This is a genomic window from Gilliamella sp. B3172, assembly GCF_026536465.1.
Lineage (GTDB): Bacteria > Pseudomonadota > Gammaproteobacteria > Enterobacterales > Orbaceae > Gilliamella.
Window position 1 is genome coordinate 1 of sequence record NZ_JAFNOA010000006.1, and the last position, 57,671, is coordinate 57,671.

Annotated in this window: 47 protein-coding genes, 1 tRNA gene and 1 other RNA gene (1 of these 49 running past the window's edge); 26 read left to right on the forward strand and 23 right to left on the reverse strand. The window is 35.2% G+C overall.

The features are described 5' to 3' along the window. Positions 1–298: 298 nt before the first annotated feature. From pgsA to J3U37_RS07790, 13 genes are all read right to left on the reverse strand, one after another. Complete coding sequence (gene pgsA, locus J3U37_RS07730; protein WP_267374167.1) at positions 299–853, reverse strand: CDP-diacylglycerol--glycerol-3-phosphate 3-phosphatidyltransferase; 555 nt, start codon at positions 851–853, stop codon at positions 299–301. Between the two features lie 108 nt (positions 854–961). Then, the gene (uvrC, locus tag J3U37_RS07735; protein WP_267374169.1) at positions 962–2,797 is read right to left on the reverse strand and encodes an excinuclease ABC subunit UvrC; all 1,836 of its coding nucleotides are present in this window, start codon (positions 2,795–2,797) and stop codon (positions 962–964) included. Position 2,798: 1 nt separating this feature from the next. Then, the gene (gene artM, locus J3U37_RS07740; RefSeq protein ID WP_220217357.1) at positions 2,799–3,476 is read right to left on the reverse strand and encodes an arginine ABC transporter permease ArtM; all 678 of its coding nucleotides are present in this window, start codon (positions 3,474–3,476) and stop codon (positions 2,799–2,801) included. A gap of 12 nt (positions 3,477–3,488) precedes the next feature. Next, the gene (gene artQ / locus J3U37_RS07745; RefSeq protein ID WP_366518659.1) at positions 3,489–4,217 is read right to left on the reverse strand and encodes an arginine ABC transporter permease ArtQ; all 729 of its coding nucleotides are present in this window, start codon (positions 4,215–4,217) and stop codon (positions 3,489–3,491) included. 131 nt (positions 4,218–4,348) lie between these two features. Then, entirely contained in the window at positions 4,349–5,083 is a 735-nt protein-coding gene (locus tag J3U37_RS07750; RefSeq protein WP_220217355.1) for a transporter substrate-binding domain-containing protein, read from the reverse strand. Positions 5,084–5,106: 23 nt separating this feature from the next. Further along, on the reverse strand, positions 5,107–5,835 hold the full coding sequence (artP, locus tag J3U37_RS07755; protein ID WP_220217354.1) for an arginine ABC transporter ATP-binding protein ArtP: 729 nt from the start codon (positions 5,833–5,835) through the stop codon (positions 5,107–5,109). Between the two features lie 440 nt (positions 5,836–6,275). Beyond that, complete coding sequence (locus J3U37_RS07760; RefSeq protein WP_267329678.1) at positions 6,276–6,923, reverse strand: ElyC/SanA/YdcF family protein; 648 nt, start codon at positions 6,921–6,923, stop codon at positions 6,276–6,278. 1 nt (position 6,924) lies between these two features. Then, positions 6,925–7,614, reverse strand: coding sequence for a CidB/LrgB family autolysis modulator (locus J3U37_RS07765; RefSeq protein ID WP_220217352.1), 690 nt, complete (start codon positions 7,612–7,614; stop codon positions 6,925–6,927). Further along, positions 7,611–8,063, reverse strand: coding sequence for a CidA/LrgA family protein (locus tag J3U37_RS07770; protein ID WP_220217351.1), 453 nt, complete (start codon positions 8,061–8,063; stop codon positions 7,611–7,613). The genes J3U37_RS07765 and J3U37_RS07770 overlap by 4 nt, the downstream gene beginning before the upstream one ends. 102 nt (positions 8,064–8,165) lie before the next feature. Beyond that, a complete protein-coding gene (gene sbcB, locus J3U37_RS07775) occupies positions 8,166–9,599 on the reverse strand; it encodes an exodeoxyribonuclease I (protein ID WP_267374172.1) in 1,434 nt (477 codons plus the stop codon). A 917-nt stretch (positions 9,600–10,516) separates the two neighbouring features. Beyond that, the gene (locus J3U37_RS07780) at positions 10,517–11,167 is read right to left on the reverse strand and encodes a S24 family peptidase (RefSeq protein ID WP_220217349.1); all 651 of its coding nucleotides are present in this window, start codon (positions 11,165–11,167) and stop codon (positions 10,517–10,519) included. A 540-nt stretch (positions 11,168–11,707) separates the two neighbouring features. Next, positions 11,708–12,214, reverse strand: a complete 507-nt coding sequence (gene ubiT / locus J3U37_RS07785; RefSeq protein ID WP_220217348.1) for a ubiquinone anaerobic biosynthesis accessory factor UbiT — start codon at positions 12,212–12,214, stop codon at positions 11,708–11,710. After that, a complete protein-coding gene (locus tag J3U37_RS07790) occupies positions 12,215–13,843 on the reverse strand; it encodes a Na+/H+ antiporter (RefSeq protein WP_220217347.1) in 1,629 nt (542 codons plus the stop codon). It abuts the gene before it with no gap. Between the two features lie 153 nt (positions 13,844–13,996). On the opposite strand from J3U37_RS07790, the gene recO reads away from it, so the two are divergent. Further along, positions 13,997–14,689, forward strand: coding sequence for a DNA repair protein RecO (gene recO / locus J3U37_RS07795; protein WP_220217346.1), 693 nt, complete (start codon positions 13,997–13,999; stop codon positions 14,687–14,689). Positions 14,690–14,831: 142 nt separating this feature from the next. Here recO and J3U37_RS07800 read toward each other — a convergent pair whose 3' ends face one another. Continuing rightward, positions 14,832–15,920, reverse strand: a complete 1,089-nt coding sequence (locus J3U37_RS07800) for a GntR family transcriptional regulator (RefSeq protein WP_267374175.1) — start codon at positions 15,918–15,920, stop codon at positions 14,832–14,834. A 251-nt stretch (positions 15,921–16,171) separates the two neighbouring features. On the opposite strand from J3U37_RS07800, the gene J3U37_RS07805 reads away from it, so the two are divergent. The 15 genes from J3U37_RS07805 to J3U37_RS07875 all read left to right on the forward strand — a co-directional run bounded on the left by J3U37_RS07805 (position 16,172) and on the right by J3U37_RS07875 (position 32,683). Next, positions 16,172–17,116: a sugar ABC transporter substrate-binding protein gene (locus J3U37_RS07805; protein ID WP_267374177.1), complete on the forward strand. Its 945-nt coding sequence runs from the start codon at positions 16,172–16,174 to the stop codon at positions 17,114–17,116. Positions 17,117–17,167: 51 nt separating this feature from the next. Further along, positions 17,168–18,658, forward strand: a complete 1,491-nt coding sequence (locus J3U37_RS07810) for a sugar ABC transporter ATP-binding protein (RefSeq protein ID WP_267374180.1) — start codon at positions 17,168–17,170, stop codon at positions 18,656–18,658. A gap of 2 nt (positions 18,659–18,660) precedes the next feature. Next, positions 18,661–19,677: an ABC transporter permease gene (locus tag J3U37_RS07815; protein ID WP_267374183.1), complete on the forward strand. Its 1,017-nt coding sequence runs from the start codon at positions 18,661–18,663 to the stop codon at positions 19,675–19,677. 65 nt (positions 19,678–19,742) lie between these two features. After that, positions 19,743–21,149, forward strand: a complete 1,407-nt coding sequence (locus J3U37_RS07820) for a hypothetical protein (RefSeq protein WP_267374186.1) — start codon at positions 19,743–19,745, stop codon at positions 21,147–21,149. Beyond that, positions 21,142–22,029 carry a carbohydrate kinase family protein gene (locus tag J3U37_RS07825; protein ID WP_220219592.1) on the forward strand — a complete coding sequence of 296 codons (888 nt, stop codon included), beginning with the start codon at positions 21,142–21,144 and terminating at the stop codon, positions 22,027–22,029. Before J3U37_RS07820 ends, J3U37_RS07825 begins: the two co-directional genes overlap by 8 nt. A 222-nt stretch (positions 22,030–22,251) precedes the next feature. Further along, entirely contained in the window at positions 22,252–24,177 is a 1,926-nt protein-coding gene (gene thrS, locus J3U37_RS07830) for a threonine--tRNA ligase (protein WP_220219591.1), read from the forward strand. Positions 24,178–24,204: 27 nt separating this feature from the next. After that, positions 24,205–24,744, forward strand: a complete 540-nt coding sequence (gene infC, locus J3U37_RS07835; RefSeq protein ID WP_065612958.1) for a translation initiation factor IF-3 — start codon at positions 24,205–24,207, stop codon at positions 24,742–24,744. An 84-nt stretch (positions 24,745–24,828) separates the two neighbouring features. Beyond that, a complete protein-coding gene (rpmI, locus tag J3U37_RS07840; protein ID WP_065557738.1) occupies positions 24,829–25,026 on the forward strand; it encodes a 50S ribosomal protein L35 in 198 nt (65 codons plus the stop codon). 32 nt (positions 25,027–25,058) lie between these two features. After that, positions 25,059–25,412 carry a 50S ribosomal protein L20 gene (rplT, locus tag J3U37_RS07845; protein ID WP_024496189.1) on the forward strand — a complete coding sequence of 118 codons (354 nt, stop codon included), beginning with the start codon at positions 25,059–25,061 and terminating at the stop codon, positions 25,410–25,412. A gap of 218 nt (positions 25,413–25,630) precedes the next feature. Further along, positions 25,631–26,614 (forward strand): phenylalanine--tRNA ligase subunit alpha, encoded by a 984-nt coding sequence (pheS, locus tag J3U37_RS07850; protein ID WP_220219590.1) that lies wholly within the window; start codon positions 25,631–25,633, stop codon positions 26,612–26,614. A 16-nt stretch (positions 26,615–26,630) separates the two neighbouring features. Next, positions 26,631–29,018 carry a phenylalanine--tRNA ligase subunit beta gene (pheT, locus tag J3U37_RS07855; protein WP_267374189.1) on the forward strand — a complete coding sequence of 796 codons (2,388 nt, stop codon included), beginning with the start codon at positions 26,631–26,633 and terminating at the stop codon, positions 29,016–29,018. Between the two features lie 4 nt (positions 29,019–29,022). Continuing rightward, positions 29,023–29,316: an integration host factor subunit alpha gene (locus tag J3U37_RS07860; protein WP_220219588.1), complete on the forward strand. Its 294-nt coding sequence runs from the start codon at positions 29,023–29,025 to the stop codon at positions 29,314–29,316. A gap of 150 nt (positions 29,317–29,466) precedes the next feature. Next, positions 29,467–29,562, forward strand: an RNA gene (gene ffs / locus J3U37_RS07865) — signal recognition particle sRNA small type. A 192-nt stretch (positions 29,563–29,754) separates the two neighbouring features. Then, positions 29,755–30,627 (forward strand): protease HtpX, encoded by an 873-nt coding sequence (htpX, locus tag J3U37_RS07870; protein ID WP_220219587.1) that lies wholly within the window; start codon positions 29,755–29,757, stop codon positions 30,625–30,627. 112 nt (positions 30,628–30,739) lie between these two features. Then, a complete protein-coding gene (locus tag J3U37_RS07875; RefSeq protein WP_267374192.1) occupies positions 30,740–32,683 on the forward strand; it encodes a peptidase U32 family protein in 1,944 nt (647 codons plus the stop codon). Between the two features lie 279 nt (positions 32,684–32,962). Here the strand turns inward: J3U37_RS07875 and J3U37_RS07880 are convergent, their stop codons facing one another. Then, on the reverse strand, positions 32,963–33,430 hold the full coding sequence (locus J3U37_RS07880) for a hypothetical protein (protein WP_267374194.1): 468 nt from the start codon (positions 33,428–33,430) through the stop codon (positions 32,963–32,965). Between the two features lie 1,126 nt (positions 33,431–34,556). Between J3U37_RS07880 and fnr the strand changes: the two genes are divergently transcribed. Both fnr and J3U37_RS07890 read left to right on the forward strand, forming a co-directional pair. Next, on the forward strand, positions 34,557–35,270 hold the full coding sequence (gene fnr / locus J3U37_RS07885; RefSeq protein ID WP_220219584.1) for a fumarate/nitrate reduction transcriptional regulator Fnr: 714 nt from the start codon (positions 34,557–34,559) through the stop codon (positions 35,268–35,270). A 53-nt stretch (positions 35,271–35,323) separates the two neighbouring features. Beyond that, positions 35,324–36,355 (forward strand): YdgH/BhsA/McbA-like domain containing protein, encoded by a 1,032-nt coding sequence (locus J3U37_RS07890; RefSeq protein WP_267374196.1) that lies wholly within the window; start codon positions 35,324–35,326, stop codon positions 36,353–36,355. Between the two features lie 68 nt (positions 36,356–36,423). Here J3U37_RS07890 and hrpA read toward each other — a convergent pair whose 3' ends face one another. Further along, a complete protein-coding gene (gene hrpA, locus J3U37_RS07895; RefSeq protein WP_267374198.1) occupies positions 36,424–40,296 on the reverse strand; it encodes an ATP-dependent RNA helicase HrpA in 3,873 nt (1,290 codons plus the stop codon). Between the two features lie 72 nt (positions 40,297–40,368). Here hrpA and J3U37_RS07900 point away from each other — a divergent pair, with 72 nt between their 5' ends. The 4 genes from J3U37_RS07900 to J3U37_RS07915 all read left to right on the forward strand — a co-directional run bounded on the left by J3U37_RS07900 (position 40,369) and on the right by J3U37_RS07915 (position 46,210). Next, positions 40,369–40,779 carry an META domain-containing protein gene (locus J3U37_RS07900; RefSeq protein ID WP_267329668.1) on the forward strand — a complete coding sequence of 137 codons (411 nt, stop codon included), beginning with the start codon at positions 40,369–40,371 and terminating at the stop codon, positions 40,777–40,779. Between the two features lie 324 nt (positions 40,780–41,103). Then, positions 41,104–42,516 carry a pyruvate kinase PykF gene (pykF, locus tag J3U37_RS07905; RefSeq protein ID WP_220219580.1) on the forward strand — a complete coding sequence of 471 codons (1,413 nt, stop codon included), beginning with the start codon at positions 41,104–41,106 and terminating at the stop codon, positions 42,514–42,516. A gap of 102 nt (positions 42,517–42,618) precedes the next feature. Then, on the forward strand, positions 42,619–44,676 hold the full coding sequence (gene ppk1 / locus J3U37_RS07910) for a polyphosphate kinase 1 (protein WP_267329667.1): 2,058 nt from the start codon (positions 42,619–42,621) through the stop codon (positions 44,674–44,676). A 64-nt stretch (positions 44,677–44,740) separates the two neighbouring features. Next, a complete protein-coding gene (locus J3U37_RS07915; protein ID WP_416379998.1) occupies positions 44,741–46,210 on the forward strand; it encodes an exopolyphosphatase in 1,470 nt (489 codons plus the stop codon). A 49-nt stretch (positions 46,211–46,259) separates the two neighbouring features. On the opposite strand, the gene J3U37_RS07920 is transcribed toward J3U37_RS07915, so the two are convergent. The 3 genes from J3U37_RS07920 to J3U37_RS07930 form a co-directional block, all read right to left on the reverse strand. Continuing rightward, positions 46,260–47,720, reverse strand: coding sequence for a DASS family sodium-coupled anion symporter (locus J3U37_RS07920; RefSeq protein WP_220219577.1), 1,461 nt, complete (start codon positions 47,718–47,720; stop codon positions 46,260–46,262). A gap of 91 nt (positions 47,721–47,811) precedes the next feature. Further along, positions 47,812–48,771 (reverse strand): FAD:protein FMN transferase, encoded by a 960-nt coding sequence (locus tag J3U37_RS07925; RefSeq protein WP_267374202.1) that lies wholly within the window; start codon positions 48,769–48,771, stop codon positions 47,812–47,814. Positions 48,772–48,800: 29 nt separating this feature from the next. Continuing rightward, entirely contained in the window at positions 48,801–51,572 is a 2,772-nt protein-coding gene (locus J3U37_RS07930) for a flavocytochrome c (protein ID WP_220219575.1), read from the reverse strand. A gap of 518 nt (positions 51,573–52,090) precedes the next feature. On the opposite strand from J3U37_RS07930, the gene J3U37_RS07935 reads away from it, so the two are divergent. Next, the gene (locus J3U37_RS07935) at positions 52,091–53,143 is read left to right on the forward strand and encodes a hypothetical protein (RefSeq protein WP_267374204.1); all 1,053 of its coding nucleotides are present in this window, start codon (positions 52,091–52,093) and stop codon (positions 53,141–53,143) included. A 98-nt stretch (positions 53,144–53,241) separates the two neighbouring features. Here the strand turns inward: J3U37_RS07935 and J3U37_RS07940 are convergent, their stop codons facing one another. The 3 genes from J3U37_RS07940 to dnaQ form a co-directional block, all read right to left on the reverse strand. Then, entirely contained in the window at positions 53,242–53,604 is a 363-nt protein-coding gene (locus tag J3U37_RS07940; RefSeq protein ID WP_220219573.1) for a YbaN family protein, read from the reverse strand. A gap of 85 nt (positions 53,605–53,689) precedes the next feature. Continuing rightward, a tRNA-Asp gene (locus tag J3U37_RS07945) sits at positions 53,690–53,766 on the reverse strand. Positions 53,767–53,882: 116 nt separating this feature from the next. Beyond that, on the reverse strand, positions 53,883–54,617 hold the full coding sequence (dnaQ, locus tag J3U37_RS07950; RefSeq protein WP_267329661.1) for a DNA polymerase III subunit epsilon: 735 nt from the start codon (positions 54,615–54,617) through the stop codon (positions 53,883–53,885). A gap of 193 nt (positions 54,618–54,810) precedes the next feature. Here dnaQ and rnhA point away from each other — a divergent pair, with 193 nt between their 5' ends. The 3 genes from rnhA (at position 54,811) to J3U37_RS07965 (ending at position 57,415) form a co-directional block, all read left to right on the forward strand. Beyond that, the gene (rnhA, locus tag J3U37_RS07955) at positions 54,811–55,311 is read left to right on the forward strand and encodes a ribonuclease HI (RefSeq protein ID WP_220219572.1); all 501 of its coding nucleotides are present in this window, start codon (positions 54,811–54,813) and stop codon (positions 55,309–55,311) included. A gap of 70 nt (positions 55,312–55,381) precedes the next feature. Next, on the forward strand, positions 55,382–56,125 hold the full coding sequence (gene gloB / locus J3U37_RS07960) for a hydroxyacylglutathione hydrolase (protein ID WP_267374207.1): 744 nt from the start codon (positions 55,382–55,384) through the stop codon (positions 56,123–56,125). Between the two features lie 222 nt (positions 56,126–56,347). Continuing rightward, entirely contained in the window at positions 56,348–57,415 is a 1,068-nt protein-coding gene (locus J3U37_RS07965; RefSeq protein ID WP_220219570.1) for a transglycosylase SLT domain-containing protein, read from the forward strand. Here the strand turns inward: J3U37_RS07965 and J3U37_RS07970 are convergent. Further along, positions 57,408–57,671: the 3' portion of an endonuclease/exonuclease/phosphatase family protein gene (locus tag J3U37_RS07970; protein ID WP_267329658.1), read on the reverse strand. Its footprint extends 510 nt past the window's final position; 264 of the gene's 774 nt are visible here — the last part of the coding sequence; its start codon lies beyond the right edge, outside the window; the stop codon is at positions 57,408–57,410. The two genes, J3U37_RS07965 and J3U37_RS07970, sit on opposite strands and share 8 nt — an antisense overlap.

Here is a 57,671-nt window from a genome sequence, read left to right on the forward strand (position 1 = left end):
GCGAGACTTGAACTCGCACGGCCAAAAAGGCCGAGGGATTTTAAATCCCTTGTGTCTACCGATTTCACCACCCGGGCTCAAAACTTATTACGTAAGGTAATTCGCTTTGAATGCAGTGCATTTTACCTATCTTGAGATTTCAGTCAACATAAATTTTGGATTAATTGTTTAATTGCTCAATGTTTAGCTTATTGTTGGTTTAATATTGAGTTTTTGGGGATTGAGAAGTGTAATTTTGTGAACTTACATAAGATAACAAAATTACACTAAAACTAACGATTATCGACTTTCCGATAAATTATTCTTCATCTAACAAATCACTTTGTGCTATCCATAAATATTGGAACATGGACAATAAAGTTAGAACTGTAGCTAAGAAAAGCGCTGCCAGCCCCGCATAGATGACAAGATCGCATGGACGCCAAAGTAGCCAGGTTAGTGCGGTCATTTGGGCGATGGTCTTGATTTTACCTATCGATGAGACGGCAACGTTATTGCGTTTACCAATTTCAGCCATCCACTCACGTAAAGCGGATATAATAATTTCTCTGGAAACGATAATGATTGCCGGAATTGAGATCCACCAAGCTTGATAATATTGGGTAATGAGTACCAAAGCGATAGTGACCATAATTTTATCGGCAACAGGATCAAGAAAAGCACCAAATTTTGTCGTTTGTCCTAAACGACGAGCAAGATATCCATCTAACACATCAGTAACGGCAGCGATTAAAAATATTAATGCTGAAAAAAAACCAGACCAATCATGAGGAAAAAGATAAAAAGCTAGCACAAAAAAAGGTATTAATATAACGCGAAACAGTGTTAAGAAAGTAGGGAAGTTGATTTTCATGTGACATAAGCTCTTTTTTTTGTTTTATTAATCAATAGAATAGCAATAATTAAAAAACAGTGATTCTTTATGATTATGTTGCCTGAAATATGTTAATTTTTCAATGTGCTATTGTTGTAAATTTAGATAAATTTTTTCAGCTAAAGATTTTGAAATACCTTGTACTTGAGCAATTTCATCAATACTTGCATTTTTCAACTCTCTTAATCCGCCAAAATGTTTAAGAAGAGCTTGTCGTCTTTTACCGCCAATGCCTTCAATATGCTCTAAAGCACTATCAGTTAGCTGCTTCACGCCTTTTTTGCGTTGCCCAACGATAGCATGATCGTGTGAAGCATTGCGAATTTGCTGGATAAGCAAAAGAGCAGGGGAGTGATCATCAAGGTAATGACCTGTTCCATGTGCTTCAAAGAAAAGTGTCTCTAATCCCTCTTTGCGTTCCGCACCTTTGGCAACACCAATTAAAATAGGATGATTTTTATCCCAATTAACATTCAAGTTTTCAAAAACTTGTAATGCTTGATTGAGTTGTCCTTTTCCGCCGTCAATAAAAATGATGTCCGGAATTTTCTCTTCCGGTAAATCTTTTTTGCTATATCGACGAGTAAGAACTTGTTCCATGGCGGCATAATCATCGCCTGGCGTAATGCCGGTGATGTTATAACGGCGAAATTCTGATTTAACCGGGCCTTTATCATCAAACACAACACAAGATGCAATCGTATTTTTCCCCATAAAATGGCTGATATCAAAGCATTCCATACGCTTAATTTTTTCAATCCCTAAAAACGCTTTTAAGGCATCATATTTTTGCTTAATGGTCGAGTTTTCTAATAGTTTATTTTTCACTTCTGTTCGAGCGTTAACGGTGGCTATATTTAATAGCTTAAGATTGTCACCTTTTGGCTCATCAACCAGCTTAACTTGGTGTTCAGCGATAAGTGACAGGGTCTCTTCCATTGGCTGTTTATCAGACAATGAAAAATTAAGTAAGATCTTTTTCGGGATATTTCTATTTTGGTTACCCTGAAGATAGAATTGCCCTAAAAATGTTTCAATAACTTCTTCAAGCTCAGTGTTTGAAGGCACTTTAGGGAAATAAGAACGGTGACCAAAAGTTTGCCCGTTACGAATAAATAACACGTAAATACAAGCTAAACCCAACTCATAATGGAATCCAATCACATCGAGGTTATCATTATTATTATAAATTGCTTGTTTTTCATTTATGTGCTTAATAGCTTGTAGCTGATCACGTAACACAGCTGCTTTCTCAAAATTTAGATCACTGCTTGCCTTTTGCATATCTTCAGTAATTTTCTGCAAGATTTGCTCTGATTGCCCGGACAGGAACAGTCTGACATAGTTAACTTGTTCATTATAATCCTCATCACTGACCAATCCCGCTACACAAGGCCCAAGACAGCGTTTGATTTGATATTGCAGGCAAGGGCGAGTTCGATTTCGATAGGTCGTGTTAAGGCATTGCCTTATTGGAAAGGTTTTTTGTAATAAGGCTAATATTTGTTTAACCGCATATCCACTAGGATAAGGGCCAAAAAATTCATCTTTTTTCCGATTAACTGCACCTCGATAGAGCGATAGTTGTGGATGACGTTCCTTGCTTAATTTGATAAAAGGATAGCTTTTGTCATCTTTTAACAAAACATTATAACGAGGCTGATGTTTTTTAATATAAGTCTGTTCAAGCAGTAAGGCTTCAGTTTCGGTATTGGTAATAGTAAATTCAACCCGATTGATATGGCTTACTAGCATATCTGTTTTTAATGTTTTTTTACTGCTGTTAAAATAGCTTTTTAATCGGTTATTAAGATCTTTAGCTTTTCCCACATAAATAATCGTATCTTTATCATTAAACATCTGATAAATACCCGGTTTATGCGGGACTGTTTTTAGAAAAGATGCAGAATCAAATTGGCTCATATTAGTTTTCGAATGTGAGGGCTTTTTTCTCTATAATCCTCATAATGGTGCTTAAAATACCATTTATCAAGAGGTAGATTAATCCAGCGACAATAAAAATAGAGAAATCGTAATAATCTCCATTGAGCTCATTGCTGTATCCCATAATATCCATTACTGGAATCATGGAAGCTAACGCAGTGCCTTTGACCACAAAGACCACTTCATTGGAATAGGTGGAAAGTGAACGTTTTAAAGCATATGGCATAACTATTTTTAAGCTTTGTAGCTTATTCATGCCTAACGCTTCACATGCTTGCCATTGTCCCTTAGGCACTGATTTTAGTGCACCGTAAAATATTTGGGTGGTATAAGCCGCACTATTCAAGGTTAATGCCAAATAAGCACAGAACCAAGGGGATGAGATGAATGCGTAAAAATTTGGCATTTTACTTAAAATATCACCAAATTGAGAAGGCCCGTAGTAAATTAAAAACAGTTGCACTAATAAAGGCGAACCGGTAAAGATGATAATGTAAGTTCGAATAACCTTAGTTAAAATTGACGAATTTAATGATAATAAGCAAGAAAAACAGATAGCTAAAAGTCCTGCCGATAATATTCCCAAAATTCCCAAACTCAATGTATCAGGAAGTCCTTTAAGAATAACGCTAAGATAATAGATAAAATTATCAGACATAATATGACCTTACTAACTATTTGTTGATGTTGGTTGTTCGAAATAAGTTGCTCGTTTTTCAATTCGTGTTATCACTTTCTGACTCAAAATCGAAATAATCAGATAGATAATCATTGCAATGAAATACCATAAAAACGGTTGATTAGTCCGGGCTATAATGGTTTTGGTTTGCATCATAAGATCATCGATTGCAATTGCCGATACTAAAGCGGTATCTTTCAATAAAATTAGCCATTGATTACTTAAACCCGGTATGGCATGGCGCCACATTTGCGGCATAATAATGCGAAAAAATGTCCTTGTTTTGCTAAGCCCTAAAACTTGAGCTGCTTGCTTCTGTCCGTTTGATATGGCTTTAAAAGCGCCACGAAGTGTTTGAGAAGCGTAAACTGCATAGAGTAGCGACAACGCAATAACACCACACAAAAATGGAGACGGTTGAGTGTTTTCAATGTGCATTTTTACAGTAAAAGAGGTAAAACCGAGTGAAACAGTGAAACCGTCATCTAATGCGATTAACAATAGAGGCAAACCGGTGTAGATAGCGACAACGATCAATAATTCCGGTAACGCTCTAATTGTCAAATTAAAAAGAGACATCAGCCATGCAACCGGTTTAACCGGTACCGATTCTAAAATGGTAAATATAAAGGCAAAAAACATTCCAATAATCAGCGACACAAAAGCCAATGATAATGTGATTGCTGTCGCTTGGGTAAGCGGCAATATATACCCATCCATTGAAGAGAGTATTGAGTCTATACCGTGTGCAAAAAAATCTGACATAAAAAAACCGTAGTTAAATTAAAAAATAAACTCGCCGCAGAATATGCGGCGAGATCACAATAAGACAGTAGCTAAGTGGTTAATAATTATTTATTAAACCATTTTTTATAAATCGCATCTAATTCGCCATTGGCTTTCAGTTTATCAATGGCGTTATTAAATTGCTCAAGTAATTGATCATTACCTTTTCGTAAGGCAATACCTAAGCCTTCACCAAAAAATTCATGGTCGGTGATTTTATCGCCTAATGCAACAATATCCGCATCTTTACCTAACCAGTCACCAGCAACAAAAGAGCTTGAAACAATAGCATCAATACGTTTGGCTTTTAAATCTAAGAAAGCAAATTGATAGCTATCGTAGCTTACTGCTTTAACATCCGGGAACTTTTCAGCTAAGTATTTTGAATAAGTTGTCCCTTTTTGAATACCAACACGTTTACCTTTTAATTGATCAAGGCTAGTTAATGTATCTTTTAATGTGATGAACTGGATCGAACTGTCATCATAATAGATTTTCGTGAAATCGACCTGTTTTTGACGCTCAGGAGTGATGTCTATGCCGGCAATTGCCGCATCAATACGACGGGTTTTTAAGCTTGGAATTAAACCGTCAAAAGATTGATTAACAATTTTGCAAGATACTTTCATCTCTTCACAAACTTTGTTAATTACATCAATATCAAATCCAACAATTTCATTTTTATCATTGGTAAATTCAAACGGCGCATAAGTTGCTTCTGTACCGATTGTTAAGTTTTCTGCTGCTTGAGCTGTCAATGCAGCACCGGCAAGAAAAATGGCTAGTAATGTTTTTTTCATATATCCACCCAAATTGATTATTATTAATGTGATAAATAAGCTTTAAATGCTTCGGTTTTTGGATGAGCAAAACATTCAAGTTGTCCTTGCTCAACAATTTTACCATGCTCCATGTAAATTACTTGTGATGCCACTTTGCGAGCAAAATCAACTTCATGCGTGACAATAATTTGAGTAATACCTGTTTGTGACAGCTCGTTAATAATTTCCGCAATTTGTGATGTAATTGCGGGATCTAAAGCCGCAGTAGGCTCATCAAATAATAAAATTTGTGGCTCCATCATTAATGCTCTAGCAATCGCAACTCGTTGTTGTTGTCCTCCGGAAAGGTGGAGAGGGTAGCGATCTGCCATTTCTGCTATCTGTAACCGATTTAAAATTGCCATCGCTTTATCACTTGCTTCTTTTTTTGAAAGCTTTAATACCTGACAAGGTGCTTCAATTAAGTTTTCAAGCACGGTTAAATGTGGCCATAAATTATAATTTTGAAAAACCATGCCAACATTTTTACGCAATGATCGAATCGCTGATTCGCTAATTTTTTTGGAAAAATCAAAATGTGAATCGGCAATGGTCATTTCGCCTGAGGTTGGTATTTCAAGTAAATTAAAAACTTTTAATAACGAGCTTTTACCTGCTCCACTTTGACCAAGTAATACGATCGTTTCACCTAATGGATAACACAGTGAGACATCATTCAATGCCTGATGATCACCATAAAAACAGTTAATATGGCTTAATTCAATATTCATTATTCGTTTAACATAAATTTCAATTGACTAAATATTACTTTTTTTTGCATAAAAATGCAATCTAAAATTTGAGACTCAATAAAATTTAAATTGGTTTTTATACTAAAACGTATGTATTTTCTGAAAGTTCTTGACAGGATTTTTTGCTACTAGCAAGTGACGATTATTAATAATAGTAAAGGCATTGCCAGTTATTTTGATTGTTTAGGTATCATGGAGCTTTCAATTGATGTGTTAACCTCGGTTGCTAATTGTGAAATATGCATTAAATTCAGTGGTAGAACTTATAAAGCAGTCAACCGTTATCCTAAGATTCCTTAAACATAAGAGCTGGAAGTCAATTTTCAAGATTAAACCTTTTTAATTGCGATGATTTAACCATTTTTATACTTAAACGTATATATTTTCTGAAACTTCTTGACAAGATTTTAACGTTCTAATTATTGATCATCAGTAATGATAGGCATGGCAGGTCCAAGGTATTTCGGTTGATTATCCAGTATGTACAGATCGATAAATGCTTTAACTCGCGCAAATATTTCACGGATTCGAACTAATTTCATGCTGCTAGGCGACGGAACAGCAAAACACTGTGCTTGAATCCCTTGAGCAAGGGCAATAAAGATTGCTCGTTCACAATGAAATTCTTGAGTGATAATAGTGAAATCATCAGCATTAAATACTTTATTGGCTCTTACCACTGAGTCTAAAGTTCGAAAACCGGCATAATCTAAAACAATCGATTCTTGAGGGATCCCGGCTTTTATTAAATCTTTTTTCATCGTAATTGGTTCATTATAACTTAGCAGGGCGTTATCACCGCTAAGAATTAAATAATCGACTTTTTTTTGCCAATAGAGATTGATCGCTCCCTCTATTCGGCTTCGATAAAAACCGTTAATACCGCCACCTTGAACATATTTTGACGTGCCGAGAACAACGCCGATTGCTCGATGAGGTAGTTTGTCTGCATCATGATAGATGTATGGCGCTGTTTTATAGCTAATCCAGCGATCTAGGCCGATAATTATCACCATGATTAATATGCAAAATCCGACCAAACAGCCAATAAATTTTTTCAACGTCATACTAAAACCAATTAAAAATAAATACCATTATTGGAAATAAAAAAGGTGCTGTCAATGATGTCATGATACCGCAGAGAACTAATGACAAAGAGCTATAGGCACCTTCATTGTAATTTACCTCAATGCAACGGGCTGTACCAACAGCATGCGATACTGCACCTATTGATAATCCTCTTGCTGACGCTGATTTTATTTTCGCAAAATTGAGTATTTGATGTCCGAATATACCACCAAGTGTACCGACAAGTATTACGCACAATGCAGCAATAGACGGTACGCCACCTTGATCACTTGCAATCGTCACGGCAATGGCAGTTGTCACTGATTTAGGTAAAACTGATGCCGCCACTTCATTGTCTCCACCTAACCAAAATGCAATACAAACACCTGTAATCATTGAAGCAATGGAAGCCGTGAAGGTGATTATCATTATCGATTTCCAGCGAGCTTTGATTTGAGGTATTAACTCATACAATGGATAGGCTAAAGCAACTACAGAGTAAGGCAGCAAATCGTTGATAATTTTTACATTGCTCAGATATTGTGTATAGGTGGTTTGGGTTACAAGTAAAATTGGAATTAAAACAATGACCGAAATAACCAAAGGATTAAATAACGGTGTTTTAATTTTAAAAGCGATTTTACGGATAATAAGAAAAATAAATAGTGTAAGAGGTAACATCCATATCATGATTGTTTTTCCTCGTTTGGTGTTTGATGAAGTGATGATTTTTCTGGTTTATGTAAAAACTCAGTTAAATAAGCAGTTAAGAGCAATACTATAAATGAACCACCAACACTAGCAAAAATAATCGGTACCCAGTTTTTTAACAACAAAGCGTAATTATCCATGATGCCCATAGCTGCGGGAATAAAAAGCACCGTCATATAACGCATAAACAGATTACAACTGTTTTTAATCCAGCATGTTGGGATCAATTGAAAAGCCAATAAGAAAAATAAAATTAATAAACCGATAATACTGCCGGGTATCATGATCGGTAACAGCTCAGAGAGAATATTCCCTGCCCACAAACAAAGGGTTAATATGATTAGACCTCGTCCGTAACTGAAAAGTGTATAGTATAAAGAATAAAGCCGATGTTTTACCGTGGCATGTTTGGCTAAAAAATGTTTCATAACGTCAATGCTATTATTTTTAAACTTTAATGATGATCATCATTCCGGTCGCTGTGAATGACACAAATATTTTTAGGCGTATGATACGCCCGTAAAATTGAATTATCCAACTAAATAATGGCAATAATGATAAAGTTGTTTAATTATTGCGATTTTATCCGGTTGTTGATAGCTAGCTTCTGCAAGCTGTTCGAGTGTTAATAGATAGTCCTGGACTTTTGCTGATGTGAGCTTGTCACGACAATGATCTCGCCAAATCATTTGTTCTTGTTCTGTTAAAGTTTGAGGATAATTTCTCGCTTTATACCTTAAAAATAGCTTACTCAGACGAGGATCATCAAAATCCAATGATAAACTTGTCAATAATTCAATAGGTGTTGTTCGAATGGTCTGGCAACGCAGTTTATCCTGACTATTTAAAAAACCGTTATAAATTTGGGCATCGACATCATCACTTATCGGGTAGTCCTGCTGAGTATCAAATAATGCGCGCATTTTGTCTTGCAGTACAATTTGATGTTGTAATAGTTTTTGTTGCTTTGCTAAGCACTGGTCAATATCGATATTAAATCGCTGAGCATTTTGTGGTAACAATGTTTTTAACGGTGCCACAATAGGGCATTTGTTGCTATGTATTAATTTTAGCGGAATGCGAGATTCATTAAGTTCTAAATCTTCTGTTTTGGTATAAAGCTTTTCTTTAATTTGCTCAACGGGTAAATTGATGATTGAATCCACATCCCCGGTGAGATCACAAACAATAACGGCATTACTGTTACTTGGATGCCAGGCGATAGGGCAGACTAAAGACAGATTGCCTCGATAGCTACCTAACATCCCTGAAACATGGACTATTGGTGTCATATTGATTACATCAATAAGTTCGGCAACTTTGTTTTTATGTCGCATTGAGAGAAAATATTGAAAAAGTTTTGGTTGTTTCTCTTTTATCAGTTTCGCCATGGCAATGGTGGCATAAACATCAGACATCGCATCATGCGCATGTTCGTGAGCAATATTATTGGCTTTTGTTAAATGTTCTAACCTAAAGCTGGGTAAACCTAAATCGTTAGTTGGCCAGTTAATTCCATCCGGTCTTAAGGCATAACAAGCTCGAACAACATCAAGAAGATCCCATCTGGAATTGCCATTTTGCCAACTATACGCATAGGGATCATAAAAATTACGGTATAAAATATTACGAGTAACTTCATCATCAAAGCGAATATTGTTATAACCCAAAATACAGGTATTAGCTTTGCTAAATGCTTGATAAATTAATTGGGTAAATTCAGCTTCGCACACACCTTTTTTATTGGCAATTTGTGGTGTAATACCAGTAATTAGTGCAGCTTCTGGATTGGGTAAATAGTCTGGTGCTAATTGACAGTAAATGACCAAAGGCTCTTCAATTATATTAAAATCACAATCGGTTCTAACGCCGGCAAATTGAGCGGGGCGGTCTAAAGCAGGGTTGATACCAAAAGTTTCATAATCATGAAAATAAAATGTTGGCTGTTCTGAATTGTTTTTCATTGTGTAACTTTGCCCGTGATTGTTATTTTTATTTAAATTTTATTAGATATAATCTGTTTAGCACATTTTTGTTTTTTGGCTGTTTAACTGTTTTTATCTGTTCACTTGCAAATGTGTACAAATTGAGTTCCGAACTAGCTTTTTAATACCCGATAAAAACTGAAAGTCTATGGTATAACATGATAGCTATTTGACTTAATAATGAATAAGCGTGATTCGCCGTTTTCTCAGTATAGAATTCTAGTTATCCATTGACGCTAAGCATAGCATAAAATGTCACAATTGCCTTTCAAATTTGTCATTAGAAGAGTTTGAGTGCCGATAAATAGCCAGATTAAATCCCTTTGCTATCAAAAAAAGCCCTCATTAACGAGGGCAAAAAGGATGTAGTATATCGCTGTCTTTCCAGCTGTCAGATTTTTCAAGCTATTTTGGAAGGATAGCTTTTATCGGAATGAAACTCGTTTTGATTTCAGAAATGACTAACGAAAAGCGAATAATAAAGAATAACTAATTAACTGATTTTGTTTTTCTTTCATTTTTCACTTTAAGTAAACCTATCTAAAATTCAAAACGAGTTGTCTATTTAAGACATCTAAAATTAAATGTCAATAATAAATTTAAGATTTCTAAATTTAATTAACATTTTTATCAAATTTGAAAAATAAATAAGGGATTTTTATAAAAAAAATTTTAAAAGTATAAAACGCTGTTTGAAATTGAACGGAATCAAATACGATTTTTTAAATAATTATCTAAAATGATAAGCACATAACTCCCAGTTTTGTTGGAGTTATGATCTATACTTTTTAGTGTAGGTTATTTGAAGTGATTTGTTGCTATGGGGTATGTTTTTGATTTGATGTCTTTATCATTAAACTATACCGATTATCTGTTTTGGTGTAATAAAAAAATTTTTATCTTTTTCTTCTAAATATTCTATGCTCAACCATTGTGCCAACAATACTAATTTGTTGTTTTTTATTGCTCATTGCCGTGTAATCGCGATTAAGTGGCATAATTTCAAACAGCATTTTTTCGTCGCTATCCTGACCTAATTCACGATATTTTCGAAAAGTGGCTTGCCACTCCGGAATAATTGCTACGATAAATTCGCCGGGGGTAGGTTGTATATCGGGATCAATGATAACAACATCACCTTCTTTAAATTCTGGCTCCATTGAATCGCCAACTATTTCAATGGCAAATGCTTTATTGGATAATTTCAATGATGTCATAATATGAGTTAAAACAGTGACATTTTTCTGTTCTTTTGAATCTATCCATATTCTAACTTGGGAGTAATCGATAAGCGGGACTTTATGGGATTTGAATGAAGCAGGGATCACGCTTGATTCTTCACCACCATTAAGTAACCACACAAAATCGCATTCTAATGCTTTAGATAAATCATATAAATTTTTGGCACTTGGTGATGTTGTATCTGATTCCCATTGAGATATAGAACCATGAGTTGCGTCATTTAATGTTTTTGCTAAGTTTTTTTGAGTTAAATTTAAAGCTTTTCTTCGTTTACGTATTCGTTGACCTATTGTTTCTGTTGCCATATGACACCTCATTTAATATTTGAGATATCTTAAATCATGTTGACTTAAGATTTCTAATAATATGATTTTTAAGAAAACTAAAATGAAAGTACTGAAAATGTCACATAAACCAGCGTTTATTCGTTTTCAGAGAGTTGAAAATAATGATGTTCACATGATTCGAAATAGGGTCACTTTTATGTATTAATGGCAATAGTTAAAATTATCTGATTTTGACCATATTATATCGTCTCAGATTATTGGTATCTCCTCTCTTTATTATTGATAAAATTTATTGTGGTGGCTTATCTGATCAGTAAATGAACAAATGCTTATTATTTTTTTATATGTTTTATTTCAGCCAAATGGTAAGTTTTCAAAATTAATTGATTTAACAAAAGCAGACAGATAATCAAGATCAAAAATCATTAATCTTTGATAAAACACTTAAGAAAAATAACCTTTAGTTTATGAGTATAGGGCGTTAAAAAACTATTTAAATCGTTAAATAGAAAAGGGGAGTTTAGTGTCACATAGCCCCCAATAACTGAGGGCAATATATTAATGGATTGGCGAGGTTTGGATAATATCTGCTAGTTTTTCAAGCGTGAGCCTTAAAAATTTAGGCATTGCTTCGAGTTCAATAGAATCCATTAGGTTTTTAACATATAACCCTAATTCAGTGTCTCCTTCAACAATTAATCGGCGTTGAAAGAAAAGGGTATCCGGGTCTTGGCGTCGGGTGGCTATCATGATTAAATCATTAGCATTACCGATAAAAGAGACATCTGCAATTTCTTCCCGACTGACTACCAATTTGTTTTCAATAAGGCTAACAAACCAAATAAGATCTAAATCGGTCACTTGAATTTTCAACCAACGATCTTCTAAAAAATCAAGGTCACCATCTTCAAGCGATTGTTTAAATTGCAACTGTAATAATTGCTCAATAGTGCGTTTTTTAACTTCAAAAGGCACACATTTGAGTGTAAGCCCCAGCATTTGAGGGGCTTTATCAACAAATTGTGAATGGATTTTGCTTAGAAATTGATGCTTGTTTCCAATCATTTAGGCATCTCCGGAAATCATTTTTTCATAAATATCTAAGTCAGTATTTAAATGTTCAAATGTTTCTTCACTTACTTCATTACGAACTTTCATTTGTAATAAAGCTGTACGCTCAGCACCGATAGCAACTAAACGCATACGTCTTTCTAGGTTTTCTGCTTCTAACGCCTTTTGTTCTAAATCTTTAAGGCCAGTTCTTCGTCTTAATGAACCTATAACACGTGAACCGACTTCATGGATAATTTCTTGATCCAGACCCGCTTCAGAAGTTTCTTGCAGTAAATTGCTTTGCATCTTTTCCAGACTAACAATCGCTTCTTCTGCCATTTGCCCTTTGACGGTTAAAATTTCATTATCTTGTTCTGAATTATCTAAAATCACGCTACCACGTAATAAAATAGGTAATACAATGACCGCAACTATCAATGAAACTAAGATAATACCCGTTGCAATAAAGACTAACTGGTAACGACCACCAATAGTCATCGGAATGGATAAAACACCAGCCAATGTAATGGCACCGCGCACACCAGCAAAGGTTGAAACTAAAAGATCTCTTGTTGTGTATGATCTAAATGCAAGAGGGCGTTTTGTACCAAATGGCATCGTCGGCATGTGTTTCATTGCCCATAACCAGGCAAATCTGGTGGACATTAACACAATAAATACAAACAATACAATTAAGCATAATTGCCATAATTCAATTGAGGCATCAGTTTGGTTTTCAGCAAAAGTATTATCTAAAATACTCGGTAACTGAATGCCTAATAAAATAAACACAAAGCCATTAAAGACAAAGGTTAACATAGACCAAGTGCTATCGGATTGTAACCGAGCAGTTAATGGAGCATTTCGCATCATATTGGAGTGGTTAACTGTCATACCGGCACTCACTGCGGCTAAAATGCCTGAACAATGGCACTCTTCAGCGATGATATAAGCGGCAAAAGGGAGTAAGAATAGTAGAACAATTTGAATTGCCGGGTCATTGTGAGTGAGCTGATTAATTTTACGTAAAATACGTGCATATAACCAGGTAAATAATACTCCGACAGCCAAACCACCAATAGCAACAATAAAGAATGTAATACTAATTTGAATTAAATTAAATTGTAAAACTCCAGCGGCAATGGCAATAGCAAATTTTAACGATACCAAGCCTGAAGCATCATTCATTAACGCTTCACCTTCAATGATTTCCATTTTTTCTTTATCAATGCGGCCTTTACCTACAATACCACTTAATGCAACCGCATCGGTTGGGGATAATACTGCTGCTAAAGCTAAAGCTGCCGCTAATTGTACGTTTGGTAACATCCAATATAAAAAATAGCCTAAAGCGATAATCGATATAACAACTAAAACAAGTGCTAGTCCAACAATCTCTCTAAAATTGTATACAAAGTCTTTAACTGAAGTTTTTCGACCATCAGCAAAAAGTAATGGTGGAATAAATAAGACAAGGAATAGTTCCGGATCAAATTTCAAATAAACACCAAAAGCAGCTAACATACAACCTAATAGGATTTGCATTAGCGGTAGTGGAATTTGTATTGGTAGCATTTTTATAACGACACCGGAAAGTGATACAATTAATACAAGAAGTAAGATTGTTGAAAATAGTTCCATAGTTTTTAATTTTTCTTTTAGTTATCCCATAATTAGTTATTGATTATATCGGATTTTCAGCAGAAGTTCAGTTGAAAATTTCATAAAATTACTCAAATTTTGGTCACATACTATTTTTAATTAAATAAACTAGGTAATTAAAAGGTTTTTTGAATGGAAAATTGGCAAAGAGCATTTGTGCTACATACAAGAACTTATAGCGAAAGCAGCTTATTGGTTGACTTGTTTGTAGAAAATGTCGGGAAAATTACCATATTGGCAAAAGGTGCAAGGCGAAAAAAATCGTCTCTTAAAGGCATATTACAACCTTTTACGCCATTAATTGTGCAGTATTCTGGGCACGGTGAAATCAAAAACTTACGTCAGGTTGAGGCGATTTCGCTCACGCTACCTTTGGTCTCGATTTGGCTATATAGTGCTTTTTATCTAAATGAATTATTACACCGGGTGTTAGTCGCTGAAACCGAAATGACAACCCTGTTTGATGATTATCTTAAAAGTATCCAACAATTGGCTCAACAAACGCCTGCCGAAAAGGTATTAAGAGTTTTTGAATTAGCATTATTAGAGAATCTGGGTTATCACGTTGATTTTTTCCATTGCAGTGTAACCGGCGATGAAATTGTTGAATCAATGTCCTATCAATATCAATCAGAAAAAGGATTTATCAGTAGTTTAATGCAAAATAGTACCAGTTTTACAGGTAAACAAGTATTAGCATTAGGTCATAGGCAGTTTGATGATGAAGATACCCTCAAAGCGGCCAAACGATTTACCCGTATGGCGATGAAACCTTATGTCGGTTCAAAGCCGTTCAAAAGTAGAGAATTATTTTTAAAAATTTAGCAGTTTTAATCGAATGTTTTTTAAAACTGACTGTAAGAGCTGTTTAATATGGTGACGCTGTCACTTTTTTGTTTAACATGATTATCACATATTTGCTGCTTATCGGTATTTTTATTAAAAGCCGATATCATTACGGGCGCTATCAAGTTCCACTTGATGCCCGAATCACTAATTCTCCATTGACATAGATCGTACGAATCGGTAGTGCCGGGTTATTGACTCGCTGAATTAACGTTTCAACCGCCGTTAAAGCAATACTTGCCAATGGTTGCCTGTATGTTGAAAGTGGGGTAGCAAGATGACAAGCGTAATCTGCATCATCAAAGCTGATGGTAAATAATTTATGTTTTGGATTGATTCTCTGATTTAATGAAATCAATTGCATTGCGGTGAAGTCGTTACCACAAACAACATGCTTAATATTTAATTTTGCTAATTGATTTATTACTTTTTCATCTATTTGTGGAATTTGAATAATCCAATCTTTGGTAATTCCTGCATCAACCAGCGCTTGTTTATAGCCGATAATTCTTAATGCAATAGTATTGGCTGAATCACTTTTGGAAACGAAAGCAATTTGCTTATGATTCTGTTCAAGAAAATGCTGAGTAACAATATATCCGGCAGCAATATTGTCAATACTGACTAAGTCGGCCATGCCTCGATGAGGAAACCGACAATAATCACGCTCAAGCAATATACAAGGTATCTCATATTGATTAAGGAGATCGATAATTTTTTGATTAATAACGCTTGCATAAGGATGAAATTCTAAAGGTGTAAAAAAGATACCATGGATATTATTTTTGGTGTAATTAATGATAACCTTCTCTACATCATTCAAAATAGATTGAATATCTTGGCTTTTAGTTAGCATACCCGCCCATAAAAGAGAAAACTGATAATCATTTGCTAAACTAGCGATTTGAGAATATAAACTATCAAGAATCATGCGGCTTTCATCTTGTTCTAGCCTTGGTGCTAAGATGCCAAAAATATATTTTGTTACTTGTTCATTTTCCGGTTGTCTAACATAAAACTTTCCGCCTTGTTTGCCTTCAATGTAGCCTTCATTTTTTAACTTTGAAAATACTTTGCTTATTGTTGGTCGAGATGTTTTATAAAACAGGCTCAAATCGGATGAAGAGGGCAGAGCACTATGACAATCTAAAACGCCACTTTTGATTTGCAACAATATTTCTTGATATATCTGCTCACTTTTATTTGCCATAGTAATCCCTAATCAATTTTGAATAATATATATAGTATGACATAACCGCTAAACTTGATAAATTACATTTTACAAGTTTTTAAAAAAAGTGACTTTGATATCATAAATAATAAAAAAGTAAAGATTAATATTGTCAAGATCATCTCGGATAATTAGGCTGGATTTGCTCAAAATATTTCAGCATTATTTTAATGCTTTAACTTTATGAGTAAATTTTGTTTATAAATCATTTGATTATCCGAGGTGGCTTTATGAAAAAATTCATAACAACATGCTTAACAATTTTAATTGTATTTTTTACAGGTTGTTTTCAACTTGTAAATGCTGATGGTAATAAGCCGATCAAGTTTGCTTTTATCACTTCAACTTTGAACAACTCATTTTTTACTGCTATCTCCGATACTTTTTCTGAAATAGCTAAACAAAATAATGATCAATATATTCTGATTGACCCTCAGTATGACCAAGCCAAACAGATATCTATGATGGAAGATGTTATCAATCAAAAAGTAGACATCATTTATTTAATTGCTGTCGATTCAGAAGGAATCAGACAAGGTTTACTGGCAGCTAAACAAAAACAAATTCCTGTTGTCGTTATTGATAACCCGATTAGTGATGATGACTTAGTTGTCAGTACTGTAGCGTCAGATAATTTCCTGGCAGGTAAAATTAATGGTGAACAAATGGCCAAAGATTTTCCAAATGGTGCAAAAATTGCAGTAATTGATTGCCCGTTTAACCGTGCCAGTGTGTTAAGAGCGGATGGTTTTTATGCCGGCTTGGGTGATAATAAAAGTAAATTTGAGGTTGTATCTCAACAAAATGGAAAATGTGCTTTAGAAGTAACTATGCCAATTGCTGAAGATATTATTCAAGCTCACCCCGATTTACAGGCTTTCTTTGCCGTAAATGATCCTTCTGCATTAGGTGTCGTTGTTGCTTTAAAAGCATCTAATAAACTAAAAAATGTCAAAGTTTACACAGTTGATGGCTCACCCGACGGTAAAAAAGCGTTCAGCGATGGTGATTTAACATTAACGGTTGCACAAGCACCAATTCAGTTGGCTAAAGAGACATATAAAATCGGCAAGCAAGTCTTAGCAGGAGAGCCTGTAGCTAAAGAGATCTTAGTACCAACTTTTCCTATCACTAAAGAGATGATTGAAAAAAATGGCGTAAAAGTTTGGCAATAGCAATCTGCTTAAGCCTTTTCCAGCGATTGCTATCAATAAGGTGATATTACTATGGAACAAGTTGTATTACGACTATCTCATATCGAAAAGAAGTTTGCTGGTGTTCATGCATTAAAAGACATGCATTTTAATTTAAAACAATGTGAAGTGCATGGATTATTAGGCGAAAATGGTGCCGGCAAATCAACATTAATCAAAATTATCGGCGGCATCTATAAACCCGATGCCGGTGAAATTATGATTTACGGTAAAACCGAAATAATTAATGGTATTAAAGATGCGCAATTAAGAGGAATTAATGTCATTCATCAAGAAATTGTATTAGTTCCTTATATTAGTGTATATGAAAACATCTTTTTAGGGCGTGAGCCTAGGACTAAATTAGGTTTTAAAGATCATCGTCAAATGATCGCCAAAGCACAAATCATGATGCAAAGCATGGGGTTAACCATTGATGTATTGCGTCCTGTTCATGAATTAACCATTGCACAACAACAACTTATCGAAATCATTAAAGCCATTTCATTTAATGTGCGCATACTAATTATGGATGAGCCTACTTCTTCTTTAACCGATAAAGAAGTCGCACAGCTTTTTGTAATGATTAAAAAGTTAACCGAACATAACGTTAGTATCATCTATATTTCACACCGTATGGATGAGTTATTTGCTATCACTGACCGAATTACTGTTATACGTGACGGAAGTTATGTCGATACAGTCAATACCAATGAAACCAATATTGATGAATTGGTCAAAATGATGGTCGGTCGTCATTTAAATAATTACTATCAACGACATTACCAATCAAATGGTCAATGCCTATTAGAGGTAAAGAATTTCACTAAGAAAGGGGTTTTTAGTGATGTCAATTTTAAATTGAAGAAAGGAGAAATTTTAGGCTTTTCTGGCCTTATGGGTGCAGGAAGAAGTGAAATCATGCAGGCCATTTTTGGTGCAGACAAATATGATAGTGGAGAAATTTATTTTGATAATAAGCTGGTTAAGATAAATTCTCCTCAAGATGCGATTGATATTGGTATCGCATTAATACCTGAAGATAGGAAAAAACAGGGGCTGATATTATCTCATAGTATAGCATTTAATCTCACACTCACGGTATTGAAACAATTTATGCATGGTTGCTTTGTTAATCAACACAAGCAGAAGGAGATGATTCAATACTATATTAAAAAACTCAATATAAAAACGCCAAGTGCTGACAAAATAGTTGGCCAATTAAGTGGTGGTAATCAACAAAAAGTGGTCATAGCCAAATGGTTAGCCACTCACCCTAAAGTCATCATTTTAGACGAACCGACTCGCGGGATAGATATTGGCGCTAAAGCCGAAATCTATCAAATCATCGATGAACTTTGTTCAAACGGTATAGCCATTATTATGATTTCATCAGAACTACCCGAGATTATCAATATGTGTGACAGAGTTTATGTGGCCGCTAATGGCCAAATCCAAGGTGAACTATCTCATGATGAACTTACACAGGAAAAGATTATGAAATTAGCAACAGGGAGAGCTTAAAAATGGCTAGCCAATCTATCAAACAATCAGATGATACGCTCTATCATCGATCGGCAATAACCAATAATTTTATTATCAGAAGTTTTAAAAATTTCATTACGCAAAACATAGGGATATTAATTGCGCTTTTATTGATTAGTGTCATTTTAACTTTTGCAAGCCCTGTATTTCTGACTCAAGAAAATATGTTATCTGTGTTACGACAAGTATCTACCAATATGTGCTTAGCATTAGGAATGACGTTGATCATCATATTAGGTGGAATCGATTTATCGGTGGGGTCTATTGTTGCAATGGCTGGCACGCTGACGGTTGGATTTATCTCATTAGGCGAAATGGGCATCATTCCGGCAATTTTATTAGGCTTGCTTATCGGTACGCTTTGTGGTGCAGCTAACGGCGTTGCTATTGCTTATACCGGTATTCCGCCCTTTATTGTTACTTTAGCGATGATGATGATCGCACGTGGTGTTGGTTACATTTATAGTGGCGGTCAATCCATTCGCATTTTTGATGAGAGTTTTACTCGCATTGGTACGGGTTATTTGGGAATGATTCCATACCCGGTAATTTATATGTTGGTATTTATTGTCATTATGTTAGTTCTGGTAAATCGTACTCGTTTAGGCACCTATATTTACGCGTTGGGTGGTAATCGTGAAGCAGCAAGATTATCTGGTATTGCTATTAAACGGGTTGAAATCATTGTTTATACCATTGCCGGTTTTTTAGCAGCTTTCGCCGGAATCGTTCTTGCTGCCCGAATGTATTCCGGGCAACCTTCAGTGGCACAAGGATATGAAATGGATGCAATAGCCGCTTGTGTACTTGGCGGCATATCTATGTCAGGCGGAATAGGTCGGATTAGTGGCACCATTTTAGGTGTCATTGTTATCGGTATTATTAATAATGGCTTGAATCTATTAGGTGTCAATTCATTTTGGCAATTGGTTGCCAAAGGCGTAATTATCTTCTTAGCGGTATATGTCGATATGTTAAAACGAAAAAGATCTCAATAAGCCATAAAAAAATTGATTTCTTTGCTTATGTGAATAATACCCAATTTAATTAATAGGACAATAAAATGAAAAAATGTACGTTGATGTTAAACAATCCGGACGGTATCTGTCGACATAATGAACCTGTCATTACCCGCCTTTTTTTTAAGCAACAGCCAGTTGATCCTGCTCAAATGAAACTTATCAATGAGCAAGGAGAGGTTGTACCACATCAATTATTCGATATGGTTTATGATCAAACGAATAAATTTATTACGGCTTGTTCCATTGCTTTTATCGTAACTAATTTAAATCAATTGGTTGAAAACTATACGTTGTATTTAGATGCAAACACGCAATCAAATACTTTTACAGGAATAAAACAATTAGCGCCTACATTAGCAGACGGAATTAAAAGGTTGGATACCGGGCATTATATTTTAGAATTATGTCGTGGCACGGCTGATGGTACATCATATGGAAAATGGGGGATTCGCTATTTTGCAGCGAAAGCTCAAGGACTCAATTTGATTAAAGATTGCTCTAATGCTATTGGTGGATTTTATGGACCATTTTTTACACCTGCAAATGGCTTAATCAATCCGCCAGAACATACGGTCGTTGAGTGTGAGACAGAAGTTGAAGGTGCGATTTATTGTCGTTATCGATTTAATGGTCAAATACCTAATGGATTAGATCCCGCTTTACGCAATAAATCATTCTCAATTGTCTGGGAATTTTTCTATCAATCGCCCTGGTTTAGACGTACTTATTATGTTGATGACTTTGAAACCTATGTTGATGGCATGCCGGTCATAAATAAGATCACTGTGGGCGATGAGTATGAAAGTGGTCAAAATAATTTGGTATTTTCTCGTTTTGCTAGTTACGGCGGCACTTATTATCGACAAGGAGATCGTTATGCCAATATTTTAGCCGATGAAGTTAACCGAATTTTATCCCAACCTCTTGATAAACTTTCTCCAAATGCGAGAAGTTATCGACAGTCAATTGGTGATAACATTAATGCCGTATCGTGGGATTACTTCTGGCGGCTATTTTGTGTGAAAGAGGGTATTTTAAGTGATGAAGAAATAAAAGCGCATGTTGAGACTATTTTGCGTAAAGCACATCATGTTGTTCATAACAGTGAACGTAATAAAGAAATATTATTTGCCAAAGAAATTGATGTTAATCATGTACCAGATCAAACGATTTTTCCTCTTGCTGCAAATAAAACGGCTGAAATTAATCCAGAAACAGGGTATTGTATGGTTTGGTATACAAGCAATATTGTTGGACGTTATCAAATTGTTCAGCGTAAAGATTCCGGTTGGGTGAATTGGGGGACCAATGGTGAAAATGAATACCCAGAATTACCAACTGGATCGACTATATATACTGCATATGATCAATTTGATGATTGGCAAAAGCAAGCCGACAGTATGGAAAAAAACATTGATGTCAAACAAGGACTAATTGAAGATGAATGATGTAAAAGTTGTCGCAATAGGTGAGTTTTTATGGGATTGTTTACCAAATGGCAAAAAAATTGGCGGAGCGGCTGCCAATTTTTGTTACCATGCTAAATCAGCTGGGGCAAATGCTATATTAGTTTCTGCTATTGGAAATGATGAAAACGGTAAAGAATTAAGTAATGAGCTTGAGAAGCTAAAAATTCCACATCAACTCCAAATATCAAACAGTTATCCAACAGGAACGGTATTAGTTGAATTAGATTCAGCAGGGAAACCGACTTATGACATAGTTAATCCTGTTGCGTGGGACGATATCGCCTTAACCGAGCAATTATTAGCGCTTATCAAACAAAATGATTTAGATGCAATCTATTTCGGTAGCTTAATTCAACGCAATCCACACAATCATGAATTACTAAAAGAAATTATTGCGCATCTTTCGCCACAAACCAAAATTATTGTTGATATCAATCTACGACAAAATCATTATAATCCTTCAACATTACTTTTGTGTATTGAGCATGCCAATATCTTAAAGTTAAATGATGAAGAATTACCTATTATTTGCCAATTGTTGAAAATAAAATCTGATCCAAAAGAGCTGTTTAATTACCTTAACCAGCATTATCAATTAACGTTATTAATTTATACTTGTGGCAGTGAGGGCAGTCATCTCATCACCCAAAGTGAGCAAAATTATCAACCGGCTGAAAAAATCACAGCGATTGATACTGTTGGTGCCGGTGATTCATTTATGGCAATAAGTAGTATTTTATATTTGAAAGGTAAAGCGTTGCAGGAAATTAATAGTAAAGCAAATCATATAGCTGCTTACGTTTGTACGCAAAGTGGTCCAATGCCAATTTTGCCTGAAGCCTATTTATCTGAATTATAATTTATTATCACGCCTGGCTTTTTTCCCAAATGATTAAAGCTAGGCAATTTCACTTCTACTATGTCTTTTCACTTTATACTTATACGATAAGTTAAAAATCTATTTTTAAATCAAGTTTAAGCCTATTTAAAATGATTATGATAAGTGATAGTATACACGGTCTATTTATTTATGTACGCATGTGCGCTTTCGTGTGGCGCACCACTGTTATAAGGATTTATTATGCCAATTATTACTCTTCCTGACGGAAGCCAACGTCAATTTGATAAACCCGTAACTGTTTTAGAGGTTGCCCAAAGTATAGGTGCCGGACTGGCTAAAGCGTGTATTGCAGGTCGTGTTAATGGTGAACGTAAAGACGCTTGTGATGTTATTGATCACGATGCAACGGTAGCGATTATTACGGCTAAAGATGAAGACGGACTTGAAATCATCCGCCATTCATGTGCGCATTTATTAGGGCATGCAATCAAACAATTATGGCCAGATACTCAAATGGCTATTGGTCCAACAATTGACAATGGCTTTTATTATGATGTCGATTTAGATCACTCTTTAACTCAGGAAGATCTTGATGCATTAGAAAAACGAATGCATGAACTGGCTAAGAAAAATTATGATGTCATTAAAGAAGTCGTGAGCTGGGAACGAGCAAGAGAAGTCTTTTGGGAACGCCGTGAACCGTATAAAATCGCTATTTTAGATGAAAATATTCCAAAAGATTCAACCCCTGCGCTTTATCATCATGAAGAATATATTGATATGTGCCGTGGTCCACATGTACCAAATATGCGTTTTTGCCACCATTTTAAACTACAAAAAGTAGCCGGTGCCTATTGGCGTGGTAATAGCGAAAACAAAATGTTACAACGTATTTATGGTACTGCATGGGCTGATAAAAAACAGCTTGAAAGCTATTTACAGTTTTTAGAAGAAGCGGCAAAACGAGATCACCGTAAAATAGGTAAACAACTAGACCTTTATCATATGCAAGAAGAGGCGCCAGGCATGGTGTTTTGGCATAACGATGGCTGGATTATTTTCCGCGAACTTGAAGTATTTGTGCGTACCAAATTAAAAGAGTATGACTATCAAGAAGTTAAAGGTCCATTTATGATGGATCGGGTTTTATGGGAAAAAACAGGCCATTGGGGTAACTATAAAGAGTTAATGTTTGTTACGTCATCTGAAAATCGTGAATATTGTATCAAACCAATGAACTGTCCGGGACATGTTCAAATTTTCAATCAAGGTTTAAAATCTTATCGCGATTTACCACTAAGAATGGCTGAGTTTGGTAGTTGTCACCGAAACGAACCGTCAGGCTCATTACATGGTTTAATGCGTGTTCGTGGTTTTACTCAGGATGATGCACATATTTTCTGTACTGAAAATCAGATCCGCAGTGAAGTCAATAGCTGTATCAAAATGGTTTATGATACATATAGTACATTTGGCTTTACCGACATTACTGTTAAATTATCAACTCGACCTGAAAAACGAATTGGTAAAGATGAAACATGGGATCTGGCTGAAAAAGATTTAGCAGAGTGCCTAACGGAAAACGGAATTGAATTTGAATATTTACCGGGTGAAGGTGCATTTTATGGTCCAAAAATTGAATTTACCTTACATGATTGCTTAGGCCGTGCATGGCAATGTGGTACTGTTCAACTAGACTTTATGTTACCCGAACGCTTAGATGCGACCTATGTAGGTGAAGATAACGAACGCCATACCCCTGTTATGATCCACCGAGCTATTTTAGGTTCAATGGAACGCTTTATGGGGATTTTAATCGAAGACTGTGCCGGATTCTTCCCAACATGGCTTGCACCGTTACAAGTATCGGTTATGAATATCACCGATAAACAAGCTGATTATGCTAAACAATTAGCCGAGGAATTGCAAAAAGTTGGAATTAGAGCAAAAGCAGACTTGAGAAATGAGAAAATTGGGTTTAAAATTCGTGAGCATACTCTAAAACGTGTTCCATATATGTTTGTCTGTGGTGACAAAGAGATGGAATCTGGTACGATTTCAGTTCGAACTCGTCAAGGTAAAGATCTTGGTAGCTTTGAAGTGAAACATGTTATAGAATTGTTGCTTAACGAAATTCATACCCGTTCATTAGAACAAATGAATTAAAGATAAACTACTTTGGAGGAATGAGATATTAAAGTCAGTAAACGAATTCAGTCAACACGCGCGCATAAAATTAATGATGAAATAACTGCTCGCGAGGTGAGGTTAACCGGCGTTGACGGTGAACAGCTCGGTATTGTTAGCTTAGATGAAGCTTTAAAACAAGCTGAAGAAGCAACATTAGATTTAGTTGAAATAAGCCCTAATGCAGAGCCGCCTGTTTGTCGAATTATGGATTATGGCAAGTTCCTCTATGAAAAGAGTAAAGCAACAAAAGAACAGAAGAAGAAGCAAAAGGTTGTTCAGGTTAAGGAAATTAAATTCCGACCTGGTACAGATGAAGGCGACTATCAGGTAAAACTCCGCAGCCTGATTCGCTTTCTTGAAGATGGCGATAAAGCCAAAGTCACGTTACGTTTTCGTGGACGTGAAATGGCTCACCAACAGTTAGGAACTGAAATGCTTGATCGCATTAAAGAAGACTTAGCTGATTTGGCAATCATTGAATCTTATCCAACTAAGATCGAAGGTCGTCAAATGATTATGGTGCTAGCGCCGAAGAAGAAATAGTGGTTCAACAAGCTAATTTTTAGTTTACTAATCATTACACCATTATTTTATTTTTATTAACAATGCGAAGTGGAAATTATTAAAATGCCTAAAATTAAAACTGTAAAAGGCGCAGCAAAGCGCTTTAAAAAAACAGCTTCTGGTGGCTTTAAGCATAAACAAGCGAACAAAAGCCATATCCTAACTAAAAAATCAACTAAGCGTAAACGTCATTTACGTGGTTTGACTACTGTGTCAAAAGGCGATTTAGGTTTAGTTGTTGCGTGTGTTCCATACGCTTAATTTATTGGTTAATTATTTAGAGGATATAGTTTATGGCTCGTGTTAAACGTGGTGTTATTGCTCGTGCACGTCACAAGAAAATTTTAAAACAAGCAAAAGGTTATTATGGTGCTCGTTCACGTGTATATCGTGTTGCTTTCCAAGCAGTAATCAAAGCAGGACAATATGCTTACCGTGACCGCCGTCAACGTAAACGTCAATTCCGTCAATTATGGATTGTGCGTATCAATGCAGCTGCACGTCAATGTGGTCTTTCTTACAGCCGTTTTATTAATGGATTAAAGAAAGCATCTATTGAAATCGATCGTAAGATCCTTGCAGATATCGCTGTATTTGATAAAAATGCATTCGCTGCATTAGTTGAAAAAGCAAAAGCTGCACTTTAATAGCATTATAAGAGCCGAGTTATCTCGGCTTTTATGTTTATATTTAGAGTAAAATATTTTATTAAGAGTAGATTAAACATGAAATTAGTTATTTTTCGTTTCTTTTTTAGCTTTGTTAACAATCATCGTTCGTGAGGCATAAATAAAAAACGAAAAATAATTATAAAAGCCTCAGAAGAGGCTTTTTTTATGTAATGAACAATAAGCAGGAGAACTGTATGTCTCAATTAGTTGAACTGGTAAACAACGCCAAATCCGCTATTGAAAGTGCTAATGACATTAATACTATCGAACAGATTCGGGTGGAATATTTTGGTAAAAAAGGCTATTTTACAATGCAAATGGCTTCATTACGTGATGTTCCTGCTGATCAGCGCCCGGCTGTCGGTCAAAAAATTAATGATGCCAAACAAGAAGTCGTTGAAATATTAAATCAAAAACGCAGCTTTCTAGAGCGTCAAGCCCTTGATGCAAAATTAGCTAATGAAACAATCGATATCACCTTACCGGGTAAAACGCTTGAATTAGGTGGATTACATCCAGTTACTAAAACAATAAATCGTTTAGTTGAGTTTTTTGGCGAATTGGGATTTGCTGTTGAAACCGGTCCAGAAATTGAAGATGATTATCACAACTTTGATGCATTAAATATTCCTGCTCATCATCCTGCACGTGCCGATCACGATACATTTTGGTTTGATGCAAAACGTTTATTACGTACTCAAACTTCAACGGTACAAATTCGAACAATGGAAAGTCAAAAACCACCGATTCGAATTATTGCACCAGGAAGAACTTACCGTAATGATTATGATCAAACCCATACTCCAATGTTTCATCAAATGGAAGGGCTATTAGTTGATAAAGATATCAGCTTCACACACTTAAAAGGCCTTTTACATGATTTCCTCCATTGCTTTTTTGAAGAAGATATGGAAATACGTTTTAGACCGGGATACTTTCCGTTTACTGAACCGTCTGCCGAAGTCGATATTAAGGCTAAAAATGGTAAATGGCTAGAAGTGCTTGGTTGTGGAATGGTACATCCAAATGTCTTACGTAATGTGGGTATCGACCCAGACGTATATAGTGGTTTTGCCTTTGGTATGGGTATTGAACGGTTAACTATGTTACGTTACGGTGTCACTGATTTACGTTCTTTCTTTGAAAATGATTTACGTTTTTTAAAACAATTTAATTAATTCTGGAGATCAAAACATGAAATTTAGTGAAAGTTGGCTACGTGAATGGATCAATCCAGAAATTAGTAGCGAGATGTTAGCCGATCAATTAACCATGGCAGGATTGGAAGTCGATGATGTTGAAAAAGTTGCCGGTGATTTTTCGGGTGTCGTTATTGGAAGGGTAGTTGAATGTAAACAACATCCTAATGCCGATAAACTACGTGTAACAAAAGTTGATATTGGCAAACCTGAATTACTCGATATTGTTTGTGGTGCACCAAATTGTCGTCAAGGTTTAACTGTTGCATGTGCAACCATTGGAGCGGTGCTACCGGGTGATTTTAAAATTAAAGCGGCCAAATTACGTGGCGAACCTTCAGAAGGTATGCTTTGTTCATATTCAGAATTAGGTATTTCTGAAGATCACAACGGTATTATTGAACTGCCTGATGATGCACCTTTAGGACAAGATATCCGTGAATATCTAAACCTTAATGATGTTATGATCGATATTAGTGTTACGCCTAATCGGGCTGATTGTTTTGGTATCATTGGTGTTGCCCGAGATATCTCCGCAGTTAACAATATTCCAATGAAACAGCTCAATATTGAAAGTGTTCCAGCTACAATTGCTGATACATTACCAATTAACATCAATGAACCTAAAGCCGCTCCACGTTATCTTGGCCGAATAATAAAAAACATTGATGTTACTGCAACAACACCACTTTGGATGAAAGAGAAATTACGTCGTGGTGGCATTCGCTCAATTGATGCGGTTGTTGATATTACTAATTATGTATTATTAGAGCTAGGTCACCCGATGCACGCATTTGATTTGGCACAAATCGATTCAGGCATTATTGTTCGTTATGCTCAGCAAGGTGAAAAACTTGTTTTATTAAACGGTAACGAAGTAAAACTAAATGATAAAACACTTGTTATTGCCGATCATCAGAAAGTATTAGCAATGGCCGGTATTATGGGGGGCGATAAATCGGGCGTAACAAACTCAACCAAAGATATCTTCCTTGAATCAGCATTTTTTGCACCATTGGCAATAACCGGTAAAGCTCGTGAATATGGTTTACACACTGAAGCTTCACATCGTTATGAACGTGGGGTTGATCCGTATTTACAACATGCTGCAATGGAGCGAGCAACTCAGTTGCTTATCGAGATTTGTGGTGGTGAGGTAGCGCCTATTGTTGATGTTACTAATCAAAATGAACTACCAACACAAGCAACCATAAAACTGCGTCGAGAAAAGATAGATCGCATTATTGGTTATGCAATTGAAACGCAAAAAATTACAGATATTTTAGTAAGATTGGGCTGTATTGTTGAATATACCAATGATCTTTGGACAGTTACTTCACCAAGTTGGCGTTTTGATTTACAGATTGAAGAAGATCTTGTTGAAGAAGTTGCTCGTATCTATGGATATAACAATATTCCAAATGAGCACATGAAAACTGAATCTGTCATGAAACCGAAACCGGAAAGCCAAATTTCATTGCGTCGAGTGAAAGATTTACTCGTAGATATGGGCTATCAAGAAGCAGTGACCTATAGTTTTGTCGATCCTAAAGTTCAACGAACGCTACACCCGGCTCAGCAAGACATAGTTTTACCTAACCCAATCTCAAGTGAAATGTCAGTAATGCGTTTATCATTATGGTCAGGATTATTAGACGCAGTAGCATATAATCAAAATCGTCAACAATCACGTATTCGTTTATTCGAAACGGGCTTGCGTTTTATACCGGATGAAAAATGTGAGTTTGGTGTTCGTCAAGAATTAATGTTATCCGGTGTTGTAACCGGTAATTTATATGATGAACATTGGGCATTACCTAAACAAAATGTTGATTTTTTTGATGTAAAAGGGGACTTAGAATCTATCTTTTCATTATTAGGTTGTACCGAAGAGATTGAGTTTAAGAAATCTGATCTTGAAGCACTACATCCGGGACAAAGTGCAGCAATTTACATAAACAACGAACTTATCGGACATTTAGGGGTTTTACATCCAGAAATCGAAAAAAAATTATCTTTAAATAGTAAATCGCTTGTTTTTGAAATAAATTTAGCTAAAATTAATGGTAAAGAAGTACCTGTTGCTCAAGACCTTTCTAAGTATCCGTCAAATAAGCGAGATATTGCTATTGTAGTTTCTAACAAAGTTCCAGCAGCAGATATTATTGCTGAGTGTAAGCGTGCCGGTGGCGAGCAACTTATCAAAGTTAGTTTATTTGATGTATATCAAGGTGATAATATCAAAGCTGATCAAAAGAGCCTTGCTATCAGTTTGATTTTACAAGACAAATCACGTACACTTGAAGAAGAAGATATAACAAACATTGTAAGCAAATGCGTTATTGCTTTACAAAATCGTTTCAAAGCCATATTAAGAGAATAATCATATGACATTAACTAAAGCTGATATAGCAGATCGTCTTGCCGAGAAATTTGATATCGATCGTCAAGAAGCTAAAGTCCTTGTTGAACTTTTTTTTGAAGAGATTCGAGTCGCTTTAGAAAAAGGCGAGCCAGTTAAATTATCAGGTTTCGGTAATTTTGCCATACGTGATAAAAATTCACGTCCTGGACGTAATCCTAAAACAGGTGAAAGTGTTGATATTTCAGCTCGTCGAGTGGTTACATTCAGACCTGGCATTAAATTTAGAGAGCGTATAGAAAAAAATCTAACAATTTAATATTGTTGAATTAATTCTATAAGCATTCTTGCAAATAATCGCCTTTCTTTTGTTTAAGGCTTAAGAAAGGCCGATTAGTCTTTTTATTCAAAAAAATAGTTGTAAAATTTCAAATATTCAAGCATAATACTGCCTCTTCTATGGAGGCTCTATGGGTCCTCTTGCAACATTTCTTTGCTCATCAGGTCAGGTCCGGAAGGAAGCAGCCAAAGTAAAAAATATGTGTGTGGGATGTGGCTGATAGAGTCTCCACCCAACCTATTTAATTTTGAATTTATTTCCTTCTTCATACTCCTAATCATCATTGCATAATAAATCCGCAAATAATTAATTATATTTAAATTTGAAATTAAATCAGTTGTCGCTTTTGACCTTTTTTGAGATCATATAAAAAGCTAATTTAATATATTAATAAAAACAATTATTGAGGATATGTTTATGATGCGAGTTGGATTATTTATTCTAACTAACTTAGCTGTTATGTTTGTATTTGGTATCATTTTAAGTTTATTACATGTTGATGCCCATAGTACCTTAGGATTGCTTATCTTTGCTGGCATTTTTGGTTTTGGTGGCTCTTTCATTTCTTTACTATTATCCAAAAAAATTGCTTTAAGTTCTGTTGGGGGGAAAATCATTACTCAGCCAAGAACGGCTCAAGAACAATGGTTAATTGATGTTGTGCGCCGTCAATCATCTGAGCTTAAGCTTAATATGCCCGATGTTGCTATTTACAATGCCTCTGATATCAATGCTTTTGCAACCGGTGCAACCAAAAATAACTCGCTTGTTGCTGTCAGTTCCGGACTATTAAATTCAATGACACAAGATGAAGCCGAGGCAGTAATTGGTCATGAAATGAGCCATATAGCCAATGGTGATATGGTAACAATGACTTTGTTACAAGGTGTGCTTAATACTTTTGTGATTTTTATCTCTCGCTTATTATCTTTTGCTGTTTCTCAAGCGCTTAATGAACGTGACAGCAAAGTTCCTTCTCATTTAGTTTATTTCCTAATTGTTATGGTATTTGAAACCATTTTTGGTATTTTAGCGAGTCTTATCGTAATGTGGTTTTCACGTTACAGAGAGTTTAAGGCTGATGCCGGGTCAGCGAAACTAGTCGGCGCAACAAAAATGATCGCTGCTCTTGAAAAATTGAAAGTCAGCCATGAACCAACTGAACAAGCTTCAATCCTTGCATTTTGTATTAATGGTGCTAAAAAAATCAAATTTTCAGAACTGTTTATGTCACATCCACCTTTAGATAAACGTATTGATGCTTTACGTAATCAATCATTTATCGGTTAGTTTTTTTACTTAAACGTATATGTTTTCTGAAACTTCTTGGCAAACATGGGTAATGTTCCCAATGTTTGCCAAATTGTATCTATCCATTATTTACCATTCATGAGACGTAACCATGTTGCATCCTAAAAACGCTACGAATACATTAGAACTACTTAGCCCGGCTAAAAATATCGAAATTGCCAAACAAGCCATTTTACATGGCGCAGATGCCGTATATATTGGTGGGCCTAATTTTGGTGCACGCCATAACGCCGGTAATTCAGTTAGCGATATTGCGCAATTAGTCGAGTTTGCTCATCAGTATTACGCTAAAGTATTTGTCACTTTAAACACCATATTACATGACAATGAGCTAGAGCCGGCAAGGAAACTAATTTGGCAACTATATGATGCAGGCATTGATGCGTTAATTGTACAAGATATGGGGATTTTAAATTTAGATATTCCACCAATCGATTTACATGCCAGTACGCAAATGGATATCCGAACACCGGAGAAAGCAAAATTTTTATCGGATGTTGGTTTTTCTCAAATCGTTTTAGCCAGAGAGCTTAACTTAACCGAAATAGCAACCATTCATCAGCAAATCGATGCCAATATCGAGTTTTTTATTCATGGCGCACTTTGCGTGGCTTTTTCCGGTCAGTGTTATATTTCCCATGCACAAACAGGGCGGAGTGCAAATCGTGGTGATTGTTCTCAAGCATGTCGATTACCTTTCACTTTAAAAGATGATCAAGGGCGAATTGTCGCTTATGAAAAACATCTTTTATCAATGAAAGATAATAATCAGTCAAATAATTTAAAACAGCTTATAGAAGCAGGCGTAAGATCGTTCAAAATAGAAGGGCGGTATAAAGATGTAAGTTACGTCAAAAATATTACGTCATTTTATCGGCAAAAATTAGATGATATCTTATCTAATTCATCTGATTTTCGTCCAGCATCAAGTGGAAAAACTGAACACTTTTTCACCCCCGATCCTGATCGAACATTCCATAGAGGCAGTACCGATTACTTTGTTCGTGGCCGACAGCCAGATATAGGAGCATTTGATTCTCCAAAATTTGTCGGCTTACAAATTGGTGAAATTATTAAAGTAACAAAGCAAAGTATCGACATCAGCACCAGCAAAATCTTAACCAATGGTGACGGGCTTAATGTACTGATTAAGCGTGAAAATTTTGGTTTTCGAGCCGATCGCGTGGAAAAACTATCAACTAATCTTTATCGAGTATTTCCTAATGAAATCCCAAAACCTCTTTTTTCGGTTAAATTGCCCTATGTCATCAATCGCAATTTAGATCACCTATGGCAACAAAATCTACTTAAAGATTCCAGCCAACGCCGTATAGGCTTAACCTTTACATTACGTAATTGCGATAAAGGTATCCAATTAGTCGCTAAAAGTGAAGAGGGGATAAACGTTCAATTAGAGCTCCATGGCGAATTTGATCTTGCCCAACAACCCGAGAAAGCGATAAAAAATATTAAGGATAATTTATCCAAACTTGGACAGACTATTTATTATTTATCGCATTTAGAGATTGAACTTGAAACGGTCTATTTCATTCCTAGTAGCCAACTTAATCAACTAAGACGAGATATTATTACTAATCTCACTACAGCACGATTAGCAAATTATCAACCGAAAAAACGTAAACCCGAAATTCAACCAGCGCCAATATATCCGGAAAATCAGTTAACTTTTTTGGCCAATGTTTACAATCATAAAGCCAGAGAATTTTATAATCAGCATGGCGTGACATTGATTGAAAGTGCTTATGAAGCGCATCAAATTAAAGATGATGCACCGTTGATGATTACCAAACATTGTTTACGATTTGCGTTCAATTTATGTCCAAAACAAGCCAAAGGAATTCAGGGCGTTAAAACCAAAGTTACGCCAATGAAATTAGTTCAAAATAACGAAGAATTGATTCTAAAATTCAATTGTAAAGCTTGTGAAATGCAGGTTTGGGGCAAAATCAAAAAGCATATTTTAAAAATGCCATTGCCTGGTAGTGAAGTTATTTTACTGACAAGTAATGATTAACATATTGATAATTATCGGATTATTATTTATTCGATAATTATTATAACCAATCATCTATTTAAGAATTTTAGCGATAAATAGCGAATATAAGCGAATATAAAAAGGTGTCATTTTAGTTCGTAATAATGTTGTTATTTAACATAATATACATTATTTGAATTTTAACTATTTGATTTAATTATAATTATCAAATTAAGTGCGTAATAATGGAAAATAGGGGACTTACTAACGTTTTTTTAAAAGAAAACACGCTAAAAAAATTTCTATTCATCTGCGAATTTAATTTATTTTTTCAATATGTATTGCTTCTTTCAAATTATCAAATTCATTAAAAATATATTCAACAGTTGAATCAAAAGACATATGGGGAACATATAGATGGATAATAGTTTGGTCATCTGTGAATGTAGCATATTGATTGTCTACGAATAATAATTTGTATTTTTTTGATAAATTTTCATACAATGATTCAAATTTAGATTTATTAAATGTTGCTGAAACAGATAGTAGTATATTTTCATCTTTTGAAAAAATAAGCGTTACTTTTGAGGCATCAAGTGGTAGTTCGCTGTTTTTTATCGTATACATTGGTCCTTTGGAATAATAATTAATTCCATTGTCAATTAAAGTATATTTTTCCTGTGCTTCTTTTAATGTAGTTTTATGAATTTCAAGTCCAAATGGAGCTGGGTTGGCATAAAGTATTGAGCTGAACATTAAAGTAATTATAATTAATATTTTTTTCATTCCTAATTTCCTTTTATTATATGACTTTATAATTTTAGAACGTTTATAAAAGATCGAAATTTTGTATCATAGTATAATTATTTTTTAAAGAAAAATAGATGTGGAGAATGATTCTATTTAATAATTTAAGAAAATTAATAGAATCAGATAATTTCTATAAAAAAATAGTTCGCATAATGTTAATGCCGTTATGTTTAATTCGTAGGCTGTATAATGTTGGCCACCGCAGGTGGCTAACAGTCAAGAATTTAGCATAACGGCAGATTATGCGTACTAATTATGATATTGTTTCTTTCTTTTTGAATTATATTTCCAGCTTTTTGACATCTTATATACGTAGGATGGGTAATCATCCCAAGGATTGGCTATATTACTTCCCCTTGACGGCCTAATTTTTAGTTTATACTGTTTATATTCAATCATGTGAATGCAATAGGCACTTTTTTCTTGTTTAGTGCTGAAATGTTTATGTGACTCACTATGAACATAAGTATAATATTCAATGTCGCCTATAATAGTTTTATGTATACTACGTCTTGAAAATTGTTTTTTTAGTTTTAACATACTTTCTCCTAATTTATTAAATAGTTAGAAGAAAGCCTCCTTATAATAATTCATATATATACCTTATTAATTTTGGGGGGGTTAGAGTTCGGATGTTCAGTGACACCCGAACTTTAACGTGGTTTCCCACGGTAAATAATTTAAATTCAAGAGTAAACAGTAAAATTTATTGCTTATTTTCATGAGCAATTTATTAACTTTTATTTATTATATATTTTACAGCATCATCCAGATAGCTAAATTTAGTCCAGTTGCTGTACGTGAAATTAGAAAAGTTGAAGTTTCTGATTGTCCGATTCCAGATTGGTATCAAATGCCACAAATTTTTAAATTAGTGGCATGATTTAGCCCTTTTCTTATGAATCTATATTGGTGCGCATAATGTATATTATGTTAAATAATGAAATTAGAAGTTAAATAATATCATTTCGTTTTAATCGATACTATCTCCGCAATCTGTCACATCATTTAGTTAAATAAACATGATCGAACAAATTTCGTTTTATCTCAAAATATGGTAACCTTATCACCAAATTTAGAAACCACTCCCCTTAAGGATTGTATGCAAACTATAAATAAGACATTACGTTCAAAAAGTTGTGCTGTACCATGCGAGTTATGCAGTATGGGAGCATTTTGTATTCCAATGTTGCTTAATAATACGTTGGATAGTGTTTTAAAACGTAAGCAATCTTATTTAAAAAATGAAATTCTTATAAAAGCCAAAACGCCTTTTACTAAATTCTTTATCATTCATTCCGGTGCATTAAAAACATTTGTTGTAACACCTGAAGGAAATGAACAAATTAATGGCTTTTATTTACCCGGCGATATTGTTGGCTTAGATGCTATTTCAACTAAGGTATATAACAACAATATTCAAGCTTTGAGTAATACTTTGGTTTGTGAACTCAATTATGATGAATTAATGTCGCTATTCCATACTCACAAAAATGTTAGAGATATGGTTTTAAACTTATTGAGTGCTGATATTCATAATTTTCAGAAATTAGTGCTATGTTATTCTCAGAAAAAATCTGATGAACGATTGGCGACTTTTATATACTCTCTTTACACACGTTACGAACAACGAGGCCATTCATCTTTAAACATTAAATTGTCGATGAGTCGTGCTGATATTGCTAATTATTTAGGATTAACCATCGAAACTGTTAGCCGTAATCTATCAAAATTTCAAGAGCAGAATATTTTATCGGCGAAAGGAAAATATATATTTATCAATAACCTAAATGCTCTAATGGATTTGGCTAAATAAATTTTTATTTTTATGCTAAAATTATCAACATATTTATTGTAAGGTCTTTATTTATGACAAGTTTAAAGAAAACATTTATTGCTGCTACACTCGCACTAGTCCCTATCTCTTCGTTTGCTGCCCAGCAACTAAATGAAGAACAAGCAAATAGCATGCAATCATTTAAAAGTATCACTATTCGTGGTGCATTTTATACAGATAGTGATTATATAATGGCTATGTCTAAAGCAGCTGATAAAGAAGGAGCCGCTTCTTTCTATATCACTACAACAAATATAAGCCCTTCAAATGATACATTACGTATAGTTTACGCTAAATTATATAAAGCAGATGCACCTAAAGCGATTGAAAAAGAAGAAAGTCTTCGTCAATTTGAAGGTGTGTATGAATATCCTAAATCAAAAGCTATTCGATTAGAACCTTTTGATATTGTCCGTATTCGTGGCTACTTCCCTACTGATTATGACATCAACCAAGCTATAGCTAAAGAAGCTGCAAGTCATGGCGCTTATGCCTTTTATATCGACTCACGAACAGAGTTAGGAAGTAATTTACAAGTTGCAGCTTACTTATTTAAGAAAGATGCGCCGGAGCGTAAACTACAACCAGAAAATGCAATTCCTTATGATTCTGAAGCTGGGCAACAAGCATTAGCTCAAGGTGGTGAAGCCGCTATGCAGGTTGAAAAACCGGGCTATTACTCACCATCATCATTTAATGAAAAATTCTATGCTGAAAAATTCAATAATAAAGTTATTGATAAAACAACAACCACTCAAACAGCGACAACCTCGACTTCAACTCAAACTGCTTCAGCAGTTCCGGTTGAACCGCAACGCGTAAATCGTTACACTGTCACTCTTCCTGATGGTCGTAAAATTCAAGAGCTTAACGATGCTACAGCAGCTAAAATGGTGGCATTTAATACGATCAAGTTCAGAGGATACTATGTGACTGATCAAGAAATTTCTTATCAAGCAGGTAAACGAGCGATTGATGCTGGTGCTAAATATTACCATATAGCGCGAGTTGCTCACGATTCGAATGGACCAAATATCACTGTTTTTGTCGATCTATATCGATAATATCAAAACAAAAATGGGCGCCTGTGCGCCCTACTTTTTCTAACTTAATTTAATATCACCCACTGCTTTTAAAGCTCCGATTTGACCTGATCAATCTGTTGTTTAATTCTTTTGGCTGAAATAGGATAAGGTGTACCAAGTTGTTGAGCAAATAAATTGACTCTTAATTCTTCAATCATCCATCTTATATTTACTACTTGCTGTTGTAATCGTTGATTTTCAGTCAAACTATTTAGCCAATTTTCATATAGATTTTTGACCTCTTCCACTGTATTCATCGCTTGCCTATCTTTTGACGCATTTTGCATTAATTTTTCAATACGCTTTTCAATGGCTAATAAGTAACGATGAATATCATTAAGTCGATGATAGCCCGATTTTGCTACAAATCCTTTATATATCAGATTATTTATTTGTTGTTTGATATCAGATAAAGCAAAAGCTAATGATAAATCAACTCGTCCTTTTAACTTTTTATTGATATTAAAGTGGAGAGTTAAAATAGATTCTACTTGTTTAGCAATATCTACGACGGTTTCATTAATGTGAGCCTTAGTATAATCTAAAAGCTGCTGATATTGTTCCTGATTCTCAATGGTCTGGTTATTTTTTTCAATCAGATAATCAACAGCACAAGCTATACAATCATCAATTAGCGATAGAACTGTACCAAATGAATTAAAATATAATCCTAATTTTGATTTATTCGGCAACTTTTCATGCAAATATTTGATTGGTGAAGGAATATTTAATATAAGAAGACGCCTTAACCCCAATTTAGTTAAGCGTTGTTGCTCTTGTTTTGAATCAACCAATTTAATACTGACAGAGTTTTGATTATCTATAATAGTTGGATAAGCTTTAACGACATAATTTTTCTGCTTCGCTTCGTAGATGTGCGGTAAAGTACCAAAGTTCCAGTCAGTTAAATTATCTTGCTCTAACGATATCGATTTTTTTTCGGTTAATGAAGATAATGCTTGTTGTACTTGAGTTTTCAACTGTTCTTTAAGTTTATCTAAATCTTTACCGAAAGCAATTTCCTTATTGTTATCAACAATACTGAAACTCATTTTTAAATAATCCGGAATTTGATCTAGTTGCCAATCTTCATTGGTAATTTTCACCCCAGTCATTTTCCTAAATTCAGTTTCTAAGGTTTCCAGTAATGGTTGATCAGTAGCCCCTACCCGATTTAAAAAAGCTTGAGCATAATTTGGTGCGGGCACCAGATTTTTTCTTAATGATTTAGGTAATGATTTAATTAAAGCTATTACTAGATCTTCCCGAAAACCAGGAACTTGCCAATCGAAACCTCGATTTTTAACTTGATTTAAAATATTAATGGGAATCGTTATTGTGACACCGTCACGTTTATCGCCGATATCAAATTGATAACTTAGCGGTAATTTTAATTGGTCTTGATACCAAAAATCAGGAAAATCATTTAAGTTAACTGATTGAGCTGATTGATTTATCAGCATATTCTTCTCAAAATTAAGAAAATCCGGATCCGTTTTTTGCTTAGTTTTCCACCATGAATCAAAATGTTTTGCCGATATCACCGACTTATCAATACGCTGATCATAAAAATTAAATAGCTCATTATCATCAATTAAAATATCTTGACGTCGGGACTTATGTTCAAGATCTTCAACCTCTTCTATTAATTTCTGATTTTGTTTATAAAATTTATGATTGGTTAACCAATCCCCTTCAACAAGAGCATGTCGAATAAACAGGCTACGACTTAAAACCGGATCGATTTTGCTATAATTGACTATTCGGCTTGCAACAATAGGTAGACCAAACAAAGTGACCTTTTCATTAGCAATTGTCGTTCCTTGCTTTTTAGACCACCTTGGTTCACTGTAACTATATTTCACCAAATGTTTAGCGACAGGTTCAATCCATTCCGCTTCGATCTTGGCCGCCGTTCTTCCCCATAAGCGGCTGGTCTCAACTAATTCACTTGCTATACACCATTTAGGCTGATTTTTGAAAATTGCCGAGTTGGGAAAAATAGCGAACTTGATATTGCGAGCGCCAATGTATTCATGTTTTTCCAGCTCTTTCATTCCAACATGTGAAAGTAATCCACATAATAAAGCAACATGCAGTGAACGATAATCAGCTAACTGGCTATTTATTGGAAAAGCTAACTGTTTAATAGTTTGCCTAATTTGAGTGTAGACATCTTGCCATTCTCGAATTCGCAGGTAATTTAAAAACTCTTTTTGACAAAGTCGCCTAAATTGATTTCCCGATAATTCTTGCTGTTGAGTTTTAATATAATTCCATAAATTGATATATGAAATGAAATCTGACTGTTTATCAGCAAAGCGGCGATGCTTCTCATCAGAAGCTTGTTGTTTATCAAATGGCCGTTCTCTTGGATCTTGAATAGACAAAGCTGCGGTGATAATCATGATCTCTTTAGTACAACCCAACCTTCTTGCTTCAACTAACATTCTGGCTAATCGAGGATCAATGGGTAATTGCGCTAAAATTTTACCGATATCAGTAAGATGATATCGATGATGTTTAGTATAAAGGGCACCAAGTTCTTCTAATAAACGAATACCGTCACGAATATATTTAGAATCCGGCGCCTGAACAAAAGGAAAAGCCGCTATATCGCCCAAACCCAGAGCAGTCATTTGTAAAATAACCGAAGCAAGATTAGTTCGAAGAATTTCCGGCTCTGTAAATTCCGGTCGTGATAGGAAATCTTGTTCATCATATAAACGTATACAGATCCCATCAGAGGTTCGGCCACAACGCCCCTTTCGTTGATTTGCTGAAGCTTGTGAAATTGGTTCAATAGGTAGACGTTGTACTTTTGTGCGGTAACTATATCGACTAATTCTAGCAAGTCCGGGATCAATCACATATTTAATACCCGGAACCGTCAATGATGTTTCAGCAACATTGGTGGCAAGCACGATTCGTCTTTTCGTATGTGATTGAAATATTCGATTCTGCTCAGAGTTTGACAGCCTTGCATAAAGTGGTAATACATCAGTGTGACGAAGTTGCAACTTGTTAAGCGTATCGGCAAGATCTCGAATTTCACGTTCACCGGTTAGGAATATTAAAATATCGCCGTTACTTTCTGCTGAAAGTTCGTCAATAGCATCGATAATTGGCTGAAAATCGCTATTTTTTTCAACTTCACTATCGTTATTGTCAAAAATAGGCGGTCTATATCTGACTTCTACCGGGTAGGTTCTACCTGATACTTCAACAACCGGAGCATGATTAAAGTGGTTTGAAAATCGCTCAACATCAATGGTTGCCGAGGTAATAATGACTTTTAAATCGGGTCGCTTAGGTAGTAATTGTTTTAAATAACCTAAGATAAAATCGATATTTAAACTTCTTTCATGTGCTTCATCGATGATAATAGTATCATACTGCAATAAAAGTTTATCTTTTTGAATTTCAGCCAATAAAATGCCGTCAGTCATTAATTTAATTAATGTTGTATCACTTACCTGATCAGAAAATCTTACTTTATAGCCGACTAGCTGCCCTATTTCTGTATATAACTCTTCAGCAATCCGATTAGCGACAGAGCGTGCTGCCAATCGTCGAGGTTGTGTATGGCCTATAAACCCTTTAACACCTAAACCTAACTCTAAACATATTTTGGGAATTTGAGTGGTTTTACCCGATCCGGTTTCGCCGGCAATAATAACAACTTGATTATCTCTTATCGCATTAAAGATATCCTGTCTTTTTTCGACAACCGGTAAATTTTCCGGAAAAACAATCTGTTCTGGTAACGTTTTGAGCCTGGTTTGGTAATGCAAAACAGCTTGATCAATAAGCGAATCAATTTCTGCCGTATTTTGATTATGTTTGGCCAGTTTAGAGATTTTAAATTTATCTAAGAAAGTCATCGATTCTAAGAATTTTAATTGCTGCTGAGATAACATAAGGAGTAAAATATAAGAATTATTTTTAATTAAACTAATTATAACAAATTTTATTTATCATTAGGAGTCAATATGAAAAAGACCTTATTGCTAATTACTTGTGCATTAATCATGTCGGGCTGTGGTGAATCAACAAAAGTTAAGGCCGAAGATTTGCAACATCACCGTTTTATATTGGTCAAAGCAAATGGTGAAAGCATCTCTCCGGAAAATCCAGCCGAAATCGTATTTGGCGAAAATATGCATATTATGGGTAACATGTGTAATCGTTTTGTTGCTAATGCAACTTTTGAAAATCAGATCCTTAAAGCTCCGGGGCTGGCCATGACAAAAATGCTATGTCCCGATACAAAACTTAATGAACTCGATGCCACCATTGAAGCGTTATTTACTGAAGGTGCCAATGTCGAATTAAATAAAGACACTTTAACCTTAAAAAATAAGAATAATGAATTAGTCTACCAATTAAAAGATTTGATGTAATTAAAAGTCAAACTTGCCTTGTAACTTTTGCCAAAATGATTGAGTTGGCTGTATTTGATAATATTGTGTTAAGAAATAATTAATGATAAAAAACTTTATTTAAAATAGAGTTAAGACTATAATGGCAAAAGTTTTTTTAGGATCCACATTTTGATGAAAATGACCAATTCTTCAAATATTTTAATTATGTTGAATAACTACTTATCAGTTATTTATAACCTCTTATATACCATTCATACCAATGCAAAGACATTGGTTTTTTTTTGTACAAAACCGATTTATATAAAATTTAAACATTAACCTTAACAACTAGTAGATAATATTATGAAAAAGACAAAAATAGTTTGTACCATTGGCCCTAAATCAGAATCAAAAGAGATGTTAGCAAAATTATTAAATGCAGGCATGAATGTCATGCGTTTAAACTTCTCTCATGGGGATTATGAAGAGCATGGTAATCGTATTAAAAATTTACGTGAAGTAATGCAAGAAACTGGCTTAAAAGCCGCTATTATGTTAGATACTAAAGGGCCTGAAATTCGGACTATCAAATTAGAAGGTGGTAATGACGTATCGCTTGTTGCAGGGCAAACTTTCACATTTACAACGGATGAAACTGTGGTCGGTAATTCAGAGCGTGTGGCTGTAACTTATAAAGGTTTTGCTCATGATCTTAAACCAGGCAACCGAGTATTAGTCGATGACGGTTTGATCGCTATGGATGTTCAAGAAGTTAAAGGTAATGAAGTAATTTGTAAAGTATTGAACAACGGTGACTTAGGTGAAAATAAAGGTATCAACTTACCGGGTGTTTCAATCAAATTACCTGCTCTTGCTGAAAAAGATAAAAACGATCTTATTTTTGGTTGTGAACAAGGCGTAGACTTTATTGCTGCTTCTTTTATTCGTAAACGTTCTGATGTTGAAGATATCCGTGCTCATCTTAAAGCTCACGGTGGTGAAGACATCAAAATTATATCGAAAATTGAAAACCAAGAAGGTCTGGATAATTTTGATGAAATCCTTGAAGCATCTGACGGTATCATGGTTGCTCGTGGTGACTTAGGTGTTGAAATCGCTGTTGAAGAAGTTATTTTTGCCCAAAAAATGATGATTAAAAAATGTAATAAAGCTTCTAAACCAGTGATCACAGCTACACAAATGCTAGATTCAATGATTAAAAACCCACGTCCAACTCGTGCCGAAGCTGGTGATGTGGCTAATGCGATCATCGACGGTACCGATGCAGTAATGTTATCTGGCGAAAGCGCTAAAGGTAAGTATCCGCTTGAAACGGTAAATGTAATGGCAACCATTTGTAAGCGTACCGATATCACCATTCCTGCTTCGTTAGAGTTAACAGCCAAAGAAGAAAAATTGCGCATCACTGCAGCTGTTTGTTGTGGTGCAGTTGAAATTGCTGAACGATTAAATGTACCACTCATTGTGGTTGCAACTCGCAGTGGTAAATCAGCACGCGAACTTCGTCACTATTTCCCTAAAGCTAAAATTTTAGCGCTATCTTCTAGCCAAAAAACAGTTAACCAATTAGCCTTATCTAAAGGTGTGCAACCAATTTTAATCGATGCCATTAATTCGACTGATGATTTTTATCGTTTAGGTAAAGAAATGGCCGTTAAGGTTTGTGGTTTACAACAAGGTGATACTATCGTTATGGTTTCTGGTGCTTTAGTACCAAGTGGTACAACTAACACAACATCAGTACACCGTATCTAATTTTTGTTAAATAAATAATAAAAAGCTAGCGTATTGCTAGCTTTTTTTTTCACTTAAGTTATTCTGTAATACATCAAATAATTGTATGGTAAGAGATAACAAATGATAGAAGAAACAGTATATTTACCAAAAGAACTAAGTTGGTTATCATTTAATCAACGCGTATTACAAGAAGCTGCTGATGAAAGTAACCCGCTTATTGAACGTGTTCGATTTTTAGGAATATACTCAAGTAATCTTGATGAGTTTTATAAAGTACAATTTGCTAATTTAAAAAAGTATGTCTTAATTGAGCAAGAACAAGTTCAATCTTCCTCCACAGCAAAAAATTTATTACGTCAAGTTAATCAAAAAGTCATTCAGCTGGAATTACAATTCGATCAGCTTTATAACGAGCTGTTATTAGAAATGGCAAGAAATCAGATTTTTTTGATTAACGAAAGGCAACTCACCTCTTATCAAGAAAATTGGATAAAAAATTATTACAAACAAAACTTAAGGCAATACATCACCCCTATTCTACTCGATAGCCATACTGAACTCATTCAATTCTTAAAAGATGACCATGCCTATTTAGCTGTTGAAATCATATGTGAAGATAGCATTAGTTATGCGTTGCTTGAATTACCGACTGATAATGCACCACGTTTTGTATTGTTACCGTCTGAATTCTCAACCAAAAACAAATCAATTATCTTTCTTGATAATATTTTACGTTATTGTTTATCCGATATATTCAAAGTTTTTTTTGATGCTGTAGAATTAAACGCCTATTCAATCAATATAAATCGAGACGCCGAATACGAGTTGAATACGGAATTAGATAGCCTGCTTGAATTAATGTCACAAGGATTAAAACAACGATTAACCGCCCAGCCGGTTCGTTTTACTTATCAAAAAGATATGCCCAAAGCGCTTTTTGAATTACTGATTAATAAATTAAGATTAACTGAGCAAGATGCCATGCCAGGTGGGCGTTATCCAAATTTTAAAGATCTTGCTAATTTTCCGGATCTGGGCGTTAAACATCTGCTCAATAAACGTTTGCCTAGTCTTGCCTATAATCGTTTTAAACAATTTAGAAATGCATTTGCCACAATCAACGATCGTGATGTTTTGCTGTATTATCCTTATTACTCTTTTGGTCATGTTCTGGAAATAATGCGACAAGCTTCTTTTGATCCGGCTGTTACGCATATTCGAATGAACATCTACCGTGTTGCTAAAGATTCAAGATTTATTCATGCTGCGATTAATGCGGCAAATAATGGTAAAAAAGTGACGGTTGTGGTTGAGTTACAAGCACGTTTTGATGAAGAAGCAAATATCAAATGGGCAAAACGATTAATCAGTAGCGGAATTAAAGTTATCTATTCTCAGCCAAAATTAAAAATTCATGCAAAACTATTTTTGATCGACCGAAAAGAAGACGACAGAATAGTAAGATATGCCCACATTGGTTCGGGAAATTTCAATGAAAAAACCGCAAGAGTTTATACCGATTTTTCATTACTAACGGCAGATCCGGCAATCACTGGTGAAGTGCTAAAAGTGTTTAACTTTATTGAAAACCCATTTAAGCCGGTAACTTTTCACCATTTATTAGTTTCGCCACAAAATACACGATTACGCTTTCATGAATTTATTGAAAGAGAAATCAATAATGCCAAAGCCGGGAAACCTTCAGGCATTTATCTCAAACTCAATGCAATAACTGATAAAGAGATGATAAATCAACTCTATAAAGCTTCATGTGCTGGCGTGAAAATACGCATGATTGTGCGAGGTACCTGTATACTCGTTCCTCAAATTCCTAATTTAAGTGAAAATATCTATGTAACCAGTATTGTTGACCAGTATCTCGAACATGCTCGAGTTTATATATTCGAAAATGACGGTAATAAAGATACCTACATATCATCTGCCGATTGGATGCCTAGAAATCTTGATAACCGGATTGAGGTCGGAGTAAAAATATTTGATCTGACATTAAAATCCACTATTCATAATATTTTCAATATTCAGTGTAATGACAATGTCAAAGCTCGAATTATCGATAAAGATAATATGAACAATTATGTCCAAAGAGGTAATAAAAAGAAAGTGCGAGCACAGCGGGCAATTTATGATTATCTAAAACAATTAGAATCGGCAAGTTAAGGATTTGAACGTGAATAAATTTGATGAATATGCAGTTATTGATCTCGGCTCGAATAGTTTTCATATGGTCATTGCACGTTGTATAGATGGTGCTACACAAATTATTTACAAAAATAAAAAAAATATTCATTTAGCTACCGGTTTAAATGAATTCTATGAGCTAAGTGAGTCAAGTATTAAAAGAGGTATTGAGTGCCTTGCTCTCTTTGCTGAACGGCTAAATGGATTTCCCCCGGAAAATGTTCGAATTGTTGCTACCTATACGTTGCGCATTGCCAGCAATCGGCATCAATTTCTAGCCGAAGCGGCTAAGGTTCTACCCTACCCGATTGAAATTATCTCCGGACAAGAAGAAGCCCGTTTAATCTATTTAGGTACCATGACAGCTGAAGCAACCGCCGAAGATGATACCAAATTTGTTATTGATATTGGTGGTGGATCGACTGAAATTGCCATTGGTCGAGGAAACGATCTCAAACCATTTATTGTGGCAAGTCGACCAATGGGCTGTGTTACTTACACTAAGCAATTTTTTCCACAAAAGACCATTGACCGATATTCATTTTTACGAGCCAAACTGGCAGCTGAACAACAAATTGAAAATCTTATTACCACAATAAAAAGACAAAATATCAGTGCCGCATTTGGCACTTCCGGCACAATTAAAAGTATTTACAAAATATTATTAGATTTAGGTGTCAGCGACGGTATCATTACGCCTAAACGTTTGGATGATTTAATCAGTTATATCTTAGAATTCAAGTCTTTTCATGAAATTGACTATCCATCACTTTCTGAAGAAAGAAAAAACGTTTTCGTCAGCGGGTTAGCAATTTTTAGTGGCGTTTTTAACGCATTAGGCTTACAAGAGCTTCAATTTAGCCCATGCGCATTACGTGAAGGGGTTTTGTATGAACTGATCGACGGTCCAAATTATCGGGATATAAGACAAACAACAGCAGAATCACTCTCTCAGCATTACAACATTGATGAACGTCATGCTAAACAAGTGGTTAAAACGGCAAAGTATCTTTTTTCACAATGGAAAGCTCAAACTTCGACTAATATTCCGCAACATTTAGAATCAATCCTCTATTGGGCAGCGCAGCTTCACGAAGTGGGACTGAAAATAAATTTTTCATCAATACACAAACATTCAAGTTATATTCTGTTAAATAGTAACTTACCCGGATTCAATGAAGAACAACAACTTTTATTGTCTACCCTTGTTCGTTATCACCGAAAGTCAATTAACATTGATGAACTGCCCTATTTTAGTTTATTCGAATACAAACATATCATCTCGTTATTGCAGATTTTGCGGCTTGCCGTGTTATTTAATAACCAGCGTAATAACGATCTGGATATCACTGCATTTAGATTAAAATTAAACAGTGATAAATTGAGCAAACTGACGATAGAACTCAACGAAAAGTTTGTTGAAAATAATAAATTAATCTTGCTTGATTTAGAGCAGGAGCAGAAATATTGGAAATCGGTTAACGATTGGAAATTATCGATTGAAATGTTTTAATCACTCAAAAAAAAACCGCCAGTTTAACTGGCGGTGATAAGCTAAGCTTTTAGCCTAATCCAATGATTTTCCACCATAAAATACCAATAGTGAAAACAATAATTAAATTTACTACGCTACAAATGAAACCGACTTTCCACCATGTTTTAACCGGTACAAAGCCTTCAGCAAACAGTAACGGGTTACGAGCATTGGCAAATTGGGTAATCGAACCAAAATAGTTAGTACAAATAACTAATGCAAAAATGGCAATCATTTGCGGCACGCCGAGTGCTAAAGCAACCGTTAAAAATACTGGGAATAAAGCAGCAATATGCGCATTACCACTCGCAAAGAAGTAATGTAGATAAACATAAGCTACACACAAAATCACAATGACTAAAACCCAGCTACTATCCCCTAAGTGACCTTTAACGGCATTACCAATTGTATCGCCTAGCCATTTAGTTACGCCAAGTTTATTCACTTGCCCCGCCATCATCAATAATGCAGCAAACCAAATCAAAGTATCCCAAGCGGCCTTTTCACCCTTGATGTCCTCCCAGCTAAGTACGCCGGTTAAAATTAAAATTGTTAAACCGATAAATGCAGTAGTGGTTGAGTCAATACCGAAATTTTTACCAAAAATCCACAAGCCTAACAGTAATACAACAGTTGTACCCATAATAATTTCTTTAAAGGTCACATAACCCATTTTTTCAAGTTCTTCGGCGGCTAATTTAGGCGCTTCTGGTGTCTTTTTAAGTTCAGGATTGGTTAAAAAGTAGATAACTAAAGGAATAACAATAAATGAGACTAAACAAGGTACGATAGCCGCCATAAACCATTGTCCCCAGCCTAAAGTAATACCAAGTTGACTTGTTACTAATTTGGCTGCCAGCAAGTTGCCGGTAAAGGCAGTTAAAAACATTGCCGATGTAATGTCATTTACATGACTAATGGTTAACATTAAGAAAGTGCCAATACGATTTCTTGATTCATCTTTTGGACTCGAATTAAAATTAATCGCTAACGCTTCAGCGATTGGGTATATTACTCCACCAGCACGAGCTGTCGTACTAGGAATCGCTGGAGCTAATGCCATATCCGTTACTGACAGGCCGTAGGCTAAACCTAACGTATTTTTACCTAAAATTTTAACCAGATAATAAGCTATACGCCTACTTAACCCTGTTTTGATAAAACCACGTGCAATCATAAAAGCAATAACAATAAGCCAAATAAGGCTACTGTTTAATTCGCTTAATGAAATTTTAATTGCATCTGTTGCTGTTGCCGCTCCTGACGGTCTTAAAACCGCAAATACTGTTATCGCTAATAATCCAATTGCACCAATTGGCATAATTTCAGCGACAATACAGGCAATAGTAGCAACAAAGATGATACTGGTGTGCCAACCTTCAATACTAATTCCTTCTGGCGGAGAAACAAATTGCCATAATATTGCTGAAATAGCGGCAATAATTATGAGCGGTAACCATTTGACAGGTGGTTTTTTCACTGTGTTCATAGTATTTTCCTTTTTAATTAAAAATGACTTAATTTAATTCATTATAAAAACGATCCAGTTTGATATAAATTTTTTCGTTTCCAACAAAATGTTAATGTAAAACATATTGTTGGCTAACTAGCTGAAAAGCAAAATTATCAGTATTAACTAGTTCGATTGTTTTATTTTTTAAAACAAATATGGCTGATAAATTCGGATGTTCAATCAAATATTTACCCGCTTTTTTAACCCCTAATCCATAGAGAATAGTCGAAAAAATATCACCTTCAAGCGACGTATCTGAAATTACCGTTACACTTTCTAATTCATTATCCAAAGGATAACCGGTTGAAGGGTCAAAGATGTGATGATAGCGGTGATTATTTAAGGTAAAGTAACGCTCATAAATCCCTGATGTAACAACAGATTTATCGTTGACTTGAATAACACCAACCAGTTCATTGTTGAGTGAAAATGGTTCTTTCAAACCTATTTGCCAATTGCCGTTCTTATCTAAAGGTGATTTGCCTAAAGTTAAGACGTTACCACCTAAATTGATAATAGCTTGATGTATGTTATTTTGCTGTAGAACCACTTTAACCACATCGGCTATATAGCCTTTGGCTATAGCACCTAAATCAATTTCCATTCCCTTTTTTTTCAAAAAAACTGCAAAAGTTTTAGGATCAAGCTCAATTTCGTTAGGATCGGTTAATAATAGTTGATCATGAATTTGCTGTGGGGAGGGAACTTGCTGGCCTTGAAAACCGACTTTCCATAATTTGACTAAAGGACCAATAGCAAAATTGAAACAACTATTGGGCATTAAACTGACTTTATAAGCTTGCTCTATAAGCGAAAACACAGCACGGCTAACGATAACAGGATGTTTACCCGCAGCAGCGTTAATCGACATAACTTCTGAATGACGACGGTTAACGGTCAATTTATCTTCAAGTAATTTTATGGTGTGAAACACCCTATGAGCTACGGTTTCATTAGGCTCATAAAGCGTTAATGAAACCGTGGTACCCATTAATACTTGAGTATATTCATGGCTTGAATTAAGCATTTTAAACAAGCTTAAGTCATATTAGTCAATTAATGATTAATGTAATCAGTGGCTTTTCTACCTGCCTGCATACCAAATATAATGATATCAGCAACAGCGTTTCCACCAATACGGTTGGCACCATGAACACCACCGACCACTTCGCCAGCAGCAAATACGCCTTGTATTACATGTTTATCCGTATCTAAAACTTGAGTTTCGGTATTAATCGTTACCCCACCCATAGTATGATGCACACCCGGCGCAATTTTAATCGCATAAAATGGTCCTTTGTTTATAGGATGTCGCATACCGGTTGTTCTTCCGAAGTCTTCGTCACGTTTTGTTTCAGCGAACTGATTATAACGCTCAATAGTTTGGGATAGAGTATTGCTGTCAATTGAGAGTTTATCAGCAAGATCTTTAATCGTATCAGCTTGAACGACTAAATCATGCGATACATATTCTTCAACAGCTTTGTTTTCATTACGCACTTGTTGATCAAATAGAATATACGCATAATGCTCAGGCAAATTAATAATTTCTGCTGAAACTTTATCACGAGTATCTAACTCATTGACAAAGCGCTGCCCTTTTTGGGAGACCAGTATCGCCCCACCACCACGAATTGATTCGGAAATCAAATACGAAGTTGTTTGCTCTACAGTTGGATGGATCTGAATTTCTTTCATATCCACTGTGCCTGCGCCCAGTTTTTCTAAAATCATAATTCCGGAACCGGTTGCACCTTTATGGTTAGTGGTAACAAATCCTTTCAGATCAGGACGATATTTTTCAACCATTTCACGATTTGCGCTAAATCCACCAGTAGCAATAATAACCGCTTTGGCTTTAATCGTTTGAACGGAACCGTCTTCTTCACTGACTTTAACACCGACAACTTTATGATTTTCCGTTAAAATTTCAGTTACATTGGTATCAAGCATGACTTCAATACCACGTCGGTTGATATTTTTTTGCAATCCACTAATTAAAAATCCGCCAACAGCCGCGCCACTTGCCGGACGATGCGTACGGTCAATGCTCATGCCACCCGTTGTTGTGATACCACTAAGTTCGATACCATTATTATCTAACCAGTCAATGGCATCAGGTGCATTTTCAACAAAATAACGAAGTAATTCAGGATTATTTTTGTTTTTACCACCTGTTAACGTTTCTTTATAGAACAGATCTTTACTGTCCACAATGCCTTTAAGTTTTTGGAATTTGGTTTCGGCCGCATTCATACCAGCGGAAGCTTTATTTGTATTGCCACCAATAACCGGCATTTTTTCAACCACAACCACACTTGCCCCTAAATCATGTGCTTGAATAGCGGCTGACAGTCCAGCGCCACCACTACCAACCACCACCACATCATAAGCTTTATCATTAGGATCACCACCCTCAGCAAGGATAGCTTCTTTATTTGATTTCGCCATAGCTTTGGTTACCGCTTTTTTGAACGCTTCACATTGTGATGTCGCGCCAGAAATTGCATCGACGTGTGGGCTATTAGAGTCAATAATACGATGTTTGATTTCAGAAAAGTTGTTAACTACTTCACTATCAAAATCATTAGCATTAAGTAATTGCATGTCTTTAACGAAGTCTTTACCTAATTCAACATTAATTAAGTATTCATAAGACTCATCATTAACCTTTTCTTGATAATTGCCCGGCTTGAATTTTTTTACATTAAGATTCACATCACGAATCAAGCTTTCAACTAATGAAAAGTGCCAAAGTGGCTCAGGTATATTGAGTTCTTCACGTTTATCACTATTGATGAAAAGTTCAAGTTTTTCCCCTTTTTCGACTCGACTAAGCCAATCAGGGTAAGCAATACATGCCCGACCCACTGCAACCAGATCAAAGCCGTTATCCATAGCGGCTTCGACATCACTTATATTAACCACATTACCGACGCCAACAACCGGAATTTTAGCTAATGTCTGTGATCGCATTGCCACATATTTATTAATTAAAGGCGTTGGATCATTAGTTTCAACAATAGATGGTCTTAAGATAGCCCCCATAGAGAAGTGAACATAATCAAGACCCTTCTCAGCCAATTTTTCAAGTAAGTACATCGAATCATCAAAACGAATACCCGGTATTTCTAATTCTTCCGGTGAAAAACGATAACCAACAATAAAATCAGGGCTGGCGTATTTTTTAACCATATTATGGGTAATATCTAAAACAGCCAATGGGAATCGAGCTCGATTATCACGGCTACCACCCCATTTATCAGTTCGTTGATTTGAGTTAGGTGAGTAAAATTGTTGAATTAAGTAGGTATTAGCACCATGAATTTCGACCCCGTCAAATCCAGCTTGGATCGCTCGACGAACAGCTTGCCCAAACTTGTCAATCATCTCATCGACTTCATCTGCAGTTAATTCAATTGGGGTTGCTGCGCCTGGTCGTGGTGCAGCTATCGCACTTGGCCCAACTGGGGATTGTCCACCAATGAGTTTAGGCTCAACCATACGGCCACCATGATAAACTTGGATAACGGCTTTGGAGCCTTTCTCTTTAATGGCTTTAGCGATCTTCGCTAATCCCTCTATTTTATCATCGTGATCTAAACCAATCGCTCCGGGAAAGGCTAAACCTTTATTATCAACAAATCCACATTCAACAATAATAGTGCCTATTTCACCCGCTCTTGCTCGGTAATATTCAATTAAATCATGCGTGACAGAACCTTCATAAAATCCGGAACAAGTTGTCATCGGCGCCATCATTATTCGATTTTTTAATTCTACGCCGTTTGGTAAAGCTAATGGTTTAAAAATATTATCATTTCTCATTTTTCATTACCCAGTAATTTTCAAAATTGTTTTTTGTTACCGGTAATAATAACATTAGTTACTGGTATTCTCCACTTACATTAGTTTCATTAATAACCTTAGTATCAATTTTTGGACAATTTTTTCTGAATGTTTTTAATCAATTAGCTTTTTATGACTGAATTTGTTGGTTAGATTTTGCCTATTTTTGAATTTGATGCTTCAAATCAGCGTAGTGATAGGTGGTCAAAGTCTAAAAAAAAACACTGTAACTATTTCATTTACTTACATATTTTTTGATTATTATTCTTGAACTTTATTTTTATTCAGCTAGAATGTCTGACAGTTTGGATAAAAGAGAATTTGACCATGATTGTGGCATTTATACAACAAATCAAAACAACACCACATAATCGCTCTTTTTTCATTTCCTATATAAATCCTCCTTTATGGAGGATTTTTTATTTCTACCCCTTTGTATTTTTACCTCAATTTAATCAACAACACCATTTCAAGAATATTCATAAACAGGAGATAGCATGAAACCTTTGATCCCTTTTTATAATCCAAGTATTAGTTATGAAGATAATTATGCTCAAGGGCCTTTCGGACTTTTCGCGCAATTAGATAAAGCACAACAAGTACCAACCAAACCAACTCAATTTTTAAATATTGATGTCAACCTCCCTTTTGGCATGCCAGCAGGTCCATTATTAAATGCTAATTATATCAAGGCCGCTTTTGCTTATGGATTTGATTTATGTGTGTATAAAACAGTTAGAACTAAACTTCATAAATGCCACCCATTACCTAATGTACTATCTGTCCACCCAAATGGTAAATTATCCCCGAATCTTGATACCGTATTAGCTGATACAAACTACACTCAACCTTTGTCAATTACTAACTCTTTTGGTGTTCCGTCTTTTGCTCCGGATATTTGGCAACCCGATATGGCTGACGCCGTGAAATCAGCTGGCCATGGACAATGTGTCATCGGCAGTTTTCAAGGCACCCAAGGTAATGGCGAAATCGAAAAAGATTATGCGCTAGCGGCTAAATTAGTCAGAGAAACCAATGCCCCTATTTTAGAAGCAAACTTAAGCTGTCCAAATGAAGGCGCAAGTAAATTACTCTGTTTCGACATTGATCGCGTTGAACGTATTGTAAATGCTATTAAAACAGCCGTACCTGATCGCCCATTGATCTTAAAACTGGCTTATTTTCCTGATGATGAAAGAATTATTTCGTTATTAACTCGAGTCGGTTCGATAATTGACGGCTTAAGTGCAATAAATACACTATCAGCTAAACCTGTCGATGCTAACGGTAAACCGGCATTAGGTGAAAATAGAAAAGAAGGCGGGATTTGCGGTGAAGCGATTCGTTGGGCTGGTCTGGATATGGTTAATCGATTAGCCAAATACCGTCAACAAATGGACTTAAAATTTGCTATTGTTGGTGTTGGTGGTGTGAGTAATAGTGAACATTATCATCAATTTATCAAAAGTGGAGCAGATGCGGTGATGAGTGCAACAGGTGCAATGTGGAATCCATTACTTGCTATTGAAATTAAAAAAAGTTTGAAATAATCCGAATAATAAATATCACTTCGCTATCAAACGCCATTATTTTTGTTACAGGGTAACTTATTTACCCTGTCCTCGCCTACTTTCAGCCGTGATGTAAATCACTTTTTATTAAAATAATAGTAGCCAAAAACAAGATGTGCTAAAAACACAATGGCTAAAATGATTCTTACATGTAAAGAATCAAAAATAATAAAAGGAATAAGAAGCACAACAAACACCATTGCCAACATTTTAAATAAACTTGACTTGGTTGCTTTCTTTTCAATTAGCATTTTTTGGATATAAGTTTGATAGTAACTAGTTTGGGTGAAATAGTTATAAAGGCGCTCAGAACTATTTAACCATAGATATGCAGTTAAAAGATAAAAAGGTACGGTAGGTAATAAAGGAACAAAAATGCCAATCGTTCCTAATGCAAAAGAAATTCCACCCAGAACAACAAATATCGATTTTTTTAGCATGTCTGAATCAATTTAAGTAATATTTAGAGGCTATCGAAGATAACACAATTATATTAAACAAGGAAAGCATTAATAAGATAAGAATTGGCGGAACGGACGGGGCTCGAACCCGCGACCCCCTGCGTGACAGGCAGGTATTCTAACCAACTGAACTACCGCTCCGCTTTGTTTGATAGTTTTAATGTTAGAACATTAAAGTAGGCGTGATGTTAAAGATTATTTTTAATTACGTCAATATAAATTTTAAAATTAACGTCTGATTGAATATAAAACAATCATTAATGGTTATTCCACAACGCCCCGCCGCTTTTCTTATCAATTTTTGCTAAAATAGCGTCATGCTCTGTTAACTCTGATTGTGACGCTTTAATCACTTTTAAAGGCGTACCACTGCGAGTAATCTTTTTTATTGTTTGGCTTTGTGTTGAAGATGAAAGATTCTCATCAGAACTAAAAGATAGCGTTGTTTGCCCACCGGTCATCGCTAAATAGACTTCAGCTAAGATCTCGGCATCCAATAAAGCGCCATGAAGTGTTCGATGTGAATTATCAATTTGATAGCGTTCACAAAGTACATCTAAGTTATTTCGCTTACCCGGGAATAAACGTCTTGCCATAGCCAATGTATCGGTAATGATACAGTGATCCGCAGTTTTAAAATCTAATCCACACAGGCGAAATTCATAGTCCATAAAGCCGACGTCGAACGATGCGTTATGGATAACTAACTCAGCACCGTCGATAAACTTAATAAAATCGTGAGCTATATTTTTAAAAATGGGTTTATCTTTAACAAATTCATCACTAATACCATGAACTCGAAACGCTTCTTCATCGATTAGACGTTCAGGATTAATATAAACATGAAAATGATTCCCCGTTAAACGGCGATTAATAATTTCAACAGCACCAATTTCAATAATCTTATGACCTTCATAATGATTATTACCACCTTGGTTCATACCGGTTGTTTCGGTATCTAAGACAATCTGACGAGTAGAATTAGTTATCACAATGCTCTCTTTTTGTTAGTAATTGGGAAATAAACAAATTAATGATATAGTCTATCACCAAAATACTTTAATGTTGATACCTACACGATTTAAACCCAATGAGCCACTTAGCAAAATAGGCTAATATTAGGTTATATATTTTAGGTTAATCTTATGGATAACATTTTAATGACTCGGTAAAAAGTTTAATAAAATGCTAAAAAAAATTGAAATCTATACGGACGGCTCTTGTCTTGGTAATCCCGGGCCCGGCGGCTATGCAGCTATTTTAAAATATAAACAGACAGAAAAAGTCTTATCAGAAGGCTACTTTAACACCACTAACAATCGTATGGAACTATTAGCGGCCATTGTCGCTTTAGAACAATTAAAACAATCTTGCCAAATTGAACTTTATTCAGACAGCCAATATCTACGTAATGGTATATCCAATTGGATACATGGTTGGAAAAAAAACGGCTGGCGTACATCGAATAAAAAGCCGGTTAAAAATGTTGATCTATGGAAACGTCTGGATCAATTAGTCCAGCACCATAAAATCAACTGGATATGGGTTAAAGGACATGCAGGACATATTGAAAATGAACGTTGTGACATATTGGCGAAAACGCAAGCCCAATCGCCTACTTTAACCGATACTGGATTTGAACAATCTATATCAGATCAGCAAATTGATAATTTAGATCTATTTTAAACATCGACTTTATTATCCTTAAACTTCTATCAAAGACTTATTACTAGCACTATATAGGAGTAAAAATTTTATGTTTCAATTGCATATTATTCCGATTTTGAAAGATAACTATGTTTGGTTATTAGAAAATAATGATAAACAAGTTGTTATCATTGATCCCGGTGAAGCAGAACCTGTCCTTGAATATCTAAAAAAACATCACTTAACCCCCCTTGCAATTTTATTAACTCACCACCATATCGATCACGTTGGTGGTGTACCTAAGTTACATCAAATTTATCCCGATATAGAAATTTACGGGCCAAGTGAAATAGATTTGCCAATTCACTATCTGAATGATAAGGACATAGTATCTAAGGAAATAGTATCTATTGCTGATTTTCAATTTGAAGTTATTTCAGTACCAGGGCATACTTTAGGTCATTTAGCTTATTATATTAAGCCGTACGTTTTTTGTGGTGACACACTATTTTCTGCGGGTTGTGGTAGAGTTGTTGACAATGCTTATCAACAGATGCTCAATTCTCTCAATAAGTTAAAGCAATTACCTGATGATACGTTAATTTGTGCAGGACATGAATACACTTTAGCTAATCTAAATTTTGCGCAAAAAATGGTGCCTAACGATAAACAAATCGTTAAGTATTTCGATAGTATTTGTAAAAAATCAATTACTTTGCCTTCTATTTTAACCAAAGAGAAACAAATTAACTTATTTTTAAGATGTAATGAAAAATCTTTACAAGATAAATTCAATTTTAACAATGAGTTAGACCTGTTCACTTATTTTAGGAGCCAAAAAGACATTTTTTAGGTATAATAACACGCTTAAATTGATGTCTAAACTTGAAAACTAATGAAAAAATTATTAATATTCACAATGTTATGTTCTTTTTTAGCTGCGTGTCAAAATCAAACTCCTCGACAAACTGTAAGTAGCAGCTATAAAAATTCAAACACGAAATCAATAGTTACTTCTAGTATTAAAAGTGGTGGTGTTAATTATGCATCGGTCACGCAAAATCCTTGGAAATTTATGTTAACCAAAATAAACGTAAATGTTCCGGAAAATAACCGTATTAAAGCGGAAAGAGAGCGTATTTTACGCAATCCTCAAGCGTTTGAAACAATCACGTTGCGTTCAGAGCCTTATGTTTATTACATCATCAACCAACTAAGAAAAAATAACTTACCGGTTGAATTAGCTTTAATTCCATTAATTGAAAGTGCCTATGACCCTTTAGCAACTTCGCCAGCTCAAGCCGCTGGTTTATGGCAATTTGTGCCGATTACAGCTAAAGAGTATGGATTAAAACAAAGTAGCCATTTTGATGAGCGTCGTGATCTTATTGCGTCAACAACGACTGCTATTAATCTTTTACAAAATTTAAATAGCCGTTTTGATGGCGATTGGTTATTAACTTTAGCTGCTTATAATGCCGGTGAAGGTAGAATAAGAAAAGCGATTGAGAAAAACCAAGCAAAGGGTTTACCAACCAACTATTGGTCACTTGATTTACCTGCTGAAACCATGCACTACGTTCCTAAAATTTTAGCGATCATCGATATTGTTAAAAATAGTAAACGTTATGGCATAAAATTGCCTGATTGTAACTATCAAAATTCGCTTGTAAGGATTGATATGTCTAAAAACGTTTCATTAACGAAAATTGCCCAATACACAGGGTTGTCGCTTAATGATTTGATGACATATAATGCTGGTTATGTTAAGCAAACAGTAAATGGCCCTTTCCATTTGCTTGTTCCTTATTCACATGCAGAATCTTTATTTAAAAAGTTAAAGGCAGAAAAGCTGGTTTCGAATCAAATCACTGAGCTTTTACAAGATGTACCACATAACACGATGCCATTTGAAGTGAAATCGACGACGATTCAATATAGTGGTATAAATAACAACATGAATTCGGTACTTACTGCCAACAAAAATCAGATAACCTATCAAGTTAAAGCGGGTGATAATCTTTACTCTATCGCGCAAAATTATCGGGTAAAAATCACCGATATTTTAGAGTGGAATAAGTTGAAAAACCCACGAGTAAAAGAAGGTGACGTTCTTAAAATTAAGCTAGTAAAAGCTAAATAATTTTAAAATTCACCAATAAAGGATTATGATCTGATGCGGCTGTGTTAATTATTTGTGCCGCATCAAGCTTTAACCCTCGATAAAATACAAAATCTAATGGCCTACCCAAAAACGTTTTGCGAATATCATTAGTAAAGTTCACAGGTTTAAGTTCAATTGAACGAACTAAATGATAAAGTAAATTTACTCGCTGTCGACTCCATGCATTAAAATCTCCAGCTAAAATAACCGGTCCTTGATGTGTTTTAATGCGATT

Coding starts and splice junctions, on each gene's coding strand:
- pgsA (WP_267374167.1), bottom strand. CDS start 853: ATGAAAATCAACTTCCCTACTTTCTTAACACTGTTTCGCGTTATATTA.
- uvrC (WP_267374169.1), bottom strand. CDS start 2,797: ATGAGCCAATTTGATTCTGCATCTTTTCTAAAAACAGTCCCGCATAAA.
- artM (WP_220217357.1), bottom strand. CDS start 3,476: ATGTCTGATAATTTTATCTATTATCTTAGCGTTATTCTTAAAGGACTT.
- artQ (WP_366518659.1), bottom strand. CDS start 4,217: ATGGATGGGTATATATTGCCGCTTACCCAAGCGACAGCAATCACATTA.
- J3U37_RS07750 (WP_220217355.1), bottom strand. CDS start 5,083: ATGAAAAAAACATTACTAGCCATTTTTCTTGCCGGTGCTGCATTGACA.
- artP (WP_220217354.1), bottom strand. CDS start 5,835: ATGAATATTGAATTAAGCCATATTAACTGTTTTTATGGTGATCATCAG.
- J3U37_RS07760 (WP_267329678.1), bottom strand. CDS start 6,923: ATGACGTTGAAAAAATTTATTGGCTGTTTGGTCGGATTTTGCATATTA.
- J3U37_RS07765 (WP_220217352.1), bottom strand. CDS start 7,614: ATGATATGGATGTTACCTCTTACACTATTTATTTTTCTTATTATCCGT.
- J3U37_RS07770 (WP_220217351.1), bottom strand. CDS start 8,063: ATGAAACATTTTTTAGCCAAACATGCCACGGTAAAACATCGGCTTTAT.
- sbcB (WP_267374172.1), bottom strand. CDS start 9,599: ATGAAAAACAATTCAGAACAGCCAACATTTTATTTTCATGATTATGAA.
- J3U37_RS07780 (WP_220217349.1), bottom strand. CDS start 11,167: ATGGCAACAGAAACAATAGGTCAACGAATACGTAAACGAAGAAAAGCT.
- ubiT (WP_220217348.1), bottom strand. CDS start 12,214: ATGATTGGAAACAAGCATCAATTTCTAAGCAAAATCCATTCACAATTT.
- J3U37_RS07790 (WP_220217347.1), bottom strand. CDS start 13,843: ATGGAACTATTTTCAACAATCTTACTTCTTGTATTAATTGTATCACTT.
- recO (WP_220217346.1), top strand. CDS start 13,997: ATGGAAAATTGGCAAAGAGCATTTGTGCTACATACAAGAACTTATAGC.
- J3U37_RS07800 (WP_267374175.1), bottom strand. CDS start 15,920: ATGGCAAATAAAAGTGAGCAGATATATCAAGAAATATTGTTGCAAATC.
- J3U37_RS07805 (WP_267374177.1), top strand. CDS start 16,172: ATGAAAAAATTCATAACAACATGCTTAACAATTTTAATTGTATTTTTT.
- J3U37_RS07810 (WP_267374180.1), top strand. CDS start 17,168: ATGGAACAAGTTGTATTACGACTATCTCATATCGAAAAGAAGTTTGCT.
- J3U37_RS07815 (WP_267374183.1), top strand. CDS start 18,661: ATGGCTAGCCAATCTATCAAACAATCAGATGATACGCTCTATCATCGA.
- J3U37_RS07820 (WP_267374186.1), top strand. CDS start 19,743: ATGAAAAAATGTACGTTGATGTTAAACAATCCGGACGGTATCTGTCGA.
- J3U37_RS07825 (WP_220219592.1), top strand. CDS start 21,142: ATGAATGATGTAAAAGTTGTCGCAATAGGTGAGTTTTTATGGGATTGT.
- thrS (WP_220219591.1), top strand. CDS start 22,252: ATGCCAATTATTACTCTTCCTGACGGAAGCCAACGTCAATTTGATAAA.
- rpmI (WP_065557738.1), top strand. CDS start 24,829: ATGCCTAAAATTAAAACTGTAAAAGGCGCAGCAAAGCGCTTTAAAAAA.
- rplT (WP_024496189.1), top strand. CDS start 25,059: ATGGCTCGTGTTAAACGTGGTGTTATTGCTCGTGCACGTCACAAGAAA.
- pheS (WP_220219590.1), top strand. CDS start 25,631: ATGTCTCAATTAGTTGAACTGGTAAACAACGCCAAATCCGCTATTGAA.
- pheT (WP_267374189.1), top strand. CDS start 26,631: ATGAAATTTAGTGAAAGTTGGCTACGTGAATGGATCAATCCAGAAATT.
- J3U37_RS07860 (WP_220219588.1), top strand. CDS start 29,023: ATGACATTAACTAAAGCTGATATAGCAGATCGTCTTGCCGAGAAATTT.
- htpX (WP_220219587.1), top strand. CDS start 29,755: ATGATGCGAGTTGGATTATTTATTCTAACTAACTTAGCTGTTATGTTT.
- J3U37_RS07875 (WP_267374192.1), top strand. CDS start 30,740: ATGTTGCATCCTAAAAACGCTACGAATACATTAGAACTACTTAGCCCG.
- J3U37_RS07880 (WP_267374194.1), bottom strand. CDS start 33,430: ATGAAAAAAATATTAATTATAATTACTTTAATGTTCAGCTCAATACTT.
- fnr (WP_220219584.1), top strand. CDS start 34,557: ATGCAAACTATAAATAAGACATTACGTTCAAAAAGTTGTGCTGTACCA.
- J3U37_RS07890 (WP_267374196.1), top strand. CDS start 35,324: ATGACAAGTTTAAAGAAAACATTTATTGCTGCTACACTCGCACTAGTC.
- hrpA (WP_267374198.1), bottom strand. CDS start 40,296: ATGTTATCTCAGCAGCAATTAAAATTCTTAGAATCGATGACTTTCTTA.
- J3U37_RS07900 (WP_267329668.1), top strand. CDS start 40,369: ATGAAAAAGACCTTATTGCTAATTACTTGTGCATTAATCATGTCGGGC.
- pykF (WP_220219580.1), top strand. CDS start 41,104: ATGAAAAAGACAAAAATAGTTTGTACCATTGGCCCTAAATCAGAATCA.
- ppk1 (WP_267329667.1), top strand. CDS start 42,619: ATGATAGAAGAAACAGTATATTTACCAAAAGAACTAAGTTGGTTATCA.
- J3U37_RS07915 (WP_416379998.1), top strand. CDS start 44,741: ATGGTCATTGCACGTTGTATAGATGGTGCTACACAAATTATTTACAAA.
- J3U37_RS07920 (WP_220219577.1), bottom strand. CDS start 47,720: ATGAACACAGTGAAAAAACCACCTGTCAAATGGTTACCGCTCATAATT.
- J3U37_RS07925 (WP_267374202.1), bottom strand. CDS start 48,771: ATGCTTAATTCAAGCCATGAATATACTCAAGTATTAATGGGTACCACG.
- J3U37_RS07930 (WP_220219575.1), bottom strand. CDS start 51,572: ATGAGAAATGATAATATTTTTAAACCATTAGCTTTACCAAACGGCGTA.
- J3U37_RS07935 (WP_267374204.1), top strand. CDS start 52,091: ATGAAACCTTTGATCCCTTTTTATAATCCAAGTATTAGTTATGAAGAT.
- J3U37_RS07940 (WP_220219573.1), bottom strand. CDS start 53,604: ATGCTAAAAAAATCGATATTTGTTGTTCTGGGTGGAATTTCTTTTGCA.
- rnhA (WP_220219572.1), top strand. CDS start 54,811: ATGCTAAAAAAAATTGAAATCTATACGGACGGCTCTTGTCTTGGTAAT.
- gloB (WP_267374207.1), top strand. CDS start 55,382: ATGTTTCAATTGCATATTATTCCGATTTTGAAAGATAACTATGTTTGG.
- J3U37_RS07965 (WP_220219570.1), top strand. CDS start 56,348: ATGTTAACCAAAATAAACGTAAATGTTCCGGAAAATAACCGTATTAAA.